The 57,671-nt window shown below is 37.7% G+C and carries 55 protein-coding genes, 3 tRNA genes and 1 pseudogene (2 of these 59 cut by a window edge); 25 read left to right on the forward strand and 34 right to left on the reverse strand.

Annotation, left to right across the window (positions count from 1 at the left end):
* A protein-coding gene (gene recQ / locus ACM40_RS19215; protein ID WP_048504387.1) for a DNA helicase RecQ crosses the window boundary here: on the reverse strand, nt 1-1,887 show its 5' portion. 318 nt of this gene lie to the left of the window's left edge; only the first 1,887 of its 2,205 coding nucleotides appear in the window; it begins with the start codon at nt 1,885-1,887; the stop codon falls past the left edge of the window.
* A gap of 158 nt (nt 1,888-2,045) precedes the next feature.
* Here recQ and ACM40_RS19220 point away from each other — a divergent pair, with 158 nt between their 5' ends.
* From ACM40_RS19220 to ACM40_RS19235, 4 genes are all read left to right on the forward strand, one after another.
* The gene (locus tag ACM40_RS19220) at nt 2,046-3,005 is read left to right on the forward strand and encodes an SIS domain-containing protein (protein ID WP_048504388.1); all 960 of its coding nucleotides are present in this window, start codon (nt 2,046-2,048) and stop codon (nt 3,003-3,005) included.
* 213 nt (nt 3,006-3,218) lie between these two features.
* A complete protein-coding gene (gene tatC / locus ACM40_RS19225; RefSeq protein WP_048504389.1) occupies nt 3,219-4,046 on the forward strand; it encodes a twin-arginine translocase subunit TatC in 828 nt (275 codons plus the stop codon).
* Between the two features lie 175 nt (nt 4,047-4,221).
* On the forward strand, nt 4,222-5,853 hold the full coding sequence (locus ACM40_RS19230) for a M1 family metallopeptidase (protein ID WP_048504390.1): 1,632 nt from the start codon (nt 4,222-4,224) through the stop codon (nt 5,851-5,853).
* Nucleotides 5,854-6,125: 272 nt separating this feature from the next.
* Nucleotides 6,126-7,982: a PDZ domain-containing protein gene (locus tag ACM40_RS19235; RefSeq protein WP_048504527.1), complete on the forward strand. Its 1,857-nt coding sequence runs from the start codon at nt 6,126-6,128 to the stop codon at nt 7,980-7,982.
* A gap of 70 nt (nt 7,983-8,052) precedes the next feature.
* On the opposite strand, the gene blaIND is transcribed toward ACM40_RS19235, so the two are convergent.
* The 4 genes from blaIND to pepE all read right to left on the reverse strand — a co-directional run bounded on the left by blaIND (nt 8,053) and on the right by pepE (nt 12,413).
* The gene (blaIND, locus tag ACM40_RS19240; RefSeq protein ID WP_048504391.1) at nt 8,053-8,781 is read right to left on the reverse strand and encodes an IND family subclass B1 metallo-beta-lactamase; all 729 of its coding nucleotides are present in this window, start codon (nt 8,779-8,781) and stop codon (nt 8,053-8,055) included.
* A 225-nt stretch (nt 8,782-9,006) separates the two neighbouring features.
* Nucleotides 9,007-10,158, reverse strand: a complete 1,152-nt coding sequence (locus tag ACM40_RS19245) for a sensor histidine kinase (protein ID WP_048504392.1) — start codon at nt 10,156-10,158, stop codon at nt 9,007-9,009.
* Nucleotides 10,159-10,165: 7 nt separating this feature from the next.
* Nucleotides 10,166-11,536: a D-alanyl-D-alanine carboxypeptidase/D-alanyl-D-alanine-endopeptidase gene (gene dacB, locus ACM40_RS19250; RefSeq protein WP_048504393.1), complete on the reverse strand. Its 1,371-nt coding sequence runs from the start codon at nt 11,534-11,536 to the stop codon at nt 10,166-10,168.
* Nucleotides 11,537-11,720: 184 nt separating this feature from the next.
* Nucleotides 11,721-12,413, reverse strand: coding sequence for a dipeptidase PepE (gene pepE / locus ACM40_RS19255; RefSeq protein WP_048504394.1), 693 nt, complete (start codon nt 12,411-12,413; stop codon nt 11,721-11,723).
* Between the two features lie 190 nt (nt 12,414-12,603).
* On the opposite strand from pepE, the gene ACM40_RS19260 reads away from it, so the two are divergent.
* Complete coding sequence (locus ACM40_RS19260; protein ID WP_048504395.1) at nt 12,604-13,179, forward strand: tetratricopeptide repeat protein; 576 nt, start codon at nt 12,604-12,606, stop codon at nt 13,177-13,179.
* Between the two features lie 202 nt (nt 13,180-13,381).
* Here ACM40_RS19260 and ACM40_RS19265 read toward each other — a convergent pair whose 3' ends face one another.
* Nucleotides 13,382-13,870, reverse strand: coding sequence for a YdeI/OmpD-associated family protein (locus tag ACM40_RS19265; protein WP_048504396.1), 489 nt, complete (start codon nt 13,868-13,870; stop codon nt 13,382-13,384).
* Between the two features lie 200 nt (nt 13,871-14,070).
* On the opposite strand from ACM40_RS19265, the gene fsa reads away from it, so the two are divergent.
* A complete protein-coding gene (gene fsa / locus ACM40_RS19270; RefSeq protein ID WP_048504397.1) occupies nt 14,071-14,724 on the forward strand; it encodes a fructose-6-phosphate aldolase in 654 nt (217 codons plus the stop codon).
* Nucleotides 14,725-14,801: 77 nt separating this feature from the next.
* Here fsa and ACM40_RS19275 read toward each other — a convergent pair whose 3' ends face one another.
* From ACM40_RS19275 to ACM40_RS19290, 4 genes are all read right to left on the reverse strand, one after another.
* A complete protein-coding gene (locus ACM40_RS19275; protein WP_048504398.1) occupies nt 14,802-15,365 on the reverse strand; it encodes a sugar O-acetyltransferase in 564 nt (187 codons plus the stop codon).
* Nucleotides 15,366-15,471: 106 nt separating this feature from the next.
* Nucleotides 15,472-16,377 carry a GLPGLI family protein gene (locus ACM40_RS19280; protein ID WP_048504399.1) on the reverse strand — a complete coding sequence of 302 codons (906 nt, stop codon included), beginning with the start codon at nt 16,375-16,377 and terminating at the stop codon, nt 15,472-15,474.
* Nucleotides 16,378-16,438: 61 nt separating this feature from the next.
* The gene (locus ACM40_RS19285) at nt 16,439-18,331 is read right to left on the reverse strand and encodes a M56 family metallopeptidase (RefSeq protein WP_048504400.1); all 1,893 of its coding nucleotides are present in this window, start codon (nt 18,329-18,331) and stop codon (nt 16,439-16,441) included.
* Between the two features lie 6 nt (nt 18,332-18,337).
* Nucleotides 18,338-18,703, reverse strand: a complete 366-nt coding sequence (locus tag ACM40_RS19290; protein ID WP_040994660.1) for a BlaI/MecI/CopY family transcriptional regulator — start codon at nt 18,701-18,703, stop codon at nt 18,338-18,340.
* Between the two features lie 326 nt (nt 18,704-19,029).
* Here ACM40_RS19290 and ACM40_RS19295 point away from each other — a divergent pair, with 326 nt between their 5' ends.
* From ACM40_RS19295 to ACM40_RS19315, 5 genes are all read left to right on the forward strand, one after another.
* Nucleotides 19,030-19,614, forward strand: a complete 585-nt coding sequence (locus ACM40_RS19295; protein WP_048504401.1) for a hypothetical protein — start codon at nt 19,030-19,032, stop codon at nt 19,612-19,614.
* Nucleotides 19,615-20,119: 505 nt separating this feature from the next.
* Nucleotides 20,120-20,833, forward strand: a complete 714-nt coding sequence (locus ACM40_RS19300) for a 2OG-Fe(II) oxygenase (protein WP_048504402.1) — start codon at nt 20,120-20,122, stop codon at nt 20,831-20,833.
* A gap of 3 nt (nt 20,834-20,836) precedes the next feature.
* Nucleotides 20,837-21,079, forward strand: a complete 243-nt coding sequence (locus tag ACM40_RS19305) for an Ada metal-binding domain-containing protein (RefSeq protein ID WP_048504403.1) — start codon at nt 20,837-20,839, stop codon at nt 21,077-21,079.
* Nucleotides 21,080-21,247: 168 nt separating this feature from the next.
* On the forward strand, nt 21,248-22,018 hold the full coding sequence (locus ACM40_RS19310) for a GLPGLI family protein (RefSeq protein WP_048504404.1): 771 nt from the start codon (nt 21,248-21,250) through the stop codon (nt 22,016-22,018).
* A 22-nt stretch (nt 22,019-22,040) separates the two neighbouring features.
* Nucleotides 22,041-22,340: a hypothetical protein gene (locus tag ACM40_RS19315; RefSeq protein ID WP_048504405.1), complete on the forward strand. Its 300-nt coding sequence runs from the start codon at nt 22,041-22,043 to the stop codon at nt 22,338-22,340.
* Between the two features lie 180 nt (nt 22,341-22,520).
* On the opposite strand, the gene ACM40_RS19320 is transcribed toward ACM40_RS19315, so the two are convergent.
* From ACM40_RS19320 to ACM40_RS19330, 3 genes are all read right to left on the reverse strand, one after another.
* Nucleotides 22,521-22,593 (reverse strand) — tRNA-Met (locus ACM40_RS19320).
* A gap of 70 nt (nt 22,594-22,663) precedes the next feature.
* Nucleotides 22,664-22,736: transfer RNA gene (locus tag ACM40_RS19325), tRNA-Met, on the reverse strand.
* Nucleotides 22,737-22,774: 38 nt separating this feature from the next.
* Nucleotides 22,775-22,847: transfer RNA gene (locus ACM40_RS19330), tRNA-Met, on the reverse strand.
* A 102-nt stretch (nt 22,848-22,949) separates the two neighbouring features.
* Between ACM40_RS19330 and ACM40_RS19335 the strand changes: the two genes are divergently transcribed.
* The 5 genes from ACM40_RS19335 to ACM40_RS19355 are packed head-to-tail and all read left to right on the forward strand — an operon-like array spanning nt 22,950 to nt 26,284.
* Nucleotides 22,950-23,561 carry an L-threonylcarbamoyladenylate synthase gene (locus ACM40_RS19335; RefSeq protein WP_048504406.1) on the forward strand — a complete coding sequence of 204 codons (612 nt, stop codon included), beginning with the start codon at nt 22,950-22,952 and terminating at the stop codon, nt 23,559-23,561.
* A 20-nt stretch (nt 23,562-23,581) separates the two neighbouring features.
* Nucleotides 23,582-24,298, forward strand: a complete 717-nt coding sequence (locus tag ACM40_RS19340; protein WP_131705392.1) for a CPBP family intramembrane glutamic endopeptidase — start codon at nt 23,582-23,584, stop codon at nt 24,296-24,298.
* A gap of 5 nt (nt 24,299-24,303) precedes the next feature.
* Nucleotides 24,304-25,062 (forward strand): peroxide stress protein YaaA, encoded by a 759-nt coding sequence (gene yaaA, locus ACM40_RS19345; protein ID WP_048504408.1) that lies wholly within the window; start codon nt 24,304-24,306, stop codon nt 25,060-25,062.
* Nucleotides 25,063-25,914: a peptide chain release factor N(5)-glutamine methyltransferase gene (gene prmC, locus ACM40_RS19350; protein WP_048504409.1), complete on the forward strand. Its 852-nt coding sequence runs from the start codon at nt 25,063-25,065 to the stop codon at nt 25,912-25,914.
* Between the two features lie 10 nt (nt 25,915-25,924).
* Entirely contained in the window at nt 25,925-26,284 is a 360-nt protein-coding gene (locus ACM40_RS19355) for a DUF4180 domain-containing protein (RefSeq protein ID WP_048504528.1), read from the forward strand.
* Nucleotides 26,285-26,497: 213 nt separating this feature from the next.
* Here the strand turns inward: ACM40_RS19355 and ACM40_RS19360 are convergent, their stop codons facing one another.
* The 7 genes from ACM40_RS19360 to ACM40_RS19390 all read right to left on the reverse strand — a co-directional run bounded on the left by ACM40_RS19360 (nt 26,498) and on the right by ACM40_RS19390 (nt 35,179).
* Nucleotides 26,498-27,469, reverse strand: coding sequence for an NAD-dependent epimerase/dehydratase family protein (locus ACM40_RS19360; RefSeq protein ID WP_048504410.1), 972 nt, complete (start codon nt 27,467-27,469; stop codon nt 26,498-26,500).
* Nucleotides 27,466-28,251 (reverse strand): SDR family NAD(P)-dependent oxidoreductase, encoded by a 786-nt coding sequence (locus tag ACM40_RS19365; protein ID WP_048504411.1) that lies wholly within the window; start codon nt 28,249-28,251, stop codon nt 27,466-27,468. The genes ACM40_RS19360 and ACM40_RS19365 overlap by 4 nt, the downstream gene beginning before the upstream one ends.
* Nucleotides 28,252-28,394: 143 nt before the next feature.
* Entirely contained in the window at nt 28,395-29,504 is a 1,110-nt protein-coding gene (locus ACM40_RS19370) for a helix-turn-helix domain-containing protein (RefSeq protein ID WP_048504412.1), read from the reverse strand.
* A 30-nt stretch (nt 29,505-29,534) separates the two neighbouring features.
* The gene (locus tag ACM40_RS19375) at nt 29,535-30,188 is read right to left on the reverse strand and encodes a rhomboid family intramembrane serine protease (protein WP_048504413.1); all 654 of its coding nucleotides are present in this window, start codon (nt 30,186-30,188) and stop codon (nt 29,535-29,537) included.
* A gap of 11 nt (nt 30,189-30,199) precedes the next feature.
* Complete coding sequence (locus ACM40_RS19380; RefSeq protein ID WP_048504414.1) at nt 30,200-32,788, reverse strand: DNA gyrase/topoisomerase IV subunit A; 2,589 nt, start codon at nt 32,786-32,788, stop codon at nt 30,200-30,202.
* Between the two features lie 5 nt (nt 32,789-32,793).
* A complete protein-coding gene (locus ACM40_RS19385; RefSeq protein ID WP_228376223.1) occupies nt 32,794-33,210 on the reverse strand; it encodes a hypothetical protein in 417 nt (138 codons plus the stop codon).
* 85 nt (nt 33,211-33,295) lie between these two features.
* Nucleotides 33,296-35,179, reverse strand: a complete 1,884-nt coding sequence (locus tag ACM40_RS19390; RefSeq protein WP_048504416.1) for a DNA topoisomerase IV subunit B — start codon at nt 35,177-35,179, stop codon at nt 33,296-33,298.
* A gap of 356 nt (nt 35,180-35,535) precedes the next feature.
* On the opposite strand from ACM40_RS19390, the gene ACM40_RS19395 reads away from it, so the two are divergent.
* Nucleotides 35,536-36,684 carry a methionine aminotransferase gene (locus ACM40_RS19395; protein WP_048504417.1) on the forward strand — a complete coding sequence of 383 codons (1,149 nt, stop codon included), beginning with the start codon at nt 35,536-35,538 and terminating at the stop codon, nt 36,682-36,684.
* Between the two features lie 3 nt (nt 36,685-36,687).
* Here the strand turns inward: ACM40_RS19395 and cls are convergent, their stop codons facing one another.
* The 3 genes from cls to ACM40_RS19410 form a co-directional block, all read right to left on the reverse strand.
* Nucleotides 36,688-38,154, reverse strand: a complete 1,467-nt coding sequence (cls, locus tag ACM40_RS19400) for a cardiolipin synthase (protein WP_048504418.1) — start codon at nt 38,152-38,154, stop codon at nt 36,688-36,690.
* A 133-nt stretch (nt 38,155-38,287) separates the two neighbouring features.
* Nucleotides 38,288-39,052, reverse strand: coding sequence for an SDR family NAD(P)-dependent oxidoreductase (locus tag ACM40_RS19405; protein ID WP_048504529.1), 765 nt, complete (start codon nt 39,050-39,052; stop codon nt 38,288-38,290).
* Nucleotides 39,053-39,149: 97 nt separating this feature from the next.
* Entirely contained in the window at nt 39,150-40,088 is a 939-nt protein-coding gene (locus ACM40_RS19410; protein WP_048504419.1) for a helix-turn-helix domain-containing protein, read from the reverse strand.
* A 145-nt stretch (nt 40,089-40,233) separates the two neighbouring features.
* Between ACM40_RS19410 and ACM40_RS20415 the strand changes: the two genes are divergently transcribed.
* Entirely contained in the window at nt 40,234-40,395 is a 162-nt protein-coding gene (locus ACM40_RS20415) for a bacteriocin (protein WP_117614893.1), read from the forward strand.
* Between the two features lie 121 nt (nt 40,396-40,516).
* Here ACM40_RS20415 and ychF read toward each other — a convergent pair whose 3' ends face one another.
* The 9 genes and pseudogenes from ychF to ACM40_RS19445 all read right to left on the reverse strand — a co-directional run bounded on the left by ychF (nt 40,517) and on the right by ACM40_RS19445 (nt 48,233).
* On the reverse strand, nt 40,517-41,608 hold the full coding sequence (gene ychF / locus ACM40_RS19415) for a redox-regulated ATPase YchF (protein ID WP_048504420.1): 1,092 nt from the start codon (nt 41,606-41,608) through the stop codon (nt 40,517-40,519).
* A gap of 203 nt (nt 41,609-41,811) precedes the next feature.
* Nucleotides 41,812-42,363, reverse strand: coding sequence for a ferritin (locus tag ACM40_RS19420; protein ID WP_048504421.1), 552 nt, complete (start codon nt 42,361-42,363; stop codon nt 41,812-41,814).
* Nucleotides 42,364-42,561: 198 nt separating this feature from the next.
* A complete protein-coding gene (locus ACM40_RS19425; RefSeq protein ID WP_048504422.1) occupies nt 42,562-44,163 on the reverse strand; it encodes a glycoside hydrolase family 10 protein in 1,602 nt (533 codons plus the stop codon).
* A 159-nt stretch (nt 44,164-44,322) separates the two neighbouring features.
* The gene (locus ACM40_RS20690; RefSeq protein ID WP_165579327.1) at nt 44,323-44,490 is read right to left on the reverse strand and encodes a hypothetical protein; all 168 of its coding nucleotides are present in this window, start codon (nt 44,488-44,490) and stop codon (nt 44,323-44,325) included.
* A 1-nt stretch (nt 44,491) separates the two neighbouring features.
* Nucleotides 44,492-44,542, reverse strand: a pseudogene (locus tag ACM40_RS20925) (bacteriocin-like protein); the annotation flags it as partial.
* Nucleotides 44,543-44,717: 175 nt separating this feature from the next.
* Nucleotides 44,718-46,523 (reverse strand): translational GTPase TypA, encoded by a 1,806-nt coding sequence (gene typA, locus ACM40_RS19430; protein ID WP_040994613.1) that lies wholly within the window; start codon nt 46,521-46,523, stop codon nt 44,718-44,720.
* A gap of 182 nt (nt 46,524-46,705) precedes the next feature.
* On the reverse strand, nt 46,706-46,969 hold the full coding sequence (locus tag ACM40_RS19435; RefSeq protein WP_048504423.1) for a DUF1294 domain-containing protein: 264 nt from the start codon (nt 46,967-46,969) through the stop codon (nt 46,706-46,708).
* Nucleotides 46,970-47,125: 156 nt separating this feature from the next.
* The gene (locus ACM40_RS19440) at nt 47,126-47,437 is read right to left on the reverse strand and encodes a GIY-YIG nuclease family protein (RefSeq protein ID WP_048504530.1); all 312 of its coding nucleotides are present in this window, start codon (nt 47,435-47,437) and stop codon (nt 47,126-47,128) included.
* A 118-nt stretch (nt 47,438-47,555) separates the two neighbouring features.
* Complete coding sequence (locus tag ACM40_RS19445; protein WP_048504424.1) at nt 47,556-48,233, reverse strand: YceI family protein; 678 nt, start codon at nt 48,231-48,233, stop codon at nt 47,556-47,558.
* Between the two features lie 201 nt (nt 48,234-48,434).
* Here ACM40_RS19445 and ACM40_RS19450 point away from each other — a divergent pair, with 201 nt between their 5' ends.
* From ACM40_RS19450 to ACM40_RS19460, 3 genes are read left to right on the forward strand one after another with little or no spacing between them, the layout of a single operon-like run.
* Nucleotides 48,435-50,558, forward strand: coding sequence for a Tex family protein (locus ACM40_RS19450; protein ID WP_048504425.1), 2,124 nt, complete (start codon nt 48,435-48,437; stop codon nt 50,556-50,558).
* 46 nt (nt 50,559-50,604) lie between these two features.
* Entirely contained in the window at nt 50,605-51,249 is a 645-nt protein-coding gene (locus tag ACM40_RS19455) for an HAD family hydrolase (RefSeq protein ID WP_048504426.1), read from the forward strand.
* A gap of 12 nt (nt 51,250-51,261) precedes the next feature.
* Entirely contained in the window at nt 51,262-51,852 is a 591-nt protein-coding gene (locus tag ACM40_RS19460; protein WP_131705393.1) for an RDD family protein, read from the forward strand.
* Between the two features lie 78 nt (nt 51,853-51,930).
* Here ACM40_RS19460 and ACM40_RS19465 read toward each other — a convergent pair whose 3' ends face one another.
* Nucleotides 51,931-53,502, reverse strand: a complete 1,572-nt coding sequence (locus tag ACM40_RS19465) for a M20/M25/M40 family metallo-hydrolase (RefSeq protein WP_048504428.1) — start codon at nt 53,500-53,502, stop codon at nt 51,931-51,933.
* A gap of 162 nt (nt 53,503-53,664) precedes the next feature.
* Complete coding sequence (locus tag ACM40_RS19470; RefSeq protein ID WP_040994607.1) at nt 53,665-53,841, reverse strand: histone H1; 177 nt, start codon at nt 53,839-53,841, stop codon at nt 53,665-53,667.
* Nucleotides 53,842-54,214: 373 nt separating this feature from the next.
* Here ACM40_RS19470 and ACM40_RS19475 point away from each other — a divergent pair, with 373 nt between their 5' ends.
* The 4 genes from ACM40_RS19475 to ACM40_RS19495 form a co-directional block, all read left to right on the forward strand.
* Complete coding sequence (locus ACM40_RS19475) at nt 54,215-54,730, forward strand: hypothetical protein (protein WP_048504429.1); 516 nt, start codon at nt 54,215-54,217, stop codon at nt 54,728-54,730.
* A gap of 158 nt (nt 54,731-54,888) precedes the next feature.
* Entirely contained in the window at nt 54,889-55,803 is a 915-nt protein-coding gene (locus ACM40_RS19480) for a helix-turn-helix domain-containing protein (RefSeq protein ID WP_048504430.1), read from the forward strand.
* Between the two features lie 90 nt (nt 55,804-55,893).
* A complete protein-coding gene (locus ACM40_RS19485; protein ID WP_048504431.1) occupies nt 55,894-57,102 on the forward strand; it encodes an MFS transporter in 1,209 nt (402 codons plus the stop codon).
* A gap of 488 nt (nt 57,103-57,590) precedes the next feature.
* Nucleotides 57,591-57,671, forward strand: the beginning of a protein-coding gene (locus tag ACM40_RS19495; RefSeq protein ID WP_048504433.1) for a TonB-dependent receptor domain-containing protein. It continues 2,298 nt past the right edge of the window; the window shows 81 of its 2,379 coding nt (coding positions 1-81); the start codon lies at nt 57,591-57,593; its stop codon lies beyond the right edge, outside the window.

The following is a 57,671-nucleotide window of genomic DNA, read 5'->3' on the forward strand; positions in this document are numbered from 1 at the left end:
GTTGGCCACTTGTTTGAGCACCATATCCTGCATACGCTCAATGTTGTTGTCTTCTACATAGGTTTTGATAAAATCCGCGAATTCTTTCCCGTATTTTTTAGCTTTTCCTTCTCCTACCCCGTAAATTTTGGCGATCTCTTCCAGTGAAACAGGATACTGAACTGTCATATCCTCCAAACTGGGATCCATAAATACCGTATAAGGCGGAATTCCGTGTTTTTTGGCTACTTTTTTCCTCAGATCTTTTAACTGTCCGAAAAGATTCTGGTCTAAACCTGTACTGGCCTGCATCTGTCCCTGTTCACTCTCCGCTTTGGCCTGGGTAAGATCAAACTCCCTGTCTTCAGCAATTAAAAACGGCTCTGAAGATTTGCCTCCGAGGAAATTTTTAGCTTTTTCAGACATTTTTAAAACGCCATAGGTCTCAATATCCTTCTGCAGAAACCCCTGGACTGTAGCCTGTCTTAAAATGGTTTTCCAGTAATTATCTTTTTCGTCTTTTCCGAAACCGAAATGAGAAGTCTGCTCTAGTTTATATGATTTCGTAACTGCATTTTCTTTACCGGCGATTACCGAGATAAGATCTTTTGATTTGAATTTTTCTCCTGTATCTTTAATGAGTTCCAAAACTTTTTTAAGGTCTGCGGTTGCATCTTTTAGCTTGGGAGGATTGGAAGAATTGTCGCACATATTGGCTCCATCTCCTTTCACCGGGTCAAAATTTTCACCGAAATAATAAAGAATGTACTGTCTTCTGCTCATTGAAGTTTCGGCATAGCCTACTACTTCATTTAAAAGCTGCAGGCCAATTTCCCTTTCAGAAACAGGTTTCTGGGCAAGGAATTTTTCGAGTTTTTCGATATCTTTAGGATCGTAAAATGCCAGGCAGTGGCCTTCTCCTCCATCTCTTCCTGCTCTTCCTGTTTCCTGGTAATAGCTTTCCAAAGATTTTGGAAAATCATAATGGATCACAAAACGTACATCCGGTTTGTCAATTCCCATTCCAAATGCAATGGTAGCTACAATCACATCAACCTCCTCCATAAGGAATTTATCCTGATTGGCCACCCTTATTTTCTGGTCCAGACCTGCATGATACGGAAGGGCATTAATGCCGTTTACCTGTAAAAGCTGGGCAAATTCTTCCACTTTTCTTCTGCTTAAACAGTAAACAATTCCCGATTTTCCTTTATGCTGGTTGATAAATCTTACGATTTCCTTATCTACATTGACTTTTGGACGTACTTCATAATACAGATTCGGGCGGTTAAAACTTTCTTTGAAAACCAACGCATCACTCATTCCTAAAGTTTTCTGGATATCATCCTGAACCTTAGGGGTTGCAGTAGCTGTCAGAGCAATTACCGGAACTTCGGCAATTTTATCAATAATGGATTTAAGGTTTCTGTATTCCGGCCTGAAATCATGTCCCCATTCTGAAATACAGTGGGCCTCGTCAATGGCTACGAAAGAAATCTTAACTTCTTTAAGGAAATCCAGATAATCATCTTTGATCAATGATTCCGGTGCTACATACAGAAGCTTGGTTTTCCCGCCTTTGATATCGTCAAAAACCTGCTTTGTCTGTGTCTTATTTAATGATGAATTTAAAACGTGCGCTACCCCGTCATCAGACGAAAGGCCGTTCACCGCATCTACCTGATTCTTCATTAACGCGATTAAGGGCGAAACTACTATTGCCGTACCTTCTGAAATAAGTGCCGGAAGCTGATAACATAATGATTTACCACCTCCTGTAGGCATTAAGACAAATATATCCTTCCCACCGAGTAGGTTTTCTATAATTTGTTCCTGCTGGCCTTTAAATGTAGAAAACCCGAAATACTTTTTCAACTCGCCTGATAAATTGGCTTTTTTTGCGTTCATCTAATTTTCTATTGCTAAATTTGCATCCAACCCAAAGTTATAAAAATTCTGCTTAAAATAAAAGCGAACGAATTTATAAAAAATAAAACTTATATTAAATATTCTTTTTTAAATATAACGTTTTTTAATGGATTTTTTGTATGCTCTAAAATTATAAAATGGAAAGAACCGACCTTATTTCAATTGCCCAAAGCACTTTGGAAATAGAAATTTCAGAACTTGAAAAATTAAAGAACAGGATCAATGAAGATTTTGCCCGGGCAGTGGAGATTATCCATTCGGCAAAAGGAAAATTAATAGTTGTGGGAATCGGTAAATCTGCACACGTTGGCAATAAAATTGTTGCCACATTAAATTCTACAGGTACTCCGTCACAGTTTCTGCATGCTTCTGAAGCCATTCACGGAGATCTTGGCGTAATCCAGAAGCAGGATGTGGTTCTCTGCATCTCGAATTCCGGGAACTCACCGGAAATCGCTAACCTCGTTCCCTATTTAAAAGATTATTCTTCCGCCCTGATCGGGATGACAGGGAATAAAAACAGTAAGCTTGCTGAATTCTCTGAAATTATCATGGATACTCATGTAGATGTGGAAGCATGCCCGAACAAGCTGGCTCCGACAAGTTCCACCACCATCCAGATGGCCCTTGGAGATGCTATGGCTGTGGCCTTAATGGAACTTAATAATTTCAGAGAGAATGATTTTGCCAAATTTCATCCGGGAGGAAGCCTTGGAAAGAATCTTGTTTCAAAAGTAGACCAGTTTTTATCTCCTCAGAAACCCCAGGTTGAAGAAAATGCACTGGTAAGAGACGTTATTATTTCAATCAGTGCATCCAGTCATGGAATCACGGTGGTGACCAATGGTGAAAAAATTATTGGAGTAATCACTGATGGAGATTTGAGAAGAATGCTGATGAAAGGAGATGATATCAGCAAAATCCTGGCAAAAGACATTATGTCTGCCAACCCTAAAACGATCGAAAGGGATACTTTGGCAAAAGAGGCTATGAAAATTTTGAAGGAAAATAATATTGGCCAGCTGATCGTCACTGAAAACGGAAGCTATTTCGGAATTATTGATCTGCATACCCTACTTGATGAAGGGATCAATTAATTTGATGTGAATAAACTACTTTTATTATAAAATAAATTAGCAGACAGTATTTTTAAAGTACTGTCTGTTTTTTTCTGAAAATCAAATAGGAATATTTACTTTATACTTAAATAAAATCACGTTCAATAATTCTAAATACTGATTATTATTTCATAATTTCGCAGACTTAAACGGCTTCCCTCTGACGGGTTTGCTATTTTAGAGAGACTTAGTATGGACGAAAAAAAAGAAATGTCCTTTCTTGGGCATATTGGAGAATTAAGAGGTCACCTCGTACGCTCGATTATTGCTATTATAGTTGTTGCAATCGCTGTGGGATTCAATATCAACTGGATCATGGACCATATCTTTTTTGGGCCTACCAGAAATGATTTTCCGACTTTCAGGGTGGTTAACCATTTTTCGAGAATGCTTTTAGGAGAAGACAGTATTCACCTTCCGAAAGATTTTCCGGTTCGTGTACAGCGGCTTTATCAGCAGTTCAACGTCATGATGGCTGTTTCTGTTTTCGGAGGTCTGGTGGGTGCTTTTCCTTATATTGTGTGGGAGTTGTGGAGGTTTATAGGTCCGGCTCTTCATCCCAAGGAAAGAAAGAATTCTATCTTTATCATCAATGCGGTGTGGATCCTGTTTATGACAGGAGTTTTATGCGGTTATTTCCTGATCCTTCCGTTTGCCGTGAATTTCGGGGTTATTTTTAAGATCTCTGATATTATTATTCCACTTTATGACCTAAGCGATTATACCACTCTGTTCTTACAGGTTATTTTAGGGATGGGAGTCATATTTCTTTTTCCCATTCTTATCTATTTCCTTACCAGCATAGGGATTTTAACGCCTATGTTTATGAAAACTTACCGTCGTCATGCTATTGTTCTGATCATGGTTGTGGCTGCGATCATTACCCCTGCCGATGTTTTAAGTATGCTTATGGCTGCCTTTCCACTGTTGATCCTTTATGAATTCAGTATCATCATGTGTAATATTACTTACAAAAAGGTTCAGAAAAATGCTGGAAACCTTCCGGTAATACAGAAGTAATATAAATTCAAACATTTTCGAAATTCAAACTTATTGTTTAGATATCACAGCCCGGCTAAAGCCGGGCTTTTTTATGTCCTCTTTTCATTTTATTGATAAAGTCTACTTTTTTTTAATTGTATCCCTCATTGTGGCATTAATTTTTTATTTTTGATAGAATTTAATTTAGTTTTAAATGAAAAAGCTGACCTATACACTTTTATTTGCTTCGGGACTTGTTTTCGGGCAGTTCTTTGAAAAAGATAAAGTTTTTACCAAGGAAGATACGCTGAAAGGATCTGATACCCGATTCCGGAATTTTTGGGACGTTAAAAAATATGACCTTTCCGTAGAGCCGGACTTTGCCCAGAAAAGCATTAAAGGATATAATAAGATCAGCTTTGAGATTACCAAAGATGTAACTGATCCTATATTCCAGATCGATTTGCAGAAACCTATGAAGGCTGATAAAGTGGAGACTGATTTTCCGGTTGCCAATTATAAGCAGGATGGTGATTTCATTTTAGTCACTGCCAAAAAGAAATTTAAAAAAGGAGAAAAATACACCATTGATGTCACCTATTCCGGTAATCCCCTGATTGCCAAAAGAGCACCGTGGGACGGAGGCTGGGTATTCGCCAAAGACGAAAAAGGGAATCCGTGGATGAGTGTGGCCGATGAAGGAATCGGTGCATCCATATGGCTTCCGACCAAGGATATATGGAGCGATGAACCGGACAATGGGATCATTATGAAAATCATCACCCCAAATGACCTTGTAGGAGTAGGAAACGGAAGACTGATCGATAAGAAAACAGAAGGTGGAAAAACAGCGTATACATGGGAAGTGAAAAACCCTATCAATGCTTACTCCATCATCCCGAATATTGGTAAATATGTGAATTTTAAAGATACATTTACCGGAGAGAAAGGAAAACTGGATCTGGATTACTGGGTACTGGACTACAATCTGGAAAAAGCAAAAAAACAGTTCCAGCAGGTAAAACCTATGCTTTCAGCATTTGAATACTGGTTCGGGCCGTATCCTTTTTATGAAGACTCATACAAGCTGGTTGATTCTCCTTATCTGGGGATGGAACACCAAAGCAATGTAGCGTATGGAAATAACTACCAGAACGGTTATCTGGGTAAAGATCTTTCGGGAACAGGTGTAGGTCTTAACTGGGATTACATCATTATTCATGAAAGCGGCCATGAATGGTTTGCCAATAATGTAACTGCAAAAGACCAGGCGGACATGTGGATCCATGAGAGTTTCACGATGTATTCCGAGGTTCTTTTTGTTGAAAAATATATGGATAAAAAATCGGCGGACATCTATGCCAGAGGCGTGCGGCAAATGATCGATAATGATGTTCCCATCATTGGAAAATACGGGGTAAGAAATGAAGGAAGCGGCGATATGTACCCAAAAGGAGCCAATATGCTTCACACGATACGCCAGGTAATCAATAATGATGAAAAATTCAGGCAGATCCTGAGAGGTCTAGGCAAAGATTTTTACCATCAGACCGTAACCACGCAGCAGGTTGAGGATTATATGTCATCGAAATCAGGAATTGATCTTTCAAGCATCTTCAATCAATATTTAAGAACAATAAAAATTCCTAATCTGGAGTATTCGCAAAACGGGGATTCTTTGAAATTCCGGTATACAGATGTGGTGAAAGGATTTAAACTTCCTCTCATCATCAATGGAGACCAGACCATCAATCCTACCGAAAACTGGCAGACCGTGAAACTTAAAAAGAATGTCCCGGTAGAATTTAACAAGAACTATTACATCAATTATAATCAGGTGCAATAATACAGAAATGGCGAAAATGCAAAAGAGCAAGTTCGCGGAAAGGCAAAATCGTTATGCGGGTTTGCCTTTTTTATTTTTACTAAATTATTAAGGAGAATTAAGGAGTGGGAATAGTTGAGGTTCCTGATTTATTGAGGGTATTGGATGATTTTTAATGCGCTTAAGAACTTAATTCCTCTTAATGGGGTCAAAAATTTTAAGAAAAGTTTAATATTGTATTTCGTAACAAAATGGTCAAAAAAACTACTATTAACTATAAAAATTTAAACTTAATGAGAAAAACAGCAGTGAGTCTGGGTCTTTTCGCCGCTTTCCTGGCCAATGCCCAATCTATAAAAACCACGATTGATCTTGTGAATGTAAAAGATGACAAGGTAGCCGTTACAATGGAATTTCCGAAAATGAAATCCGGAGATGTCAAATTTCATTTTCCTAAAACCGTTCCGGGTACCTATTCTGTAGATGATTACGGTCGATTTGTGGAAGGGATCAAATTTTATGATAACAAAGGAAGGGAATTAACCTATACAAAAGTTAATGACAATACCTATTCATTGAAAAATGCCCAGGCATTAAGCAAAATAACCTACCTGGTTAATGACAGCTTTGATGATGAAATGGTAAATGAGAAACATAAAGCTGTATTTTCCCCGTCCGGGACTGATATTGAGGAAGGAAAAATCTACATGATCAATACCCACGGCTTCATCGGGTATATTGACAATATGCAGGATGTGCCTTACCAGCTAATCGTTCAGAAGCCTGCAGGATTTTATGGAACAACGGCTCTGGTAGACCAGGATAAATCCGATGATACCGATACGTTTACACTGGCCAATTATGCGAAAGTAACCGATTCTCCGCTGATGTACACCAAACCGGATTATATTACCTTCAATGCAGGAGGAATGGATCTTGTATTGGGCGTTTATTCCCCTACCGGAAAGTACAAGGCAGCAGACTTTAAAGATAATCTTGAAAAAATGGTACTGGCTCAGAAGAAGTTCCTGGGCGACATGAATACCAATAAAAAATACGCGATCATGCTGTACCTTTCAGGGGGTGACGGACCGCAGATCAAAGGTTTCGGAGCATTGGAACACCATGAATCTACAAGTGTGGTGCTTCCTGAAATGATGCCTAAAGATGCGATCGACAAAACCATTACAGATGTTGTTTCCCATGAATTCTTCCATACCGTGAATCCTTTGAAAACACATTCTGAAGAGATCCATTATTTTGATTATGCAGATCCTAAAATGTCCCAACACCTGTGGATGTACGAAGGAGGAACAGAATATTTTGCCAATCTTTTCCAGATTCAGGAAGGCCTGATCAATAAAGACGAGTTCCTTCACAGAATCAATGAGAAGATCACCAATTCCAAGAATTACGATGATACCATGCCGTTCACGGTGATGAGTAAAAATGTTCTGAAGGATGAATATAAAGATCAGTACAGAAACGTATATGAAAAAGGAGCATTGCTGGCGATGTGCCTGGATATTGAACTGAGAAAACTGTCTAACGGGGAAATGGGCTACCGTGACATGATCAGAAAGCTGTCCCAGAGATTTGGTGAGAACAAACCTTTCAAGGATGATAAGCTGATCGATGAACTGGTAACGGTAACCGGCTATCCGCAGGTAAAGGATTTCTATAATAAATATATTGCAGGAAACCAACCGACTCCTTACATTGAATACCTGAACATGGTAGGTGTAGAAGCAAAAAAGCAGGATACCCCTCCTCTTTTCTGGTTTATCAAAGATCCGAACCAGACAGGTTATAATGAAAAGAATAAAACATTTGTATTTGATGAAAGCTCCGCATTGTCTCCTTTCGCAAAAAGTGTAGGATTTAAAATCACTGACGAAATTCTCGCTCTGGATGGCAAAACCGTCAATATTCAGAATGTGCAGGATTTTATCGGTTATGCAAAATCGATCAAGGAAGGACAAAATGTTACAGTGACCATCCTTAGAAAAAATGGTGATAAGGCTGATAAAATGAACCTTACAGGGAAAGCTATTCTGGATAAAATGACCGTAGAAACCTTAAATTATAAGGCAAATCCAACTCCGGAAGAACAGAAATTGCAAAACCAGTGGTTAACCGGGAAAAAATAATGATTTAAAAATGAACAGTTAATAGAAAAGCGGGAAATAAATTTCCCGCTTTTTTGTATTCCGTATTTTACTATTGTTTTTGTTGATCCAAAAGCTCCAGTGTATGTTTTACATGGTCATTGCCTTTCCACTCATCATGACCCGGGATTACCTTTGCAGTGGAAGGGTATTTAGCCTGCAGTTTTTTCATGGTTGCCGGCCATTGCTCTACATTAGCCTCTCCAGTATATCCAAGATCAACTGCTGCACTGCTTTTTACTAAGCAGCCACCGTCCAGGACGTTATATTTTGGAAACCAAACCACCACGTTATCTGCCGTGTGCCCTTCACCTAAGAAATCTACAGTGAACTCTTCACCGCCTATTTTATAGGTCTTTCCCACTTTTGTTAATTTAGTGGAAGTTGCTTTTCCTTCTTTCTTCAGAAATTCATTGGTTTTGGCCGTAGCATAGGTCGGGATTCCTTTTTTATTGTAAAAACTAAGGTCTCCGGCCCTGTCAGCATGTGAATGCGTTGCAAATACAGCGATTACCGGTAAGTTATGACGTTTCTTTATGGTATCCATAAGGCTTTGATACTGGGTTTTCTGCCATGGAACATCAAACAGGACCACCCCTTTTTTAGTAATCAGGTAAAGCGCATTGGTTGAATATTCTTTGCCTTCAAAAACTCCGAAGGTCTTATACAGATAAAGTTGCTTGCCAAAAGGCTGCTCGATTACAAAGTCACGAACCTGTGCATTAAAAAAATTAATTAAGAACAGAGACAACACAGTCAAAACCCTAACATTTTTCCTCATAATTTTTTATAGTATTTAAATTGATTTACCGAAATATAAATTCTGGAACGGAACAATTGATATGAATTGTACCCGGAAGAAGTGTAAATTTATTTATTATTTCGTTTAAACCGATCCACATCAGAAGGATTTAACTTATTTTAATACTATGTCAGCTAAGCAATTTTTGTATTTTATCAGAGAAATATTTATGACAATGAAATCATCAAAATAACCAATTTATGTTTATGCTTTTTTAATGGTGATTCTGAATGTACTTCCCTTTCCTACTTCAGTCTGGGAAACTTTAATATCTCCGTTATGGTATTCATGAATAACCCTTCTCGCCAGTGAAAGTCCAAGTCCCCAGCCTCTTTTCTTAGTTGAATATCCGGGTTTAAAGGCATTTCTGGCCTGCTGCTTGGTCATTCCGCTTCCGGAATCTTTTACCTCGATGAGGATATTTTTATTCCTTTCAAAAACAGACATGTCCAATGTACCTTCCCCTTTCATGGCATCTACGGCATTTTTCACAAGATTTTCAATCACCCAGCTCATCAGGATCTTATTGTGAGGAACCAGAATGGTATATGTCGGAAGGTGCAGACTGAAGTTGATCTTTTTTGAAATTCTTGTTTTGAGATAATTATAATTCTCTACAATCGTTTCATTGAAATTCATGTCATTCAGTTCAGGGACAGACCCGATTTTAGAAAAACGCTCGGAGATGGTCCTCAGTCTTTCAATATCTTTTTCCATTTCGTGTACCCCTTCGGACTCCGGATTATCCAGCTTCATGATCTCCATCCAGCCTATCATCGAGGATAAAGGTGTTCCGATCTGGTGAGCAGTTTCTTTAGCGAGTCCGGCCCAGAGATAGCCTTCATCCGTTTTTTTAATGGTCCTTAAAAACCAGAATGAAAACAGGAAATAGCAAAGAATAAAAAAGCCCAGTATAAAAGGGGAATACCTTAAATCGTTCAGTAACCGTGAGTTGTCATAATAAACAAACTGGTTATTTCCTTCGGGAATTTTAATTTCGATCGGAGGATAGCTTTTTGCCATTTTTTTAGCCAGAAGGGTGATCTGTACGGGATCATTTTCTATTTCCTGAGGAATATTTTTATGAACCATAGGCCTATCATCCTTGTCCAGTACAATCATTGGAATCGTATTGTTGGAACTGTATATTTTAAGGATCAGTTCCTGAACTTCAAGGCTTGGGGTCACTTCCTGCTGAAATTTCAGGGCACTTACCAGGATATCTACCCGCTTGATTTCTTCTTTTCGGAGGAAATTGATAAGAATCGTTGAAGCAACCACAATAGTGACGACTACCACAGTCATCAGCAAAAATATGATCCAGTTATTCAGCCTGGTAAGTATGGATTTCCTCAAAGTTCTTTTATTTTAAAACATTCAGAATTTTCTGCAGTTCAGCTCCTCCGCTACCCTGATAATTATTAATAATGATTGAAAATACATATTTTTTGCCATCTTTTGCGGTATGATATCCTGCAAAAGATTTGGTATCCCTCATTGTTCCGCTTTTCATCTTCATTCCGTTATCCTGAGTCGGAAAGCCATCATAATACGCATCAAACCACGGCTGTTTTTTCGCATACAGTAAAGCCTGGACTTCAGCTTTGGCGGCTACATAATTCTGTGGCGAAAGTCCGCTTCCATCAGCAAAATTAATCATATTCGGGTTGATTCCTTTGGATTTCCAGAATTCTTTCAGATAAGCAACCCCGCTTTTGAAGCTGGAATTTCCTTTCTTTTCTTTTCCCAGAGTTTTAATTAAGGTTTCCCCATACATATTGACACTTTTCCTTAAAAACCAATATATAATTTTATCCAAAGTTGGGGACTGGTAAGTAAGAATAATATTCTTTGCAGCTCCGGGAACCTGCTTTCCTTCCATTTCAAGCTGTGACACTGTCATTACATTCCCTGAAACTTCAACGCCCGATTCTTTAAGCCATTGCTTCACCTCTGTGCCCAGCTGTAATGGCGGGTTAGGAACAGACCCGGAAACGGTAACTGTTTTTCCTGCCGGCAATGTACCGTTGATTAACGCTACATCGGAATACGGTGCAGTGAAAATAAGGCTCTGATCCGAACTTCCTCCTGCTTTCAGGTCATTCAGCCATTTTACATTTTCTAAAGGATACGAAAATCCTTTAAACTCTGTGCCGGCAATATTGATATCGAATTGGTTTTCCCTCCAGTTGATCCCCCAGACTCCTGCTCCATAATAATTACCTAGATCATCCCAGGGCCATCCGCCGGGAATTGTCTGATGGTCAAAATAAGAATCATCAATGACCAGATTGCCGGAAATTTTTGTAATCCCTGACTTTTTCAGAGCTTCAATCAATTTATTTTTAAAGTTTTCAGGCTTATAGGCATCGTACCGCCAGCTTCCCAATGTGGGGTCACCATTTGAACTGATGACAAAATCCCCGTTCAGAATTCCTGCAGATAAGGTTCCTGAATATCCTGCCGTTGTTTTATACGTATAATTTTTACCTAAAGTTTCAAGAGCTGCACCGGCAGTGAAAATTTTCTGTGTGGAAGCTGTTGACAGCCCTTTATTACCCTCATATTCATATATAAACGTTCCGTTATCATCAGTAACGTAAAATGATAAGCCGGATGAAACCGCTCCTGAAGAATCCATAAGGTCTTTAGTCGCTTTATCCAGCTTCTGAGCAATATTCTGGGCAGATATTACCTGAACCGACAGTATAAGAACTGCAAGTGTTTTTTTCATGACAAGGTTGTTATAATCTAAATTTAAATTCCAATGCTTCGACTTCGCTCAGCATGACATTCCAATACTATTTAATTAATCAGTTGTTATTCTGGATATTGAGTGAAAGTTTTCCAATGGCTTTACAAAAAATGATACCAATTTCTGATCAAATATAATAAAAATAAGAGCTTACTTTTGGCGTTTAAAGGAGAGTCCCCGCCTCTATTTCGTAAGGTTCTTTACCTTTTTCAAAGATTCTTGTGAGCTCGGTTCCTTCTACTGTGATCCTGTCTCCTGTTCTTCTGATCCAGTTTCCTTCACGAAGGCCGATGACTTTCAGATCATTTTGGGTCAGGAATTCTTTGATTCTCATTTCTCTTGTTTCCCCGTTATGCTTCAGTTCAGGATTCGGGTCAAGGTAATGCGGATTAAGGTTGAAAGGAACAAGTCCCATACAGTCAAAACTTGGCGGATAAACAATAGGCATATCGTTCGTGGTTTTCATGTTCTGTCCTCCGATATTGCTTCCGGCACTGCAGCCGAGATAGGCTTTTCCGGACTCGACGTTTTCCTTCAGAACATCCATCAGGCCTTCTTCATGCAAAGTTTTTACCAGTAAGAATGTGTTTCCTCCTCCTGTAAAATATCCTTGGGCGCTGTTCAGAGCTTCTGTTTTATTTTCAAACTCATGAAGACCTTTTACTTTAATATGAATAGTTTCAAAGAAAGAGCGTGCCTTCGCCGTGTATTCATCATGCGACATTCCGCCAGGTCTGGCAAAAGGAACGAAAATAATTTCGTCAATTCCCTGATAAAGCTTTATTATTTCTTTTCTCAGGTATTCCAGATATTCTCCTCCGAAAACAGTAGACGTTGATGCTAATATGATATTCATACCGTAAATTTTGTTGATTATTAAAAATTGATTTACAAAGATAGAATCAATCGCTAACGAATCAAAAATTAAGCTAAAAAAAATAGTATAGCCGTTAATATCTTCTAAAAAAACTTAAAGCTTCTAAAATTTTAGCTTTTATGGAATTATTATTGGATTTCAAACTATAGAATTTTAAAATGTTAAGATTATGAAAATGGCTAAAATTAATATCAAAAACCTATTTTTAGGATTACTATTTGCAGGAACGGCAAGTTTGGTGAATGCGCAAACAACCAAAGTTGATACTGCTACCAACACTACTACAACTAATACTACTACAACCGCTACTGTTCAGGCAGGAAGCAATTCAACCATTGAAGGTCTGAAAAAACAGATTGAAGCCAATCCAAAAGATACGGATGCACTGGCAAAACTTGCCGGAGCCTATCAGGACGCATCAGATTGGACCAATGCAGTTGATACATGGAAAAAAATATCTGTTTTATTGCCGGACTGGGCTCCGTCTTACTACAGCCAGGCTTATGCCTATCAGTCCGCTAAAGATGATGCCAATGCAAAACTTGCCTATGAGAAGTATATTGCGACTGTAAAGCCTGAAGAAGTAGAACAAAATAAGAAAAATCTGGCATATGCCTATTTTTATCTTGCCTTTGCAGAACAAAAAAGTGACCCTGCTAAAGCTAAAGAACATATTGCTAAATCTATAGAATATGATCCTACCAATCAGGATGCTTTAAAGCTTAGCAAAACTTTGAATTCATAGTTAAAAACAAAATCCGGAAAAAATTTCCGGATTTTTTATGTGCTTAAATATTTTTAAATGCTGTTTTTAACCATTAAGATTTACTAAGTGATTAAGATTATTAAGGAGAAATAACATTATTCTAATCATCAGAATAATTCAACTTAATTATTCTTAATTTTTTAATTTTCCTTAATGGTTTGAAAACAGTTCTTTAAGTTAACTATTCGATTCTTTTACCAAAGAAATCGGTTTCACCATGCAGATGCCGGATGATCTTTCCGATATTCCTTTCGATACTGGCATCCGTTTTCAGGTTATTGATATATCGGATCAGTTCATGTCTTCTGGACTGAGTAAGGTTTTCAAAATTACGGACCGCTACAGGACTTTCCTTAATAGCTGCATCCAGCTTTGGATGTATGGAGATACTTCTGTCCGAATCATCATATTCTATTGAAATCTCCAGAGTTTCACCAATTCGTTTAGGGGAATTTTTCAACATTAAAAGATTGACATAGAGTCTCCACTCCCCCAAATATTTCATCAGGTTCTGCTTAAATTCTTTTCCGTTGACGGTTCCTTTTACGGGAACAGGGCTTTTGTCCTTTCCCGCTTCCCTGAAAATGTCAGTTAAGATATCTTCAGGAACGAAAACAAAAGGATTGATCCCGATAATTTCCAGTGCGGCTGTAAAACTCTTGCTTTTCATGTTTAACAAATGTAGTGTTTTATGGGAAATGTTGAGTTTGAGTGTCTGAAAGTTTGAGAAAGTATACTATAAATTATCCTTTACAATTTTTTCCTCCATCTTCTAACTTCTAACTTCTAACTTCTAACTTCTAACAAAATTAAAATTTTCCACTCACAAAGGGAATCATTATCTTTGCAGGAATAAATCTATCGAACGAAATGAAATTTTTTATTGACACAGCCAATTTAGAGCAAATCAAAGAAGCAAGAGACCTTGGAATTCTGGATGGAGTAACCACCAATCCTTCCTTAATGGCAAAAGAAGGAATTCAGGGGAATGAGGCGATCAAAAACCATTATAAAACGATCTGTGAACTTGTAGACGGAGATATTTCTGCTGAAGTACTTTCCACAACTTATGAGGAAATGATCAAAGAAGGGGATGAACTGGCAGCAATCCACCCGAATATCGTAGTAAAGATCCCAATGATCAAAGACGGTATTAAAGCATTAAAATATTTTTCCGATAAAGGGATCAAAACGAACTGTACCCTTATTTTCTCTCCAGGACAGGCTCTTTTAGCAGCTAAAGCAGGCGCTACTTATGTTTCCCCTTTCCTTGGAAGACTGGATGATATTTCTACAGACGGATTGGGTCTTATCCAGGAGATCAGATTAATTTTCGATAACTATATGTATGAAACTGAGATTCTGGCAGCATCTATCCGTCATTCTATGCACATCATCGATTGTGCCAAGATCGGGGCAGATGTTATTACGTCTCCGCTTCCTCCGATCTTGAGCTTACTGAAGCACCCGCTAACAGACAGCGGTTTGGCTCAGTTTATTGCAGATTCCCAGAAATTAGCTTAATAATCGACTACAACTGAACATATAAATCCCGGAACTTCTGTTCCGGGATTTTCTTTATTAAAAAAATCTGATCTGAATTATTTTTCATCTATATTTTTAATCACCCTGCACGGATTTCCTACAGCCACAACATGGTCCGGAATATTTTTGGTGACCACACTTCCGGCACCAATTACCGCATTATTTCCAATGGTGACACCGGGCAGAACCACTACATTCCCTCCCAGCCATACATTATCACCAACCGTAATCGGATGGGCATATTCGAGGCCTTCATTTCGCTGCTCTGCATTCAACGGATGTCCTGCGGTATAAAAACTGCAGTTGGGACCGATAAAAACATTATCTCCGAACTTCACTTTTGCGCAGTCTAAAATAGTCAGGTTATGATTGGCATAGAAATTCTCACCGGTTTCAATATTATATCCGTAATCGCACCAGAAAGAAGGCTCTATGCAGATATTCTCTTTTGTACTTCCAAGAATTCTTTTGATCAATAGAGCTCTGTTTTGAGTATCAGAATTTTTTAAGGCATTATATTCCAGACACAGATCTTTGCATGCGATCCGTTCGCTGATCAGCTGTTCGTCATAATTTGCGTTGTATAAAAGTCCGGCCTCGCATTTTTCCTTTTCTGTCATGGTTGGGGTTTAAAGTTTAAGGTTTAAGGTTTAAAATTACGATAATCCGCAAAAATAAAGGATGGTCATTAATAACCATCCTGCTGTATCTTAAAAATCATAGAATTTACTTCGTCAAATCCGGTTCGATCGGGTTGTTATTTTTTTGAAGTGATTCTTTGGTTCTTTTTTCCATTTCTTTAAATACCTGATTGGGGTCTGACAGTTCTTTCCCGTCCTGGGTTTTCATCTTAAATACCATTTTTGTATTGGAATCTCCACCATTTTTCATCATCATTTCTCTCATATTTTTGGTAGGATCGTTCACATAAGCTTTCCAAACTTTTTTGTACTGGTCTTTGGTAATTTCCAGTTCTTTGGTTCCCATTCCCAGTATTCTTACATTATCCGGAAGCTGGGCTTCATTTTCCTCTGCTGGATTCGGTATTGTTTTATTTCCTACCAAGGTCATAACATGCGATCCGGTAGCATCCTCTATCTTTACGATCAGTCCCGGAAGGCCATAAAATTTATAAGGTCCGTCCTGAAAAGGGATATCTGATGAAAACCAGGCTGTCCATTCTCTTCCGCCATAGCTTGTCACAGCTTTCTGGGTATTGTATTCGCCTATTTTCTGTTTATCCGGAAGGATTTTCCATTCCGGTTTTTTATCTTCCGCAATTTTGTATTTATCTGTGCTGATATTGGTAAAAAGGTAAGTTTTGAATTCAGGATAGCTTTTGGTCACTTTGTACGAAACCTGTCCCGGTCTTTCTCTTCGGTTGATGCTGATGTTTCCGCTCCCTGAATTTATTTGCTTCTGCAAATCTGCCCTTGAAGTGGAATCTGCAATGAATTTATCATGACTGTAATAGGAGGAACCGGCTTTATTAATGTCCAGGAGCATCATTTCCTTTTTCACATCTTCCTTATTGTTCGAATCGGGAATAAACTTATATTCATAAAAGAATCTGTTGGTCTGGGCTCCGGCAAGCATTCCCAGAAGTAAAAAAAATAAAATTTTTGTTTTCATAATTTGAATTTATTAATAAAAAAAGCTTTGCCAATATACAATTAACAAAGCTTTGTGGTACTTATTTCTTTGTCTGAACTCTTATTTCTCCTCTTTTTACACCGTATGTATTTTCTTTATTAACCGTGAAACTGGCAATTTTATCAGGCTTTATTGCTTCAAATTCAGTTTTGCTGACTTCTTTTCCGTCAACGAAAACTTTTATATCATCCCAGTCATTATTTATTTTAAACTTCTTCACACCGTTCACGGCAATATTTCCTGCAGCATCCTTCTTAATATAATCTGCCTGAAGCTCCATGGTTCTGCTTATTGGAAATGGTTTATCAGAACCTGAGCTTTTAAAGAAGTATACATTTCCCCTGGCGCCTTCCGAAATTCTTTTTAATGCTTCCTGTCTTGCTTCTTCGCCTATTTTTCTTGCTTTTTCTCCATCAATTCTTGCCTTTTCACCCTCAATTCTTGCTCTTTCTCCGGCTATTCTTCCTATTTCACCAGCTTTCATACCTTCGATACGGGCTTTCTCTCCTTCTATCCTGGCTTTTGCTGCCACTTTCATAGCTTTGCCTGCTTCTGCCATCACCTTACGTACTTCTTCTTTTTCTTTAGGGCTCAGGTCATTATAATTAACCGTATTGTTATTTTTAAAATAAACTACCCTCGGTTCTTTTGGTGGTGTAGGTGGAACCGGCAGTTTGCTTATTTTTGAAGCCTTTCTTGCCGCCCTTTTTGCCTCTTTTTCTATTTTACGAAGCTCTTTTTTATCAAGAGGATCCATATTTTCAAGTTCCTTCATCTGATTCTTCCATTCAGCAGAATTGAAATATTTATCCACTTCAACATCGGCAGACATCTCTCCTATTTCTGATGCCAGGTTGCTTATTTCTTCAATTTTCTTATCGAAGGCATCGCTTTCAGGTTCCAGACCTTCCAGTTCCTTCTCCTTTTCTTTTAACTTTTTTTCAATTTCAGCCAGTTTTGTATGGTCAGCCGGTGATACGGTTTTCAATCCTGTAGTTTTTTCAGGTCTTATCGTATCTTTCTTGATTTCTGAAACTACATTTTTTATAGAAAGGTTGGTTTCTTTGATTTCTTTGTTCTTGGCATTTACCATATAGGCAAAAGCTACTGAAAATAAAACCGGTAAGGCAAAAATTCTTCGCGCATATCCGAATTTGGTTTTTGGTTTTTGTAACATTTTAAGTCGTTTTTTTAGATTTGAATTTAGAAACGGACTGGCAGCAGGCAACTGTGTTCCGGAAAAGTGGCTTGCTAAAAGCATCTGCGCAAATGCTTTGGTATCCGATTGTTTTACGGCTTTTTTATCAGCCAGGTATTCATGGATCAGACTGATCTCTTTTTTGATGATATGAAAAAACGGATTGAACCAGAACACAGAGGTAATAATTTCAATAAAGATCTTATCGAAAGAGTGTTTCTGCTCAATATGAACCATTTCATGTTTTAAAATCTGCTCTCCTACATCGGAATTCAGCATAATGGTGTTTTTCCAGAAGAGGTTTTTAAAGTATGAAAACGGAGCTTCGGTCAGGTCTGTACGGTAAAAATTGATGCCGTCAAAACTTTCTTTCTGAAACTGTTTTTTAAGTTTCCGGATCTTAAGAATCCCGAAAATCAACTTCCCTAAAAAATAGAGAGAAACCAGTCCCAGAGCTGAAAAAATAATTCTAAAATAAATGTGGCCATTGTCTAGGTTTTTTTCTGTGTTAAAATTCTGTATTTTGTCAAGAAGCATATACATATCACTGTTCACTTCTATGGTAAAATCGTCTACCCTGATCAGGGGCAGCAGCAATGACACTATCATGGCAAACAGAAGGTAAAATCTGTTGTAATGATGGAATGTCTTGTCTTTTAAAGACAACTGATAGTATAAGAACATTACACCGGAGCACACAATTACTTTTCCCAAGTATAAAAATACAGTTTCCATGATCAGTTAGTTTTTCTTTTTGAGTTCGTTTAATAGCATTTCCAGGTCTTCTACCGTCATTTCATTCTTTTCTACAAGGAAAGAAACCGCACTTTTGTAAGAACCTTTAAAATAATTTTTAACAAGGCTTTTCATGGTTTTCCCGGAATACTGTTCTTTGGTAACCAACGGGAAATATTCATGCTGCCTGCCGTATACATGATAATCTACAAATTCTTTGTCTTTCAGGACTTTTAAAATCGTAGAAACCGTATTGGTATGCGGCTTCGGTTCCGGAAAGAGGTCCAGAATATCTTTCAGGAAACCTTTTTCGAGTTTCCATAAATACTGCATCACCTGTTCTTCTGCTTTTGTTAAATTCTGAATTTTCATATCCTGCTTATTTTTATCATAAATGTGATATCTAATTCATATCACTAATAAATTAGTTATACAAATGTAGAAATAAAATGGATTGAAACAACTATTTTTTTAGTGATAAAGAACGAAACAATATAAGTTATTGAAAATCAGGCAAATAAATTTTATTAAAATATGTTAAATTTTTAATATACCTCATTTATTGCCTGTTTAATATGCAGGAAAACTTCATAAATGGCTATAAATTCTTAAAACTTGTTAAATTTTATTAAATAAAATTAAAATGAATTTGTTTAAAGTGAGAAAATATATTTATTTTAGTGCTTTAAAAATTTCTCATGAAAAGATATAACTTATTGATTGTACTATTGCTGCTTATTTTTAACGTTACTACAGCTCAAAAAAAGAAGAATTCCCCGGCTGCAGATCTCAGTGTCTTAAAGGAAACCAAAACGAAGATTGAAAACACAGTTCCATTGGTCATCAAGCATCTTCAGACTATTGCTGATAAGGAGGGGGACAATAATATCCTTAACAACGGAAAAACAGCTTTAGGAAAAGAATATGGTATCCTGGAATCTGAATGGTTCCTGTACAGAAATAATATGAAGAACTGTATTCTGAACAATTCTTCCAAAAAAGCTAAAAAATGTATGGAATATCATACACAATACTTAAGAAATACATTCATCAACTATAACAATTATATCTCAAACCTTACCAGAAAGAACGGATACCTTGGTGTGGAAGGTGATACGAAATTTGATTTCAAGCCGGCAGATATCGCTACAAAACTAAGCGAAGCTTATTTCAACGCCAGTGATGCTGCAGGAAGAATGAAGGGAGACCAGAAAAAAGAATTTTTAGGACAGACCATGTCTGATGATAACAAACTTGCTCCTTACAGTCAGTTAGCTCAATAAAATCAGCCTAAACGATAATGATCCTGCTTCTTTAAGCAGGATTTTTTATTTTACAGCTTCAAATAAAAAAAGAGAACCGCAGATGCCGTTCTCTCTATAGTTAGAATATATACAAACATTAATCATTATTATATCCTAATGAAAAATTTAAGTCCTGAGAAAAAGATCTCCGCCGGAAGGCTGTTATGTATTAATCATAAAAACATTCGGGAAAAAGTAGAAAATGAGGCGGAGATCTTAAAAACATAAATAGGCTCTGAAACCGGTCTCCCGGTTAATTAAGAGCTGTACAAAAATATGATTTTGGAGCTGTCCCGCTAAAAAAAGGATGTAGAATTAAATAACATGCTTTGTAGAAGTAATACTACTTTTGAGACAATAGAGGACACAGCATTGAATACTTTTAAATAATAAATTTCATTTATACAGATTATAAAATACAGCACGTTTCGGATTTTATAACCGCAGCTAACTTTGGATCTTTGCATCACTCTATACAATAGTTATGAATGATATTATCCGAAGAATTGAAAACATAGATTGGGCAACCGTCACTGATAACCTACATCAAACTGGCTATGCCATTGTTCCTGAACTGTTATCAGATGATGAATGTGAAGCATTGAAATCAGAATACCATGCATCAGATTTATACCGGAAAACAGTAGTAATGGCCCGCCATCGTTTTGGATTGGGCGAATATAAATATTTCAATTATCCCCTTCCCGCTCTGATCCAGACTATAAGAACACGGATGTACCCGCATCTCGTTCCTGTTGCCAATGCTTGGTTTAAGGCACTGAACATCAACATAGATTTTCCACCGGAACATTCGGCATTGCTTCAGCAGTGTCACAGCAAAGGGCAGCATAAAGCAACCGTATTAATTTTAAAATACGGAAAAGGAGGCTTCAATACCTTACACCAGGACCTCTACGGAGATATTTACTTTCCCATCCAGATTGTTTTAATGCTGAACGAGCCAGGAAAAGACTTTACAGGTGGGGAACTTGTACTTACACAGCAGATTCCAAGAGCACAGTCCAAAGCAATAGTTTTAAATCCGGAGAAAGGAGACGCCCTGATTTTCACAACGCATTTCAAACCTGAAAAGGGAGTTAAAGGCTATTACAGGGTAAATATGAAACATGGCGTCAGTGAGGTAAAAGAAGGCAACCGCTATACATTGGGAATTATTTTTCATGATGCTGTCAGTTGATCTATGAAACGGCATACTGAAATTTCAGCCACCGTCTTAAGGAGTAAAATCAGAAGTAGGGAAATTAATTTCGGCGGAAATTCAAAATTAAAAATCTATGGTTTGCTCAGCTGCTCCTCCGGTAAAAGAATGAAAACAGAAAACAGGATCTTTTTTAAATCCGAAAAGGAAGCTCTGGAAAATAATTACCGTCCCTGTGGGCATTGCATGAGAGAAAAATATAAACAATGGAAAAATAAATTATAACCTGCAAATGTTAAAGATGTATTGCAATTCTAAATACAAAGGCATTAAGATAGGAATACTAAATCTTTAATAAACTGTATTTTAACATAATAAAAAATTCTAAAATTTACGAGTTCCCATAATTGGGAATAAAAAACATTTTGTAATATTGAGATACATAAATTAAGTATGAAAAAGAAATTAGTCTGTGCTTTTATAATTCTTTTTAGTGTCATTTTATCTGCCCAAGAAAAAGCTGTGATGGAAATTAATTATGAAACTAAAATGATTCCTGATAGTTTAAACAGGGATAAAGTTAATATCTTTTCCACTACTTTACTTTTTAATAATACTCAATCAATCTATTGTAGTAAGGAAGCTAAATTGTATTATAAAGGAACCCCAACAGAAACAATTACTACATCTGCAGGTCCGATTGCTAAATACCCTAAAACCACTGAGAGTATCTACAAGAATGGAGATATTATTACCGCTTCATTACCAGTTGGGAAATATGCCTTTACCTTTGAAGAGCCGAAATTGAAATGGGAAATACTAGACGAGAGAAAGGATATAAAAGGCTATAAATGCCAATTAGCTAAAACTCAAACTGATACCGGTCAAACTTTTTTTGCTTGGTTTACAAACGATATATCCATTCCTGAAGGACCTTTCAGATTCAAAGGTTTATCAGGTATAGTATTGGAAGTATATAATAAAAGCAAAACCATTGAAATATATGCTACAGATATTAAGAAATCTGAGGAGTTAATTGAGCCTTTAAAATATTACAACGAAGTGAAAGCTAAAACTAAAGCACAGTTTTTAGAAGCAAGAAAAAACTTTCATGAAAACCCATCTATGTACAATGGAAATATAAAAATTTTAGATGCCAATGGAAATGACAGAACCAAATTCATGATTGATCGTATAAAAAGTATCAATACATTTTTAGATTAACATTTTTAACCAACATAAAATTATGAAAAAATTATTATTTATCGGGTCAATGGCTCTTTCATCGTTAACTTTTGCTAACACTAAAGAAAAAGTTAAAGAAAACGGACATGAAATTAAAAAAGAACAGGCTTCAGATGTTAAAGAACTTACCTTGGAGCAAAAAGAAGCTTTAGCTTTGTATTTTAGATGGTGGTCTGTTGCTTTTACAAATGCATGTGGAAGTACCAGTACAATTTATTTTCAATCTGATAATCCTGACATGAGTCCAGCGTTTAATGATGAACTAGCTTATGCTGTTAATTCTAACTATGGTAATTGTTAAAAGAATTTAAGTATAAATATCCTCCTGCTTGGAAGCTATTTACATTTCATCTATTATTTTATCTGCATGTATAAAATACTAATTCGAGCGCTTGAAATCACAATAGGATTATTTTGTTTATCTTGAAAAGAAAAATTAAAAAACCCTGTATAACTTTCTGTTATACAGGGTTTAATTTAGTAGCGGGAACCGGACTCGAACCGATGACCTTCGGGTTATGAGCCCGACGAGCTACCTACTGCTCCATCCCGCGGTGTATCAGCTACCTACTGCTCCATCCCGCGGTGTATTTTTAGAGTGCTTACCGAAAGCACTTAACTTAGTAGCGGGAACCGGACTCGAACCGATGACCTTCGGGTTATGAGCCCGACGAGCTACCTACTGCTCCATCCCGCGGTGTATTTTTAGAGTGCTTACCGAAAGCACTTAATTAGTAGCGGGAACCGGACTCGAACCGATGACCTTCGGGTTATGAGCCCGACGAGCTACCTACTGCTCCATCCCGCGATATTGTGAGTGCAAAGATACGGCATTTTTTTGAAAATCCTAATTTTTCTTTTAAATAAAGGACTTTTATGAAAACTATTTTATTATTTGTATCTTTGTTTTATGGCAAAAATACTGAAAATTTACCCTGACAATCCTCAGGAAAATCTTGTGAATGAGGTCATTAAAACCTTACAAAACGGCGGACTTATTATCTATCCTTCAGATACGGTTTATGCCCTTGGATGTAACATTTTTGACATAAAAGCCATGGAAAAGCTGGCTCAGCTCAAAAAAGTAAAGCTCGAAAAGTCTCAGTTTTCTATTATCTGTAACGATTTAAGCCATCTTTCTGATTTTACAAGACCCATTGATACCTCCGTATTCAGGTTTCTGAAAAGCCATCTTCCGGGTCCTTTTACTTTTATCCTGGATGCCAATAAAAGCCTTCCGCTGGCCTATAAAAATCATAAGACCATCGGTATCCGTGTTCCTGACCATCCGATTCCGCAGCTTATTGTAGAAAAACTTGGCCATCCTATTGCATCAACCTCTATCAAAGATGATGACGAAATCATTGAATATTCAACCGACCCTGAACTGATTGCTGAAAAATATGACCACCTGGTGGATATTGTCATCGATTCCGGATATGGGGATAATGTGGCTTCCACTATTGTGGACCTCACTTCCGGAGAACCGGAAATTATCCGTCAGGGAAAAGGAATTATTTAATTGAAGATTAACAGCTGAGAGTGATCGTTGGAGATATGGGTTTGAACGGAAAATATGCGACAGGAATTCTTTTAACTTTTGTGCTTCTGGCTGCGGCAATGCTTTATTCTTTTCCCGTCATTTATTTTGTTACAGGAGTAAAAGCATTTACAGCAATTAATTTTTTTTACACAAGGATTGCCCTGTGGATAGTTCTTCTTTTAATTTTCCTGTACAATTTTTTCATAGAAAAGAATACTTTTCTGCTATGGAAAGAGAAAAAATATCCGGGATTATTCTACATTAAAGCCATAATAACTTTATATCTGATCTGTTCTTTCGGCAGTGCTTTCCTGAATTTTATGATCCAGATTTTTACCCATGAGAATTTAAGTAGAAAGATCGTTCAGATAGCCTCGCTTTTCAGGAATAATTTTCCATTGATTATCTCCATCTGCCTTACAGCAGGAGTTGTGGAAGAGCTTCTCATGCGGGGATATATACAGCCGAGAATTGAAAAAATATACGGTAACCAATACCTTGGCATTTTTGTTTCTGCCATGTTATTTGGGATTCTGCACATCACTTACGGGACGATAGGACAAGTTCTAATACCTTTCTTTATCGGAACTGTTTTTGCTGTTTTTTATAAAAAATATTCAAACATTAAAATCCTTATCATCTGCCATTGTATGTATGATTTTGTATCGATGATGATCATGAATTTTATTGACATTAAACATTTATCCGCCTTCTAAACATTATGAAAATTATAACTTCTCCAGCGAAACTGATGAACGTTGAGAATTCAACAGACCTTTTAAGAACCACCACTCCGAAATTCATCGAAGAAGCTGCTCTGATACAGTCTTATTTAAAACAAAAATCCCCGAAATATCTTTCCGAGCTCATGGAAATATCATCCAAGCTTGCTGACGAAAACTGGGAAAGAAACCAGAAATGGAAAGCCAAACCCACAGCCAAAGAATCAGCTCCTGCCCTATTTGCCTTTACAGGAGAGGTTTACAGAGGATTGGATGCCAAAACCTTAGATAAAGATGCCATTGATTATTTACAGAAAAATTACAGGATGCTTTCCGGGCTGTACGGCCTTCTGAAACCGTCCGACAAGGTCATGCTTTACAGGCTTGAAATGGGACGCCATTTTGAATTCGATCAATACAAAAACCTGTACGAATTCTGGAGGAAAAAAATTACGGACCAGCTTAATTCCGAGATGAAAAAGGGAGAAATTCTCCTTCACCTGGCCAGCAACGAATACGGAAAGGTGATAGACAGAAAAAAACTGAACCATAAGGTGATTGATTTTGATTTTTATGAGCAAAAAGACGGAAAACTGAAAACCATCGTTGTCTACACCAAGCATGCAAGAGGTCTTGTGGTAAGATTCTGTGCAGAAACCAATGCCAAAACTTTAGATGATGTAAAGGCATTCAACTATGAAGGCTACCTGATTGATGAGGAAAAATCTACAGACACAAAACTGGTTTTTACAAGATAAATGACAGTATCAGCATTCAAAAAATATTTTAAATCAGAACTTTCCACATTGTATAATGAATCGGAAAGTACTTTTTTATGTTCCGTTTTTATACAGAAAATTGTTGGTCTTAATTCATTCCACCAGAGAAAATTATCCGATCAGCCGCTTCTCATGGATGATGAACAAAAACTTCTTGAAGCTGTTTCAGAATTAAAAACCGGCAAGCCTTATCAACAAATCCTTGGAGAAACAGAATTTTATGGCATGTTGTTCTTCGTGGATGAACATGTACTGATTCCCCGTCCTGAAACGGAGGAATTGCTTGAAATTGCGATCCGAACCATCCGGCATTCTGGATTTCATCATCAAAATTTAAAAATTCTGGATATCGGAACCGGAAGCGGTGTAATTCCCCTGGTCTTAAAAAAGCATTTCCCCGAAGCAGAAATTTCATCCATTGATTTTTCTGAAAAAGCTTTGGAAACAGCAAAAAGAAATGCCGAATATCATCAGCTGGAAATCAATTTCATTCATGCAGATTATCTGAATTCAGAATTAACTGAGACATACGATGTTATTATTTCCAATCCTCCTTACATAGGAATTGAAGAGGAAACTGAAATTGCAGACTCTGTCAAGGGATTTGAGCCTAAAATGGCCCTCTTCTCCCCTGTTCAGGATGCACTGATCTTTTACCGCAAAATTGCTGTAGATTCAAAGCAACACCTGAAAGATAATGGTCTTCTTTTTTTAGAGATCAATCAAAAACTAGGTCCGGAAACATTGGAATTATACACTGACTCTTTTTCTGAGGCTCAACTTATTAAGGATTTATCCGAAAATGACCGTTTTATTTTTGGACGGAAATAACAACCAAATTATGGAAATCATCTCACATGTTGTCAACGATATAAAAATTGCAGAAATTATTTCTGATAAAACAGTTATCCAGTCTGTTCAGGATGGGCTGGATCTCCTCGGAGATATCTATTATCAGGGTTTCGATAAATTAATCGTCTATGAGAAAAATATCACTCCTGAATTCTTTGATCTGAAAACAAAAATAGCCGGGGATATTCTGCAGAAGTTCTCTAATTACCGGGTAAGCCTTGCCATTGTGGGAGATTTTGGAAAATACGAAAGCAAAAGCATCAGGGATTTTATTTTTGAAAGCAATAAGGCTAAGCATATCAACTTCACTGGAACATTGGAAGATGCTTTGAATAAACTGGGAAACTGATACTATCAGAAATATACATTTTTTATCAGCCACGAATTACGTAGATTTACACAAATATATTCACAAATAAAAATCTGGGTAATCTGCATAATCTGTGGGAGAAATAAACCCAGCTTTTTTAACGCAAAGTTTTACTATCTTACCATTTATTTAAAGAAAGCAAAGGTCGGATCAACAAAGTTGATCTGATGAAGCTTTTGGATAAACTATGCGTTATATATTATTCTTTTTTTCAAAAAATCTGATGGCATCCTCTATTGCTTTATCAACAGACTGATATGTAATTCTTAAATCCTCTACAGATTTCCTGTTTGAGTAAAAATTATCAATCCTCAGTGCTTTCATATTAGCAGAGCTTAAACTGATCTTTATTTTAAGCTTCCGCAAGCCATCACCGAACACTCCCAACATGGCCAGAACTAAATCAGGAATCGGGATCATAACAGGATTTTGCCTGGATATGGTATTTACTTTTTTGAAAAATTCTTTATAGGTAAGGTTTTCATTGGCTAACAGGTATTTCTCGCCTCTTTTCCCCTTCTCAACAGCTTTTATAATTCCTTCAGCAGCATCTTCCGCATGAACGAAATTTTTCCCGCCCTTAGGATAAAAAACTACCTTCTTTTTCCAGACCCAGAAAATAATTTTCCCCGAACTCGGTTTACGGTCGTAGGCTCCAATCATGAAAGTAGGATTTAAGATCACAACATTGGTTTCCCTGTTCTGCTGAAGGAGATAGTTTTCTGCTTCCAGCTTACTTTTCGCATAGTAAGAACTGGTAAAGGGATAAAGCTGTGGAGCCTGCTCATTTCCCCGGTCTGCAGAATTTCCGAATCCCAAAGTATTGGCAGTGCTCACAAACAGGAATTTTTTCACTCCTGCGGCCGTGGCTTTTGCAAAAAGATGAGCCGTAGCATCATAATTCGTTTTTTTATAATCCTCATAACTCAGCAGGTTCTGGCCGGTTTCTGCAGCGATATGGATAACAGCATCCACATTCTGCACATGTTCTGAAATATCCGAGAACAGATCACCTTCTATGCATCTGAGATTTTTGCTTTCCTCGCCCATCCAGCTGCTTTTCTTACGCACCAGAGCAATAACAGAATAATCATATTGTAATAATTTAATAATGGTATTAGTTCCCAGAAGACCTGTGGCTCCAGTCACGAAAACTTTTTTCATGCTTCAATTTCTTTTTTTATGGCACTGGTCATCAGAGGCAGCTTGATCCATATCGGCAGGATTTTCATCACCAGCCAGCTTATAGGATTCACCATAATAACGGAATCTCTTCTGAAAAGTTGTCTGATACAATAAGCGGCTACTTTGTTCGGATCCAGGAGGGTCAGCTTTCCTAAAGCACCCTGCTTTTCAATTCTTTTGCAGACGTCCTTGTTGGTTTTCATGGCACCGGGATTCACAACGCTTACAAAAACGTTTGTATCCTTAAGCTCTTCATAGAGACCTCTTGAAAATGAATGAATAAAGGTTTTGGAAGCCGGATATACTGTTTTGAAACCTATGGGTGAAAAAGCAGCCATACTTGACACATTCAGAATATAAGCTTCGGGCTGCCTTAAAAGATTGGGTAAGAGCTGATGGGTGATCAGGGATGTCGCTGTGACATTAACCTGCAGAATGGTGTTGATATAAGAGGACGAAGCATCTACAAACTTCTTGGTACCTCCAAGGCCTGCATTATTGATCAGGATATGGATTTCAAAGGATTTATTCAGCCATTCTGTTAGTTTCAATACATTTTCATTCACCGAAAGATCTGTTTCATAATAAGGTGCCCTGATCTGGTAAATTTTTTCAAGCTGTCGGGACAGTTCTTCAAGCTGCTGTCCGGGGAGACTTACTAAAATAACATTGATATTCTTGCTTGCCAGATTTTCAGCAAATGCCTTTCCAAGCCCCTGGCTTGCTCCGGTAACTACAGCATATGATTCTTTGGTATCCATAACACAATTTTATGGGACAAAGCTATTCTGAAAAAGGGTGTTGAATGTTCAGGATTATCCGAGTGAACTTATTTCCTCATCAAAAAAGCATGATGCACAAAAAGCTGAAAAACAATCATTTAAACAAACAAACACGTTAAAACTTATAAATCCGAACTATTTTTATATTCAGAAGGAGTCTGGCCGGTCAGTTTTTTAAAGGTGGTATTGAAAGAAGTTTTGGAATTGAATCCGGATTCGTAGGCAATTCCTAAAATTGACAATTTACTTTGAGAATCTTTAAGAAGTCTTTTGGCATATCCGATCCTGTATTCATTGACGTACTGGAAAAAGTTCTTTTTAAAACCGGTATTGATCACATACGAAAGATGATGGGTGGAAACAGACAACAGTTCGGAAAGCCTGATGAGGTTGAGTTCGCTGTCCAGATATGGTTTCTGCCTGTCCATGATTTCTTCCAGCTGGGTTTTAATTCTTATTAATTCTTCATCGGAGATCAGTTTTTTCTTTATTTCTTCTGTTTCCTGATCCTCATCAATGGAAATCAGCTCTTCACGCTGTTTTTCTTCCAAAGGATAAATTTCTTTCTGCTTCAAAGAATAATAGCCTACGGAATAAATAACCAGCAGAAAAGCTCCGTTAATGAAAAAATTCAACGCTTTTGAATCGTAGGATAAATTATAAACTACGTAGATAATATTGATAATAAAAATGATTATCGTAATGTACTCCAGCCAGTTGAGATTGATCCCTTCCGTATTGGCTGAAAACTGCTGAATCCTTTTCTTGTGTTTCTGAATGGTAAAATATGATAGACCGGTATAGAATATAGCCTGGAAAAGTATCAGCCCGATAAAAACATAATTAAAGATCGTCTGATCTTCAAATCCTCCAAAACGCTGCAATAAGATATTGATCCAAAAGATAAGCGGAAGAATAAAATATTTCAGATCTGAAACTCTAAATTTAAATGAAGGATTGGTGTAAAATAACACACTAAAATAGAACATAACCGGAGTCAGAAACTGAATGATCTGAACTGAAACTATAGACTGAACATCAACCGGAGCCCCTTTTACAAGTGTAAGAATCTCATCCAGCCAGAAACTTGACCACAAAAACAGAAATATTCCGAACCAGAAATTGGCTTTTCTGTTAACCTTTAACGGATTGGACAGTTTCAATAAAGAAAGCAGAACCAATGAACCATAGATTAATACAACGATGAAACGGTTTAATTCTGATGTGTTCATTGGTTCTGATATTTTAGTAAAGATAAATTTTTATCCTATTCTTTTCCTGACAAAAATTTCATAGCCCAGATAAATCAGCGGAAGTGACATGATTCCCAGGTACAGAGCATTATGCATTGCCGTATCCGGAGCTACAGCTATTGCATACACCAACCCGAAAAAAGCGCCTCCAAGGTGTGCAGCATGCCCGATATTATCATGCTGTCTCGGATTCATCATCATATAGACCGAATATCCGAAATACAGAAGTCCGAAAAGGTATCCCTTAACCGGAATAGGAATAAAGAAAATATAAATTCCAATATCCGGGATCATCGCTATGGAAGCAAACAATATTCCTGAAACACCTCCACTCGCTCCTACTGCAGAATACCATGGCTGTTTCTGATAAATATAAAGGGATAGAAAATTTCCCAGCAATATAGAACCTAAATAGATGATGGCAAAACCTATGTTTCCAAAAGTCTGGATGACGATAGGGCCAAAGAAATACAGGGTCATCATATTAAAAACCAGGTGCATGATGTCGGCATGCAGGAATCCTGATGAAAGCAGGCGGATGTATTCTTTTCTGTGCAGGATCGCTCCTACACTGAACTTATATTTTTCAGTAATACCGGGATTGTTAAAAGCAACAAAACTGATAATAGCTGTAATGATAATAAATAAGATGAGAATATTCATAAGTTTAATTCTTAATTTTCGGGTTCTCCTGTTTCAAACAAGTCTCCAATTACGGTCCGGTCGTCATCTACAATACCGTCTCCTGTTTCGGGTTCTTCATATACTTCCGGCTCCTCTTCCACAGGTTCAGGAATGGTAATATTGATTGTTTTCACTTTAAATTTCGTGAACTGGTTTCCAATTGCCTTGATTCCTTTTACTGCAATGAATTCATCTATCTGTACGGTTTCAGGCTCGCGTTCTTTACCTTTATCTTTAGCAAAGATGATCTCGGCCGTAGCTCCGTCAGCTACAATCACATTTTCAATAAATGATTTCGGGTGTTCCGAAGGCATAAAAGTCTGTATATTCACGGTATTTTCCAGCAGGAATCTTTTGATAAAATACATGTCTTTTTCCCCGTCATAATAAATACAGGTTATCGGCTGTTGCGGCTTCCATTTTTCCAGGACGAGGTATTCATCATCGAAGCGGTTGCCCAGATCGAAAGAGACCAGCTTCACTTCGCCGTTTGTATTGATCGTCAGGATCCTGTCATCCCCTTTAAAGCTTCCCAGAAGGGTTCCTCTGCCATCAGCATTGAGTCTTCTTACCGTATCATCAAACCAGATTTTTCTAGGGGCAAGCGTAGAAACGCCCTCCTCTTTCATATCTACTTTTTTCACAGAATATTTGGTAACCAGATTTCCTTTGGAATCTCTTCCTTTGATAGCCAGGTCAGAAAAGTCAATTTCCATTTTATTTTTCCTGATCCTCGGATTCGGTTTTAAAAGAACGGTTACCGTTTCTGCTTCTCCATTAGGATTGGCCGAGAAATACAGGGTTTCCGAACCTTTTTTATCAGAAGCCAGCGGATAATCCGTGTTTCGGGTTACTGCCGTTACGGAAAAACGTTTCATGTAGTAAGGTCCGTCCCTTCCTTCACGGTAAATCATGTTGTAGACGGTTCTTTTGTCATTTTTCTTCCATATGGCCACGTGCAGGATATCTTTCCCTACGAATGTCTTGGCCTCTACCTTCACCACCTTCATCGTTCCGTCTTTCCGGAATATAATGATATCGTCGATATCGGAACAGTCGAACAGATACTGGTCTTTCTTCAGTGAAGTTCCAATGAATCCTTCCTCAAAATTGGCGTAGAATTTTTCATTGGCCACCGCTACTTTCGTAGCATCAATCGTGTCAAAGATTCTCAGCTCAGTTTTTCTCTGCCTGTCTTTTCCGTATTTCTTCTGGATATTCAGATAATAATCAATAGCATAGGCGATCAGGTTGGCAAGATGATGCTTTACCTGCTCTATTTTGCCTTCAAGGGCAGCAATATTTTCTTTAAATTTATCTAAATCGAATCTTGATATCCTTTTGATCCTGATCTCGGTCAGTTTTAAAATATCTTCCTCCGTCACTGCTCTTAAAAGATGCTTGGTATGAGGTTTTAATCCGGCATCAATGGTTTTAATTACCTCTTCCCAGGTTTTTACTTCTTCAATGTCATGATAGATCCTGTTTTCTATAAATATTCTTTCCAGTGAAGAGAAATGCCAGCTTTCCTGAAGCTCATGAAGTTCAATTTCCAGCTCTTTTTTAAGCAATGAAACTGTATGATCCGTATTCATTTTCAGAATATCGGAAACATTCATGAACATCGGTTTATCACCAACAATCACACATGCATTGGGTGAAATGGTTACCTGGCAGTCTGTAAATGCATACAGCGCATCGATGGTTTTGTCCGGCGACACATCGTTATGAAGATGGACAAGGATTTCTACGGTATCCGAAGTGTTATCCTCAATCTTTTTGATCTTGATCTTTCCTTTTTCATTAGCCTTCAGGATAGAATCGATCAGGTCGCTTGTCGTTTTTGAGAAAGGTAGCTCAGAAATCACCAGCGTATGTTTATCAGTCTGGGTTATTCTGGCCCTGGCTCTTACTTTCCCTCCTCGATGCCCATCATTGTATTCGGAGACATCAAGGTAACCTGCCGTCATAAAATCCGGGAAGAGTTCAAATTTCTTTCCTTTTAAATATGCAACAGACGCATTGATCAGTTCATTGAAATTATGGGGAAGAATTTTTGTAGAAAGCCCTACACCAATTCCTTCCACTCCCTGTGCAAGCAGCAACGGGAATTTTACTGGAAGATCAATAGGCTCGTTATTTCTGCCGTCATAGGATTTTGCCCATTCCGTCGTTTTGGGGTTAAAGACCACTTCCAATGCGAAAGGAGTCAGTCTGGCTTCAATATATCTTGCCGCCGCCGCAGAATCTCCGGTATAAATATTCCCCCAGTTTCCCTGGGTATCTATCAGGAGCTCTTTCTGGCCAATCTGTACCATTGCATCCGTAATGGAAGCGTCCCCGTGGGGATGGTATTTCATGGTATTTCCTACGATATTGGCTACTTTGTTGTAACGGCCGTCTTCCAGCTCCCGCATAGAGTGCATGATCCTTCTCTGAACAGGCTTAAGCCCATCATAGACGGAAGGAATCGCTCTATCCAGAATTACATAGGAAGCATAGTCCAGAAACCAGTCTTTATAAAGTCCCGAGACTTTTTTCAAGCTCTCACCTTCGTGCGAGTTTTCTTCTGTCGTCATCTCTTTTAATCGTTATTCTCTTTATTAGTTTTTACTACTTTATTCAGAGAGAGTTTTAAATCGTTTATTTCTTTTTGGCTCAAATAGGATATTTCATATTTGAGTATGGTAGAACCTGTATTTTTACTTGAAATGGTAACGTATAGTCTTTTAATAAAAAAAATACGGACAATCTCATATTTTATCAGTTTATATTTGGGAAATTCGTCATGAAGCGGCCTGTCTAAAAAAGGAATGATATTCCTGTTCTTAAAGTTCAGAGCCTCTCCATCACTGTCATACTCAAATATCTGCCTGCCGTTAAGGTGAAAAATCACCAGCAGCAGGATGGGAACAATAAGGAAAATATAACTTTCATTTCCTACAGCGTGGAATCTGTATTCGTTCAACAAAAATGCTGCAATTCCAAATATGGCCATCATTACAAGTAATGTATGAGCAAAATTGTAAATTGAAGCTTTGTTGCGGTTGCTAAGTCTCATTTGTGATAGGTGTTTTAGTTTAGTATTAGCCTGCTACCTCATCCAGCATTTCTTTTTTATCAATATCGGGATCTTCTATAACAAGGTTTTCAAGAATAAACACCTGCCTGTCCGGTGTATTCTTCCCCATATAGAATTCCAGCAACTGATCTATTGTCTGATCTTTTCCTATTACCACGGGCTCCAGACGGATATCTTTGCCAATGAAGTGCTTGAACTCGTCCGGAGAAATCTCTCCCAGACCCTTAAATCGGGTGATCTCCGGGTTTTTACCAAGCTCGTTCAGTGCTTTTATTCTTTCCGCTTCGGTGTAGCAGTATCTTGTTTCCTTTTTATTTCTCACCCGGAACAATGGGGTCTGAAGAATATAAAGGTGTCCATTCTTGATCAGATCAGGGAAAAACTGAAGGAAGAATGTAATCATCAGCAGACGGATGTGCATACCATCCACATCGGCATCGGTGGAGATAATCACCTGGTTATATCGTAGATCTTCAAGGCTTTCTTCAATATTCAAAGCGGCCTGAAGGAGGTTAAATTCTTCATTTTCGTACACCACTTTTTTAGTCAGCCCATAGCAGTTCAGCGGTTTTCCTTTTAATGAGAATACGGCCTGGGTTTCCACATCCCTGGACTTGGTAATGGATCCGGATGCAGAATCTCCCTCGGTAATGAAGATTTGGGTCTCCCCTTTTCTTTCATTTTTCTGGTCGTTATAATGCTGTCTGCAATCCCGGAGCTTTTTATTGTGAAGGGATACTTTTTTAGCTCTTTCTCTTGCCAGTTTCTGAATTCCTGAAAGTTCTTTTCTTTCTCTTTCGGAGATCAGGATTTTTCGTTGGATTGCTTCGGCAATTTCAGGATTTTTGTGAAGGAAATTATCCAGCTTACTTTTCAGAAAATCAATGATGAATGTCCTTACGGTAGGACCATTCGGTCCCATATCATTGGAACCCAGCTTTGTTTTGGTCTGGGATTCGAATACAGGCTCCTCTACATTGATAGAAATGGCTGCAATAATAGATTTCCTGATGTCTGAGGCATCAAAATTTTTATTGAAGAATTCGCGGATCGTTTTTACATACGCTTCGCGGAAGGCATTAAGGTGCGTTCCTCCCTGCGTGGTGTTCTGTCCGTTTACGAAAGAAAAATAAGTTTCTGTCTGTGATTTGTCGGAATGGGTGATCGCCAATTCTATATCGGTGTCTTTCAGGTGAACGATGGAGTACAGAATTTCGTTCTCCATTTCTTCTTCCAAAAGATCTTTAAGACCATTTTCAGAATAATAGGTTTCCCCGTTGAAAAGAATTTTCAGCCCCGGGTTCAGATACGCATAATTGCGCAGCATTTTCTCTATGTATTCCTTTCTGTATTTGAAATGAAGGAAGATCTCCCCGTCCGGAATAAAGGAAATTTCAGTCCCATTGCGGTCTGAGGTATCTTTTTCATCGTAATTTTCCGTTATAATTCCTCTGGAAAACTCGGCCATCTTCATTTTTCCTTCACGGAAAGAGCGTACCCGGAAATATTCTGAAAGGGCATTAACGGCTTTGGTACCTACTCCGTTCAGTCCGACCGATTTTTTGAAGGCCTTGCTGTCATACTTACCACCCGTATTCATTTTAGAAACAGCATCTACAACTTTTCCCAGGGGAATCCCTCGGCCAAAGTCACGGATGGTAACTTTACCGTCATCCAGTTTTATTTCAATTCTTTTTCCTGCTTTCATCCTGAACTCATCGATAGAGTTATCGAGAATTTCTTTCAGCAGTATGTAAATACCGTCATCAGCAGAGGAGCCATCCCCGAGCTTCCCGATGTACATTCCGGGGCGCAAACGGATGTGTTCCTGCCAATCGAGGGTTCTGATATTATCTTCGGAGTAGATTGGATTTATTTCTTGTGACATATGTAATTTCAGCAAACATACAAAAGTACGAAATTGTACAAAATTATCCGAATTTTTTCGATCCGTTTTTTTCAATTTTTAACCTGAAATAATGTACTATTCTTAATCAAATTCTGTATTCACAGAATTAATCAATTTGAAGTGAAAAAATTATTTATTCTTTTCTCATTTTTTCATTTCATGATTTTTAAAAGCAACTTACCGGATGTTTTTATGCGTAAAAAGAATGAGTTTTTACACAAAATTGAAAATTTGGAATAAAACAGCGGGATTATTCTTTCCAAACAGTCTTTTTATATCTTTCTGTTTCATGATTGCGAAAAATAAATTAAATTCGGATCCATAAACCGATCTTCATGATACAACTTCCATTATCCAAGCTTTCGAATGTAGGAACTACTATTTTCAGCCAGATGACACAGCTCGCCAATGAAAATGAGGCCATCAATCTTTCCCAGGGATTTCCGGATTTTATGCCGGATCCTGAACTGCTGGATCTGGTCAACAATTTTATTCAGAAAGGATTCAACCAATATGCTCCGCTGGGGGGAATGATGCCGCTCAAGGAGGAAATTGCCAGAAAAATAGAGAATAGCCACCGTGCCGTTTATCATCCCGATTCCGAGATTACTGTGACCGCAGGAGGAACTCAGGCCATTTTTACAGCCATTGCCGCTTTTGTAAAGAAAGACGATGAAGTTATTATTTTTGAGCCTGCTTACGACTGTTATGAGCCAACAGTAGAACTTTTTGGAGGAATTGTAAAACGTTTTGAGATGAAAGCTCCGGATTATGAGATCGACTGGAATACAGTAAAAGGCCTGGTGAGCGATAAAACCAAAATGATCATCCTGAATAACCCAAATAATCCTTCCGGAAAGATTTTAAAAGAGAATGACCTGCAGGAACTGATCAAGCTTGTAAAAGATACTTCAATTCTTATTCTGAGTGATGAAGTATATGAGAACATTGTATTTGACGGAAAACAACATCTGAGCATCTGCAGGTATCCTGAACTTAAGGAAAGAAGTCTCCTGATTGCTTCCTTTGGAAAGCTTTTCCATGTTACGGGCTGGAAAACAGGTTATTGTGCTGCTCCAAAAAATCTCACTGATGAATTCAGAAAAGTACACCAGTTCAATGTTTTCTGTGTGAATACCCCTATCCAGCTTGCTTTGGCTGAATATATGAAAAATGATGAGCATTACAGCCAGCTGAACGGTTTCTTCCAGGAAAAAAGAGATTTCCTGAGAAAAGGCCTTGCGGGAACCTCTTTCGGGCTTCTGGACTGTGAGGGAACCTACTTCCAGGCTCTTACCTATGATAAAATATCCGATAAAAATGATTTCGATTTTGCTTCTGAGCTTACGATCCGTCATAAAGTGGCCAGCGTTCCTTTTTCATCTTTTTATAAAAACAAAAGGAATGATCACGTGATCCGGCTATGCTTTGCAAAAAAACAGGAAACACTGGAAAAAGCAATAGAAAACCTTTCCAGGCTTTAAATGTCAAATCAGCGGAGAAAGAAGCCTGGCCATATGCTCAAAGAAGACTTTGTATTTTGGCCTTTTTCTCCATGAATTGTAATGAATTTCTTCACAATCGTTCATATCTCCATGAAACAGATCCTGAAGCTCTTCATTGATTTCTTTATTAAAAATCAGCGCATTGACCTCAAAATTCAGTTCCTGACTTCTTACATCCATATTGGCCGTGCCCACACATGAAAAATGATCATCTATAATCATTGTTTTCGCATGAATAAAACCTTTTTTGTAAAAGAAAATCCTCACCTTATTCTCGAGCAGCTCTTCGTAGTAAGAATAGGCCGCTGCATTCACCACTCTTGAATCACCGGACTTAGGCACCATAAGCCTCACATCTACCCCGGAAATGGCAGCCTGTTTAATTGCGTTCAGCACAGTTTCTACCGGAATGAAATAAGGGGTGACAATATATATTCGTTTTTTAGCCGAAAGCACTGCTGATGCGGTACTGAGCATAATGGAAGGTTTGGTATCCGGTCCGCTGGCTGCCGTCTGAATAAGTGAGTTTCCTTTTTCCTTACTTTTATGATCAAAGTAAAGCTGGGAAATTTCAGGAACTTTCTCCGTTGCAAAAATCCAGTTGCTGAAAAATAAAAACTGGAAGTAAAAAGCCGCCTCACCTTTCATATAAAGATGAACATCTCTCCAATACTGATGGGGATTAGGATTAATATACTTATCAGAAACATTGATTCCGCCTGTAAAAACTTCTGCACCATCCACAATAATGATCTTTCTGTGGTCCCTGTAATTGACCCTGTTCGCGAGAAGCCTGAAGGTGATTTTATTGACCGGAGATACCTGAATACCTCCTTCTTTCAGCCTTTTCAAAAGCTGGCGCCCGATTTTCCCACTACCCATATCATCATAAAGAAAACGGATGATTACCCCCTCTTTTGCCTTTTTGATCAGCAGATCAGCAAGCCTGTTTCCTATTTCATCATTATCATAAATATAATATTCAAGGTGGATATGGTGAACCGCTCCTTCAATGACTTTAAATACTTTTTCAAATTTACCTTCCCCATTGATCAGGATTTCCGCATGATTTCCCTGTGACAGTGGAGAGTGACCGGCATTGTAAAGAAAATTAACAGTGGTTAAAAACGGATCTACTTCATTTTTATACTTTTCCAAAGTTTTGTAATGGGTTTCCCGGATATAAGTGCTCACAGCCTGATAAACCTGCTCGTTCCGCTCTATTTTGAAGGTATAAAATTTATTTTTGCGGTAGTTAACCCCAAATACAAAGTAGATGATAATCCCTAAAATCGGAATAAAGATAATCAGCAAGAGATAAGCAAGGGTCTTACTCGTATTTTTGGTATCCATGATGATCTTACCGGCCAGAAAAATAATTCCGACAAGATAAAGAATCTCTAGCCCTACAAGAATATAGGGAAACTGGTCGAAAAACTCTTTTATCATAGGAATAACTTTGTGAATACTAAAGATAGTTAAATTTGTTAAAAGATCCGTGACTTTTCGTTTACCTTATTATATTCAAAAAAACCAGCCCTTTTTAGAACTGGTTTTTTTAAACTATACGATGTAATTATTTCTACAAGAACATTCCTCCTGAAGCTTCTATTCTCTGTCCGTTGATCCATCCGGCATCGTCGGTACAAAGAAAAGCTACAACTCCACCGATGTCATCCGGTAGTCCGGCTCTTCCCAATGCAGTAACACCGGAAATCATTGAATTTACATTCTGATCATCCCTTGTTCTTCCACCACCAAAATCAGTTTCAATAGCACCCGGCGCAATAACGTTTGCTCTTATTTTATGGGAACCAAGCTCTTTTGCCATATATTTGGTCAACATTTCCACACCGGCTTTCATAGAACCATAAACGGACGATCCCGGCAGGGCAAATCTTGCAAGTCCTGATGAAATATTGATGATTCCTCCACCGTCATTGATAAAAGGAAGCATTTTCTGAGTCAGAAAGAAAACGCCTTTAAAATGAACATTGACAATGTCGTCCAACTGTTCTTCAGTGGTTTCTGTAATGGGAGAATATAAGGCTGTTCCCGCATTGTTGATCAGGAAATCTATGTTTGGGCTTCCCGTTTCGGTTTTCAGGTGGTCTGTAACACTTTTCACAAATGCATCAAAGCTTTTTACATCCCTGGTGTCCAGCTGGTAAGCGGCTGCATTCTGTCCCAATGCCTTTATTTCGCTGACTACAGCATCAGCTTCTTCACGGCTGTTTTTATAGGTAATAATGACGTCCAGTCCTTTTTGGGCAATCTTAAGGGCTGCATTTTTTCCAAGCCCGCGGCTTCCTCCGGTGATTAATGCAATTTTTGTTTTTGTATTCATCTTTTTATATTGTTTGGTAATATTTAATGGTACAAAGTTGGAGAATTCCACCGAAGAAATGTTTGCCCGAATCAATCTGAAATTTGTAAAATTCAAATCATGAGCGGAATTCCATAGGAGTAAAAGAAGTTTTTCTTTTAAAGAAATTGGAAAAATGGGCAATTTCTTCAAAACCCAGTGCATAGGATATTTCGGAAACATTCCATTTTGTTTGTTTTAAAAGAATTTTAGCTTCCTGGATCACGCGGTCAGCAATAAATTCCGTAGTCGTTTTTCCGGTACTTTCCCTAAGCTTTTTATTCAGGTAATTTACATGAACGGCCAGCCGGTCTGCATAATCTTTTGCCGTTTTCAGTTCCAGTCTCTGATCTGAAGACTCGATTGGAAACTGTCTTTCCAGAAGCTCGATGAATAACGAAACCACTCTTAATGAAGCATCATTTGAAGCGGAGAGTTTTGCTGCAGGTTGCAGCTTCTGTCCGTAATGAATCAGCTCCAGAACGTAGTTCCGGATTAAGTCATATTTAAAAATATAATCGGATGCTATTTCCTTTTTTATTTTTGTAAACAAAATTTCTATTTCATCTGCCAGCTCATCATTAATTTCAAACACAGGGATATTTCCCGGCTGAAAAATCGGCAGGTCTTCCAGTGAAAACCGTGATTGCGCCTTAATGAAAAAATCTTCTGTAAATACACAGAAACTTCCCGACTGATCGGGATCTTCGGGTACCCAATGATAAGGAACTTTTGGAGTTGCAAATAACAAAGCATTTTTTTTGATTGCGATGACTTTATCAGCATATTCTGCCCTGTTCTTTCCCCTGATCAGGCTTATTTTATAGTATTTCCTCCTGTTATAAGGCATTTCTGCAGTAGTCTTCACTCTTTCAATAGTCTGCCGGATATCAAACACATTAAAATGCCCGATATCTTTATGAAGTCCTTTCGGAAAAATACTTTCAAGATCTTTTCCCAGTTTGGCCGTCATCTCTTTATAAAAATCTTCAAGGGAGGTATGAGTGATTTTTTCCATAACTGACTATTTGTAAAATTCAAATATACAAAGTTAACCAGATTGAAGCAGAAAAAATATTTTTACATTTTTCTACCTCATGTGATATACCTATACATATTTTTCTTACCTTAGTTTTAAACTAACTCATTAAAAATCAAAACTTATGAAAAATCAAAATTTAGCAAAAGGAAAAAAACTGAACAAAAAGCAATTAAGAAGCATTACTGGTGGATTAATGGACTGTATTGATCCCATGACCGGTGCCTGCAGCAAAATATCAATAGGCTGTGCACAGCTGCAATGCAGACCAGGGATAGAACCTTAATAAAAAATTAAAAGAGCCATTCTGTATAAGGATGGCTTTTTTAGGAGTGATAAAAAAGGAAAAATGCTCCAGAGATTATCCCTAAAGCATTTTTCTATTACAAACTAACTTTAATATTTTCTTATACGTTGAATCTAAAATGCATGATGTCGCCATCCTGAACGATATATTCTTTACCTTCTACAGAAAGCTTTCCGGCTTCTTTAACTTTTACTTCGGAGCCATAGTTAATATAATCGTTATATTTGATTACTTCTGCGCGGATGAATCCTTTTTCGAAATCTGTGTGGATTACTCCCGCAGCCTGTGGAGCGGTCCATCCCTGCCCGATTGTCCATGCTCTCACTTCTTTCACTCCAGCCGTAAAATAGGTCTGAAGTTTCAATAAGTCGTAAGCTTTTCTGATCAGACGGTTAACGCCAGGCTCAGTAAGTCCCAGCTCTTCAAGGAAGATTTCTCTTTCTTCAAAAGTTTCCAGCTCATTGATATCTGCTTCAATCTGGGCTGCCAGAACAACAATCTCTGCGCCTTCACTTTTAGCCATAGCTTCTATTTTTCCTATCCATTCGTTACCGTTTTTGATAGAATTTTCGTCTACATTACAAACATACAGCACAGGCTTTTTGGTTAAAAGCTGGATATCATCAATAATAGGCTGAGTCAGGTCGTTTACAGGAAATTCTCTTGCATTTTTACCGTCTTCAATAAATTTTTCCAGGCTTTGAAGTGTTTCGTAAACAAGAATATCGTCTTTTTTACCTGACTTAATGAATTTTTTGGCTTTTTCTACAGCTTTTCCGACAGTTTCAAGATCTTTAAGCTGTAATTCGATGTCGATAATCTCTTTATCTCTCAGCGGATCTACAGAACCTTCAACGTGGATGATATTTCCATTATCAAAGCATCTTAAAACATGGATAATGGCTTCACATTCGCGGATATTGGCAAGAAACTGGTTTCCCAATCCTTCTCCTTTGCTGGCTCCTTTTACAAGACCTGCAATATCAACGATTTCAACTACAGCGGGCAATACTCTCTCCGGATTCACTATTTTTTCAAGCTCAAATAATCTCTGATCCGGTACTGATACCGTTCCTAAGTTCGGCTCTATGGTACAGAAAGGATAGTTTGCGGACTGTGCTTTAGCATTGCTTAAGCAGTTAAAAAGAGTTGATTTACCTACATTCGGAAGGCCTACAATTCCACATTTCATATTGTAAAATTCAAAGTTTAATATTCAATGATGCTGTTCAGCTTACAGGTTAAAGTCTGATGTTTAAAGTTTATTCTTTATCAGCTTCGGACCACTGAACTTTCAGCCTGCAAAGATAGTGATTTTAAAGGGAGTTTCATAATAAAAAAAATCTGCCAGTATTTGGCAGATTTTGAATAATTTTTTGTTCACCCATTTGGTTTTTATGGGTTATCTCCGGTAGCATCCTGTGCCAAAGGCACGTCGTTGGGAGCTTCCTGTAATGTTTTATCTAAAGTGAATAAAGATTCATCCGTAGCACGGTCACCCCCTGCAATTTTCAGTTTATCGATGAGGTTGCTGGCTAATGTTTCTTCTTCAATCTGTTCCTGTACAAACCACTGCATAAAGTTCCAGGTGGCCCAGTCTTTTTCTTCCAGTGCCAGGTCTACAATTCTGTAAATGGCTGTAGTATTGTCAACTTCGTGTTTAAAGACACCGTCAAAACATGCTGTTAAAGATTCAGGATCTGCAGGAGGAGCCGGGATAGCTTCTACTTTTGGTTTCCCTCCTCTGTTGAGCACGTATTCCATAAATTTAATAGAATGATTTCTTTCTTCCTGGGCATGTCTGTAAAGGAAATTGGCAATTCCCTGATATCCTTTATCGTCTGCCCAGATCCCGTAAGATAAAAAAACATGCGACGCGTGAATTTCTTTGTTCATTTGATCGCTTAATGCTTTTTCAATAGTCGGGGAAAGTCTGTTGGTATTCATAATGATATATTTTTTGGTGATTATGGAAATAATAATGCAAAAATGATTCCGTCCGGAGTTTATTTTTAACTATTTACTTTAAATTTCATTTATATAGAACTGATCTCCATTCATTTAAGCTAATAATTTATAGTTATTCTAAAATAAAAACCAGTTCTTTTTCTGAACCGGTTTTCCTTATTCTATTGAATTAATTTTTTATTTAACTTTCCTTGCCATGTAGTCGCTTTCATTTCCAAGTCTGTCCACTGCTTTTATAGCAACTGCATTCAGTTTTCTGCCGCCTTTAGATTTCGGAATGTCTCTTGAAAGGTTGTCCAATGTAAGGATTTCTGTTTCCCAGACTCCGTTATATTGAGTGAAAAGAATCCATTGGAAGACGTTTCCGATGTTTTTTGTGCTCCAGCTTGCCTGAATAAAGCTTCCGTTATCTTTTGTAAATAAAGTCGGGGTTTGTAATGGAATGGCTTTTATCCATGGCGTTTTCGGAACTAATGCTTTTTCGCTGTAAGGTCCGTTTTTCAGGGTCGGCAACATGTTGACATTTTTCGTTAGTCCCGCAATGCTCCAATGGATTTCCCCGGCTTCATTCTTTAAAACCTTTCTGGAAATCTCAATCTGATTTTTAATTTCTGTCGGGCGGTCTGATACTTTAATTTCAACGGTATTAAGTCCCGGCCAGAGATGGCGGTTCATTGTGTTTTCAGATTTCCACCAGTTCAGCAACGCTTCAAAGCCCTGACCCTGAGCATCGATAGGCCAATAAAGCTGTGGAGAAAAATAATCGATCCAGCCTTTATTCAGCCATAATTTTGCATCTGCGTATAATTCGTCGTATTGAGAAGATCCCACAATTCCTGCAGGATATCCGGGTTTCCATATTCCGAACGGGCTGATTCCAAATTTAACATAATCTTTCTCAGCGTGGATTTCTTTATAAATCCTTTCTACAAATTTATTGACGTTATCTCTTCTCCAGTCTGCCCTGGATAGTGTTCCGCCATTTCTCAAGTATTCGTTCCAGGTTGCATTATCGGGAAAATCCGCTCCTCTGTTGTAGGTAGCATAAGGATAAAAATAATCATCAAAATGGATGGCATCAATGTCATATCTTTTCACAATATCTTTTACAACATTGGAAACATGGCCCTGTGTTTTAGGGTTAGCCGGGTCGAACCAATACATTCCGTTCTTTAATCTGACAACAATATCAGAAAGCTTATTAACCATAGACAGGCTGTTTACCGCTCCTCCATTGGTATGATGGGCACGGTAAGGGTTTAGCCATACATGAAGCTCCAAACCTCTTTTATGGGCTTCTTCTATCCAGAACTGAAGAGGATCATAGTTTGGGTAAGGGGCGGTTCCTGTTTGCCCGGTCAGAAAGTATGACCATGGTTCTATATTACTTGTATAGAGAGCATCTGCAGAAGGTCTGATCTGGAAAATTGCCGCATTGAAATTATTATCTTTCAACATATCGAGCATACTGATGGCTTCTGCTTTCTGCTGATCAACCGTTAAATTATTTCTTGAAGGCCAGTTGATATTGGCTACACTGGCGATCCAGGCTCCACGAAATTCTCTTTTAACCTCCGGAAGAACTGTTCTGAAGTTTTCATCATCCGGCGATACTGGCGTTACAGGTTTTACTGTGGTAACCGGATCTTTTGGTTTTGTGATATTGCTGGTATGCTTGGCTGGTGTTGTTTTTATCGTATTGTTCTGTACGGAGCATGAATTACTTATTGAAATGGCAACTCCTAAAAGACAGATTATTTTTATATTGATTATTTTCATAATTACAAAAATAGCTCAATTTTTTAAAACCCGTCAAAAGAACCTTATATATAGTATGACAATAATTTCTCTTAGTTTAATACTATTTTAAAATAAAATTCCCACTACAATGAGTGGGAAATGATATTAAATTTAAAGCCAAAAGCAAGTATTTAAGTATTAACTAACATAATGCTGCTGCCATACTTGAAGCTTTTTGACAATCTCCATTTGGATCTGTATAACAAGATTGGCTACCCTGTCTATTAGAGCAAGATACACATCGTTTGCAACCACTGCCTCCTCCATCACTTCCTTCACAACAAGCTTCATCAAGATCCCCTCCATTACCTGTAATGCTTTTTAAGTAAACTCTCGAAATTTTTTTCAAATTTTTCATATTTATAATAGTTTTTTAAAATTAGATTACAAATATATAAATTATTCCATACCACACAAATAATTTAATAACTAATTAAAAATTATCACAAATAACTGAAAAATCTATCTTCCTAAATTCAACAAAAAAGCCCCGAAAAATTTGGGGCCTTTCTAAATATATATATAAGAATTTCTTATGCTTTTGCTGATCTTTCCACTCTTTTTCTTTCTTCTTCGGAAAGGAGTTTCTTTCTCATTCTGATGAAGTTTGGAGTTACTTCAATGGCTTCATCACCCTGGATGTATTCCATACATTCTTCCAGTGAGAATAAGATTTTAGGTGCAACACCGGTATCTTTATCTTTTCCTGAAGCTCTCATGTTGTTCAGCTGTTTTGCCTCCACGATGTTTACTACCAGATCTCCAGGTTTGTTTTGTTCACCGATGATCATCCCTGCATAGATTTCCTCTCCCGGATCAACGAAGAATTTACCTCTGTCCTGTAGTTTAGCAATAGAATATTCTGTAGCAGGACCTTGCGTTTTGCTGATCAATACCCCGTTGTTTCTTCCAGGGATTGCTCCTTTGAAAGGCTTATACTCTGTGAAACGGTGTGCCATGATAGCTTCACCTGCAGTAGCTGTCAACATCTGAGAACGTAGTCCGATCAAACCTCTTGAAGGAATTTCGAATTCCATATGCTGCATTTCACCTTTAGTTTCCATAATGTGAAGATCACCCTTTCTCTGAGTTGCCAGATCGATCACTCTTGAAGCATATTCTTCAGGAACGTCAACAACCAAAGATTCGTAAGGCTCACATTTCTCACCATCAATTTCTCTCAGGATAACCTGTGGCTGACCGATGGTCATTTCGTAACCTTCTCTTCTCATTGTTTCGATCAAAACCGATAAGTGAAGAATACCTCTACCGAAAACAAGGAAAGTATTGGCATCATCAGTCTGCTGAACTCTTAATGCAAGGTTTTTCTCAAGTTCTTTTGTCAATCTTTCTTTCAGGTGGTTGGAAGTTACATATTTACCGTCTTTTCCGAAGAAAGGTGAATTGTTGATAGAAAACGTCATGTTCAATGTAGGCTCATCAATTGCAGTTCTTTCCAATGGTTCAGGATTTTCAAGATCTACGAATGAATCCCCGATCTGGAAGGAATCGAAACCAACAACAGCACAGATATCTCCTGCCTGTACTTCAGTTACTTTTTTCTTTCCTAAACCTTCGAAAACATAAAGTTCCTTTACTTTTCCTTTTACCACTTTTCCGTCTGCCTGCGCAAGACCAATCCATTGAGATTCTTTAAGTTCACCTCTTGTTACTTTCCCGATTGCAATTCTTCCTAAGAATGAAGAATAATCAAGGGAAGTGATCTGCATCTGAAGGTTACCTTCTGTTACTTTCGGTGCAGGAACATATTGTAAGATCCCATCTAATAATGGTAAAATATCTTCAGTTTGCTCTAATGAAGTGTTGAACCAACCTTGTTTTGAAGATCCGTAGAACGTTGGAAAATCCAACTGCTCTTCCGTAGCTTCAAGGTTGAAAAATAAGTCAAATACCTGATCGTGAACCTCATCCGGACGGCAGTTTGGCTTATCTACTTTATTGATCACCACCAAAGGTCTAAGTCCTAATTCCAATGCTTTCTGAAGTACGAATCTTGTCTGAGGCATTGGTCCTTCAAAGGCATCAACCAATAGAATTACCCCATCCGCCATTTTCAAAACTCTTTCTACCTCACCCCCGAAATCGGCGTGACCAGGAGTATCAATTACATTAATCTTAGTGTCTTTATAGGTAACAGAAATATTTTTGGATAAGATCGTAATCCCTCTTTCTCTTTCAAGGTCATTGTTATCCATTATTAATTCTCCACTTTCCTGATTTTCTCTGAAAATGTTTGTAGCATGAATAATCTTGTCAACCAAAGTCGTCTTCCCGTGGTCAACGTGTGCGATAATCGCAATATTTCTAATGTTTTGCATGAATGATTTTTACGGGTGCAAAAATAGTGTTTTTTAATGAATAATGAGCAAGAATATGGATTAATTAACAAATTCATAATGAGGAAGTTCACCACTCCGCCCTGTTAAAGCTTTAAAATTGAAGTTTTTATAAATTAAATCAATTAAAGTTTAGAATATGCTATTAAACTTTAAAATTAATCTTAATAATATTTTTTGAAAAAATAAACACATATAGCCTGAACCAAAACTATAATGGCAAATTTTAGTAAAAAAGACATTTTGGCAATTTTATGCCTGAAAATAAGCATTCCTAAAACTGCTCCCACAGTTCCTCCTATAAAAGTTATTCCTAAAAGTGTGCTTTCCGGGATTCTTCTTTTATGTTTGACTGAAAGCCTTTTGTCCCATCCAAAAACGATGAACACAAGCAGGTTTAATGTAATTAGGATATATAAAATGATCATAGTACAAAAGTAGTAATTAAATAAACGGTGGCTTCGAGTGCCTCAGCCACCTTATATTCGTCCTTATGATACAAAATTGTTTTATTTTATTATGAATGTAAACAAAGCTATTTTCCGGCTGTATTTTAAAAGGTGGCTGAGGCACTCGAAGCCACCTTATCCTTCAGAAAGTAAGTCTCTGTAAGCTATTGCCAGCTGAGGCAGCAATTTAGGGTGCCCGTTAATCAAAGCTTCTTTTTTCTTACGACTCCAGCCCTGTACCTGCTTCTCCCGGTAAAAAGCAAGATCAATACGTTCATACTCTTCAAAATAGATAAGTTTAACAGGAAGTCTTTTTTTCGTATGATTCGAACCCTCGCCTGCCTGATGCTGAAGAATTCTACGTTCAAGATCATTTATACTCCCGGTATAATAACTTCCGTCAGCACATAATAAAATATACATCCAGCCCTGGATTTTTTGTTTCATATTGGCGTTTTCATAAATATAAAAATTTTTATTATTCGGGTGGCTTGATTTTCTCGGATTCATAAAAAAAGCTGCTTTTATAAAAAAGCAGCCTTCGTATTGTTTGTATCTAACAAAATTATTTTTTAGCCTTTACATCAACACCGATCTCAATGTCTTTGCTGATCATCCATTCAGCAGGATCTGCCTCAGAAGTACCAAATTTAAGTCCCCAGTCTGCTCTGTTTACTGTAAATTTAGCCTGAACAGAAGCTGAATTATCTGTTACATCTACTTTAGCAGGGAACGTTACATTCATTGTTTTTCCTGATAATGTAAGGTTTCCGCTTACTGTTTTATTAGCTCCTGCAATTGCATCTTTAGGGGCATCTTTCAGATCTGTAACACTTGTAATTTTGAAATCTGAAGTAGGGTTTTTCGCTACATCAAAGAAGTCAGGGTTTTTCAGGTGAGCTTCAAGATCTCCTGGCTTTTTATCTTTTTCTGTTACTGAAGCAGGATCTACTTTGATAGTATTCATATCGATTATAAAGTTTCCGGCAGTTAGCTGGCCTCCTTCAACGCTAAGATCTCCTGATTTTACGTTAAGTGTTCCCCAACGAGGAGCCATTCCCCCTTTGTGGAAAGCTTTCCAGTTAACTACTGAGGTAGCCACATCCACTGCCAATACTTCCCCTTTGCTTTCTGCCACTTTCTGTTCCGTAGCCGTAGCAGCAGTATCTGCTGATTTGTCTTTATTACAAGAAGCTGTAAGCAATCCTACTCCTACCAATGCAATTACACTAAGTTTTTTCATATTATTTATTGTTTTAAAAAAATTTAATTAAAATTTAAATTTCAGGTTTCAAAAATAGAAAAACGATACCACATATTACCTTAACATACATCAAGAAATAAAAAATTTTATTCTTACATAAGATATCACCACCTGAAATGACCGTCTGAAATTATTTCACTCCATAGTAAAATTACCTATTTTAGCTGTTTAAAATTTAAAATGAACACAACAAGCTATATAAAACAAATTCTTGATCTCCCTGAAAAAAGCATCAGCAATACCCTCCAGTTATTAGCAGAAGACTGCACCATTCCTTTTATTTCCCGTTACAGAAAAGATAAGACCGGAAACCTTGACGAAGTCCAGATCGAACAGATCTCAAAAATAAGCAAACAGTTTGAAGAAATTGTAAAGCGAAAGGAAAGCATTTTAAAATCAATTGAAGAACAGAATGATTTAACCCCGGAATTAAAGCAGAGAATTGAAGAAAGCTTTGACATCGTAGAGCTTGAAGACTTATACCTTCCTTTCAAAAAACGCAGAAAAACAAAGGCGGATACTGCAAAGGAAAAAGGTCTGGAACCTTTGGCAAAAATCATTATGAGCCAGAAAAATAGTGACTTGACGTTTCTGGCATCCAAATACCTTACTAATGATGTTCCCTCTGAAGAAGAAGCGCTTCAGGGAGCAAGAGATATTATGGCGGAATGGATTAACGAAAATATGTATGTGCGTAAAAATCTCCGCCGCCTGTTCCAGCGCAAGGCAGTAATCACTTCCAAAGCCGTTAAAGCCAAAAAAGAGGAAGAAGAGGCACAGAAATTTTCCCAGTATTTCGAATGGGAAGAAAATCTTAACAGAACTCCTTCTCACAGGCTTCTTGCCATGCTCAGAGCAGAATCCGAAGGTTTTGTCAAAGTGAATATTGGCATTGACAAAGAAGAAGCCGTCGATTTTATTGAAAAAGCCATCATTAAATCTAACAATGAAAGTTCAGAGCAGATCGCCCTGGCTATAAAAGACAGTTATAAAAGACTTCTGGAACCTGCTATTTCCAACGAAGCTTTACAGGAAGCTAAAGGAAAAGCAGATAAAAAAGCCATTGAAATATTTTCTGAAAACCTGAGCCAGCTGCTTCTGGCCCCACCTTTGGGAGAAAAAAGGATTCTGGCAATTGATCCGGGATACAAAAGCGGCTGCAAAGTAGTTTGCCTTGATGAAAAAGGAGATCTTCTGCATAATGAAACCCTCTACCCTCACGCCCCTCAGAATGAAAGCGGAATGGCCATGAAAAAGATCCGTTCTATGGTGAACGCCTACAACATTGAAGCCATCTCGATCGGAAACGGAACGGCAAGCCGTGAAACAGAGTTTTTCATTAAAAAAATCGCTTTTGATAAGCCTTTGCAGGTTTTTGTGGTTTCGGAGGCAGGTGCATCGGTGTATTCTGCAAGTAAAATTGCAAGAGATGAATTTCCGTCTTATGATGTGACGGTACGGGGTGCCGTTTCTATCGGGAGAAGGCTGGCTGATCCTCTGGCTGAACTGGTAAAAATTGATGCAAAATCAATTGGTGTAGGACAATACCAGCATGATGTAGACCAGACCCAATTGAAAAACGAACTTGATTCTACCGTGATGAAGTGCGTAAACTCTGTGGGAATCAACTTAAATACCGCAAGTAAATCACTTTTGAGTTACGTTTCCGGAATTGGAGAGAAAATGGCAGAGAATATCATCAGCTACCGGACGGAAAATGGTGCTTTTGAAGACAGAAAGCAATTGAAGAAAGTTCCGAGACTTGGTGAAAAAGCCTACCAGCAGGCAGCCGCCTTTGTAAGAATTGCCAATGCCAAAAACCCGCTCGACAATTCTGCTGTACATCCCGAAGCTTATGGAATTGTAGAAAAAATGGCCAAAGATTTGGGTATTAAAACTGATGAACTTATTGCCAGTAAAGAAAAAACAGCTTTGGTAAAGCCTGAAAATTATGTGACCGAGGAAATAGGGATCCTCGGAATTAAAGATATACTGAAAGAGCTTGAAAAACCGGGATTAGATCCTAGGAAAGCAGCTAAAGTATTTGAATTTGATCCCAATGTAAAAAGCATAAAAGATTTAAAGCCCGGAATGATCCTTCCCGGGATTGTCAATAATATTACCGCTTTCGGATGTTTTGTAGATATGGGAATCAAAGAAAGCGGCCTTGTTCATATTTCCCAGCTGAAAGACGGTTTTGTATCTGATGTAAACGAGGTGGTAAAGCTCCACCAGCACGTCCGTGTAAAAGTCACGGAAGTAGATGAGGCCAGAAAAAGAGTACAGCTAAGCATGATTTTATAGTTATCTGTAAATCTTCAATAGTATAACCTAACAAAGTAATCATACCTTGAAATATAAAAATTTAATTTTCGACCTGGACGGAACACTTTGGGATTCCAGAGCCACAATCATTAAAATCTGGAATGATGTATTAAATAAGCACAGGTTAATCAAACAAGATTTAAAACCTGAAGATATGAATCAGTATATGGGCTTGCTGGCCGATCATATTTTAAAAGATATGGTTCCCGACATTTCTAATCAGATGGTTCATGAGGTTCTTTCGGAAATCGTACAGGAAGAAAATAGAGTTCTGCATCAATATGGTGGCATTCTTTATGACGGTGTAGAAAAAGCGCTGAAAAGCCTGGCAAAAAAACACAGTCTTTTCATTGTCAGCAACTGTCAGGACGGCTATATAGAATCATTTTTAGCCTATAATAAATTTAATGATCTATTTACAGATTTTGAATCTTATGGCCGGACCAACAAGCCAAAAGCTGAAAATATTAAGCTGATTATGGAAAGAAATGATTTAAAGCCCGAAAACACAATTTATATTGGTGATACACAGACTGATTACAATTCTTCAAAAACCAATAATTTGCCGTTTATTTTCTGTGAATATGGCTTTGGGAAATTGAATACTTCTGAATATAAGCCTGCCATTTCAAAGTTTTCGGACATAGAACTTTATCTTATTCAATCCTAAGAATTATAAACTTTGGAGAAGAAACAAATAAAAATCATTAAAATATCTGAGCTTAAGGATAAAAGAATTATTCGAAGGGCAACCCGTCAATTTGACCAAATGGGCAATAGGATTTACAAATCTTTTGAATATGATTTTCCTTACGAACCTACCTATAAAGGTAACGAAAGAGAAAGATTGTTTGCAAAACTTATCGATATGTTGCCTTTGTTTCTTACTTTTCTGTTTTTGTTTAAGAAGACACCTGTGATCAGTTTTCTGTACTCAATTCCCTGTGTTATTATTGGGGGAGCTTTATGTGAAGTATTTTGGGGAACTACCTTCGGTAAAAGAATATTTAAAATAAAGGTGCTTGATGATTTTGGAAATTATCCTGATCTACTATTATCATTAAAAAGAAATTTTCTGTGTCTTACAAATTTTTGGCCGGTATTTACAGACTATATCCCTCCAACAACCCATACATGGGAAAAGGAAACTACTCTGATGAATTTCAGCATGCATATGAATAATACAATTTGTAAAACTTATATTGTTAAGGAAAGTAAAATTGAAGAAATAAAAAAATTACTTTATAAGGAAAAGACAAAGGCTGCACAATAATCTGTACAGCCTTTATTTTTTAAGCTTGAAAACTCATATTAATGTAATCTTATGTCTGACATCTAACATCTGATATCTTTACTTAAAATCTTTGGAATCCCTTCTCGGCTGCTTTACTTCAGGCCATTTTACCGTTTCCCCTTTATCATCCTGAGGCAGCACCCTTTTTTCTCTGCTGGTAAATTCAGGATCTTCTGATGCCATATAAGCCAGTGCAGCTGTTAAAACCACATTGTTTTTCACTTCATCAAAAACGATTTTATCGTACGTATCTTTTGTTGTGTGCCATGTATAGCCGAAATATCCCCAGTTCAGAGAACTTAAAGAGAATCCCGGCACTCCCGCTGCTACGAACGAAGCATGGTCGGAGCCCCCACCGCCCGGCATTCCCGGAAAATCTGTTTTAATCTGGTCTCTCACCGTTTTCGGAACTCCGTTCAGCCATTTCCCAATATAGCTGTAAGAATCCACAAATCCCTGACCGCTGATATTAACCACCCGTCCCGTTCCGTTATCCTGATTGAATACTGCCTGCACTCCTTTTATAATCTGCGGATTGTCTGCGACAAACCCTCGCGAACCGTTTAATCCCTGCTCTTCACTTCCCCACAGTCCTATCACTATAGTCCTTTTATTGTTCGGGTAATATTTTTTCAATATTCTCATGGTTTCCAGCATGGTCAGTGTTCCTGTTCCGTTGTCTGTTGCTCCCTGGGCTCCATCCCAGGAGTCCAGATGCGCAGAAAGGATCACATATTCTTCAGGCTTTTCTTTTCCCTTGATAATCCCGATCGTATTAAAACTCTTTGCTTCAGGAAGAACTTTAGACTGGGCTTCGATTCTGATCTTAGGTTTCGCTCCTTTTTCTGCCATTCTGTAAAGCATGCCATAATCTTCCACATCAATGTCGATCATTGGAATTTTTGATGTTTTTGCTCCGAAAATCCTGTTGGCGCCCATGATTCCTGTCCAGTTGGAAATGGCAATTCCTGCTGCTCCCGCTTTTTCCAAAGCTTCGGGAAGGGTATTGTTATCATAGCCGATATTTTTTACATAGTCGCGGAAGTCTTTTGCTGCCTGCTCTTTTTCTGCTTTCAGTTTTTCGTACAGTTCCGGGGTTGCAAATTCCTTGATCTGCTCATCGGAACGCCCGATCTTCTGATATTGTGCTATCAGGATAATTTTCCCTTTCGTAGAGGGAATCCATGCATCAAATTCAGCTTTGGAAGAAACTTTCGGAAGGATAATCACCTCAGCTTCTACTGCTTTTTTCGTTGCCGGGCTCCATGCAAGCTGGGTTGCTATTAATGATTTTACACGGGGATAGGTCATATCTACATGGGTAATTCCGCGCTGCCACCCTTTCCAGGTTCCAAACTGCTGAAGGCTGGATTCTATCCCCCATGAACGGAGTTTAGCAGCAGACCATTCATTGGCGGCCAACATTTGCGGCGTTCCCACAAGTCTGGGGCCGATACCGTCCAGAAGTTCATAAGCCATATTTTCCAGCTGAGAACTGTTATTGATTTCATCCACAAAGCTTTTTACAATAGGATCCAGCTTTTCTTTTGGATCAACTTTCACCTGAGCCCATGAGAACTGGGCAGCCAACACAACGGCAGGCAAAGCAAAAAATCTATTTATCTTCATAACATATATTGAATGCTAAAGATAGGGAAAAAGACGAAAAAATGAAGAAATTATAGGCGAAAAGACAAAAGAGTATAAAGGCTTATTTGCCAATTTGCTTTCGCCTTTCAGGAGAAATTATGGAGAAAAAAAGCCGGCTCAGTGAGCCGGCCGGGGAACGAATTATTTTTTAGCTTCTTCTACAGAAACTTTTCTGAATTCTTTGAACAGTTTGCTAAGTTCCAAAGCTGATTTACGAGCTCTTGTACCTGCAGCTTTGTTTCCTTTTTCTGCTTGTTGGTTAGCCTCAGTTGCGAACGCTTCGAATTCAGCGTTAATTTTTTCAATTAGTTCTTTCATTATTTTTAAAATTTAGGCTGCAAATATAGGTTTTATGGTAATTCCAGCCTAACTGAGAAAGAAAAAGTTTGAGTTAAAATGTTATTTTTTTCTGCTATTTGACCATCCACCTGGTTTTCTTTACATTAAAATTAAAAATTCCGGGCTTTCTTTAAATTTTATAGGGCTTTGGAGGTGGAATCCAACTATTTTTCATTCATCAATCTGAGCTATTTATTTTTATTCCAAAGTTGCCGGTTCTTGAAATGCTGTACACCGTATTGTAATCTCAATTTTCTATAAAACTTTAAGCAAAAAACTGTAATGGCTAAATTAATGAAAACTGTATCCCTTTTGAATACAATAATCTTCTAAATTTGAATAAAAAAGATTCATGAATATAATTTCAAAATTTACTGTGGGTTCTGAAGAAGGCATTTCTGATCTTATAACCATTATCGATTCATCAGTTTATACCCTGCACAAAGAGCAGGTTCCGGAAGAAGATATCAAAAAATATATAGCTAATGATATTGATCCCAGAAAAATGATCAATGACCTGAATGATCTCTCCAACCAGCTTATTATTACCTATGCAGATGAAAAGCCTGCCGGATACGGCATTCTGAAAAGTGGCTCCACACATCCTGCCCTGCCTGAAGGAAAAAGAGCAACCGAAATTAGCTTTGCCATACTTCCCGAATTTGATTCTCCGGAAGTCAGAGAGTCACTTTGGAAAAAATGTCGTTCTGCAACCAGCTTTACGGATATCATATGGCTTAATATGATGACCCATGATCCCCTCTTGGAATTTTTTAAAGAATCAGGTTTTATTATTGTTGCTGATGCCACTGCCGGACCTTTCCAGCTTCCATCTTACATTTTGAGTCTGGAAATCAATAAAAATTAAACCTATAATTATCCACTATTATTATATAAAATAATAGAATAAAAGCGTTTTTGAAGGAATATTGAGAAAAACTATTATATTCATTATGATTACATTGCTTAAAAACAGGATTAAATCATACAGGTTTACTTATCTTTGATTTTTATAATTTTTAGATTATGAGCGACCAGCTAGAAACCATTGAGGATTACTACAAACGTGTACGAAACGAGCAGATCAAAATGTTTGATTCCGATGATTTTGAAACAGGAAAATCCCATTTCAATGTCTCAATGCGGAGATACTGCAGCTTTAAAAGCCCCTACAACCGCCGCGATTATTATAAAGTAAGCTTTATTATTGGGAAGGGAACTTTCCAGTATGGCCATCATAAGCTGTATATTGATCGCCCTGCTCTCTTTTTTCCTTCACCCAATATACCGTATTCCTGGGAATGTGAGGGGAATTTTCAGGAAGGATATTTCTGTCTGTTCAATCAGGAGTTTTTCAGTGGGAATACAGAATTCAACCTATTTAAAAAGACTTCTCTTTTCAAGGAATGGAGCAAGCCCATTGTATTTTTAACAGATGAACAGACCCAGCTGGCAACCCTTTATTTTGAACAAATGTATAAGCTGAATAACTCAACGTATCCGTTCCGCTGCAGCAGTATTAAAAGTCATCTTGCCTCTGTGATGCATCTTGCCCTGGAGAACCGTGTAGATGATATCCACCCTAATGAACTTCCGGCTAACATCCGCTTATACCGCTTATTTGATGAGCTTCTCAACAAGCAGTTTCCGTTGGATTCTCCAGCCTATCCTCTCGCTTTGAAGACAGCTTCTGATTTTGCCGACCATCTTAACGTGCACGTCAATCATTTGAATTCTTCAGTAAAATCGGTAACGCAGCTTACTACCACGCAGATCATCAAGGAAAGGGTATTTGAAGAATCCAAAAACCTCCTGAAATACACCAACTGGGATATTGCAGAAATAGGCTACACTCTTGGATTTGAACAGCCTTCCCACTTCAATAATTTCTTTAAAAAACATGCCGAAGTTTCACCTCTGAAATTTAAAAACGCATTTTAAATCTTTGATTTTTGTAATTTTTACTTTGTCTTTTAAAATTGATTTCCGGTATTCCTGATTTATTTTTGCATAGTAAAATAACGAATGATTATGTTATTGAAAGAAGCATCTGAAAAAAGAATCAGTTTAATAACCATTATGGCTTTTGTATCGATCCCTCTTTCCGGGTTCGTTACAGATATTTATTTGCCTTCCTTCCCGTCGATGGCAAAAGAAATGCATGTCTCTGAAAAAGATATCCAGATCACATTAACGTCTTATTTACTAAGCTACGGAATTTCACAGCTATTTGTAGGGGGAATTCTGGACAGTATCGGGCGCTACCGTCCAAAGCTTGTTGCCCTGTTCCTTCTGATCATCAGCAGTATTCTGATTACTATGACGGACAGTATTCTGCTGATCTGTCTGCTGCGTATTCTCCAGGGAGCTGCAGTTTCTGTATTGGTTGTCGCCACTAGGGCGATTTTCGTAGATCTTTATGATTCTGAAAAGGTAAAGCATTATCTGAGTTATTTCACGATTGTCTGGTCGTGTGGGCCCATCCTGGCCCCTTTTCTGGGAGGATACCTTGAAAAACTGTTTAACTGGCATGCCAATTTCTATTTTCTTGCTTTTTATGCAGGAATGCTGTTTTTGTTTGAATGGTTTTTCAGTGGAGAAAGTCTGCCGGAAAGGAAGAAACTCAATCTTTCAGAGAACATCAGTCTTTATAAGATGATGCTGAAAAACAGGATTTTTATGCTGGGGATCTTTATTTTAGGACTTAGCTACTCTATTGTAATGCTTTTCAACATTACAGGTCCTTTTATCATTGAAAATACCTTTCATTTTACCCCGGTTATTATCGGATACTGTACCCTTATATTAGGGTTTTCATGGATGATCGGCGGTTTTATAGGAAAAAGAAGGCTTAAGCTTGATTTTAAGGAAAGAATCTTACAGCCTATTATTTTACAGCTGATCCTGATTACGGGACTGATTGCCACCAGCTTTTATGCGGAGAGTCTGTTTATCATGGTTCCTTTTGCCTTTTTTATTCATATCTGTTCGGGAATCCTGTTCACTTCATTTTTTACCACAAGCATGCTGTATTTCCCTAAAAATGCAGGAACAGCCGGCGGCCTGATGGGTGGGTTGGTATATGTGATCACCTCTATCACAAGCTTTATAATTTCGGTAAGCGGAAACGTTACAGAACAGCAAGGCCTCGCGTGGCGCTATCTGGCAATTGCCGTTATACTTTTAGGAATTATCCTGGTGATGCACCAGGCTGTTAAAAAAGAACAAGCAGAGAGTTAATCTCTGCTTTTTTATTTATCCAGATCTATTCTTCGGTAAGCAGTTTACTTTTTAGGATGATGTTTTTAATTAAAGTTTCTTTACAGCATCAATAATCATTATTTTTTGGCATTTGATTTCCCAGAATGATCAGAAGCTGCAAAATGAATTAGCTTCGTCATTAAGTCAGTTATATTTTTTATTTCATGAAAGTAAGAAATATTCCGGTGATTTTTTAGGAGCGGTAAAAAAACTTGAACGATTTATTTTTCTATGGATAATTTCAGCTTATTTATTTATCCATTTTTTCAAAATAATTTTTCACATATTTTAAATATTTCCCATTAAAGAGTATTATACCTTAAAACAAAGGCTTTATTATCAGATATATAATTTTGCTTTTCAGATATTTACAAAAAATTTAATATTAAATTTTGTTTCTAAATATTTTTTTATTTCCTTTGCTAGGGATATAAAAATTCTAAAATAAAAAACTAATAACCAATAACATGAGCTTTAAATTTCTTTGGCTTGCATTTTTTTGCTACTTACCGGAATTTATATTTTCTCAAAACTATTCTATAAGAGGA

The organism is Chryseobacterium sp. BLS98 (assembly GCF_001045445.1).
In the GTDB taxonomy this organism is placed as follows: Bacteria; Bacteroidota; Bacteroidia; order Flavobacteriales; family Weeksellaceae; genus Chryseobacterium.

Excerpts from the sequence above, each read along its gene's own strand:
- ACM40_RS19220 (WP_048504388.1), top strand. The coding sequence starts at position 2,046 with ATGGAAAGAACCGACCTTATTTCAATTGCCCAAAGCACTTTGGAAATA.
- tatC (WP_048504389.1), top strand. The coding sequence starts at position 3,219 with ATGGACGAAAAAAAAGAAATGTCCTTTCTTGGGCATATTGGAGAATTA.
- ACM40_RS19230 (WP_048504390.1), top strand. The coding sequence starts at position 4,222 with ATGAAAAAGCTGACCTATACACTTTTATTTGCTTCGGGACTTGTTTTC.
- ACM40_RS19235 (WP_048504527.1), top strand. The coding sequence starts at position 6,126 with ATGAGAAAAACAGCAGTGAGTCTGGGTCTTTTCGCCGCTTTCCTGGCC.
- blaIND (WP_048504391.1), bottom strand. The coding sequence starts at position 8,781 with ATGAGGAAAAATGTTAGGGTTTTGACTGTGTTGTCTCTGTTCTTAATT.
- dacB (WP_048504393.1), bottom strand. The coding sequence starts at position 11,536 with ATGAAAAAAACACTTGCAGTTCTTATACTGTCGGTTCAGGTAATATCT.
- pepE (WP_048504394.1), bottom strand. The coding sequence starts at position 12,413 with ATGAATATCATATTAGCATCAACGTCTACTGTTTTCGGAGGAGAATAT.
- ACM40_RS19260 (WP_048504395.1), top strand. The coding sequence starts at position 12,604 with ATGAAAATGGCTAAAATTAATATCAAAAACCTATTTTTAGGATTACTA.
- ACM40_RS19265 (WP_048504396.1), bottom strand. The coding sequence starts at position 13,870 with ATGAAAAGCAAGAGTTTTACAGCCGCACTGGAAATTATCGGGATCAAT.
- fsa (WP_048504397.1), top strand. The coding sequence starts at position 14,071 with ATGAAATTTTTTATTGACACAGCCAATTTAGAGCAAATCAAAGAAGCA.
- ACM40_RS19275 (WP_048504398.1), bottom strand. The coding sequence starts at position 15,365 with ATGACAGAAAAGGAAAAATGCGAGGCCGGACTTTTATACAACGCAAAT.
- ACM40_RS19280 (WP_048504399.1), bottom strand. The coding sequence starts at position 16,377 with ATGAAAACAAAAATTTTATTTTTTTTACTTCTGGGAATGCTTGCCGGA.
- ACM40_RS19285 (WP_048504400.1), bottom strand. The coding sequence starts at position 18,331 with ATGGAAACTGTATTTTTATACTTGGGAAAAGTAATTGTGTGCTCCGGT.
- ACM40_RS19290 (WP_040994660.1), bottom strand. The coding sequence starts at position 18,703 with ATGAAAATTCAGAATTTAACAAAAGCAGAAGAACAGGTGATGCAGTAT.
- ACM40_RS19295 (WP_048504401.1), top strand. The coding sequence starts at position 19,030 with ATGAAAAGATATAACTTATTGATTGTACTATTGCTGCTTATTTTTAAC.
- ACM40_RS19300 (WP_048504402.1), top strand. The coding sequence starts at position 20,120 with ATGAATGATATTATCCGAAGAATTGAAAACATAGATTGGGCAACCGTC.
- ACM40_RS19305 (WP_048504403.1), top strand. The coding sequence starts at position 20,837 with ATGAAACGGCATACTGAAATTTCAGCCACCGTCTTAAGGAGTAAAATC.
- ACM40_RS19310 (WP_048504404.1), top strand. The coding sequence starts at position 21,248 with ATGAAAAAGAAATTAGTCTGTGCTTTTATAATTCTTTTTAGTGTCATT.
- ACM40_RS19315 (WP_048504405.1), top strand. The coding sequence starts at position 22,041 with ATGAAAAAATTATTATTTATCGGGTCAATGGCTCTTTCATCGTTAACT.
- ACM40_RS19335 (WP_048504406.1), top strand. The coding sequence starts at position 22,950 with ATGGCAAAAATACTGAAAATTTACCCTGACAATCCTCAGGAAAATCTT.
- yaaA (WP_048504408.1), top strand. The coding sequence starts at position 24,304 with ATGAAAATTATAACTTCTCCAGCGAAACTGATGAACGTTGAGAATTCA.
- prmC (WP_048504409.1), top strand. The coding sequence starts at position 25,063 with ATGACAGTATCAGCATTCAAAAAATATTTTAAATCAGAACTTTCCACA.
- ACM40_RS19355 (WP_048504528.1), top strand. The coding sequence starts at position 25,925 with ATGGAAATCATCTCACATGTTGTCAACGATATAAAAATTGCAGAAATT.
- ACM40_RS19360 (WP_048504410.1), bottom strand. The coding sequence starts at position 27,469 with ATGAAAAAAGTTTTCGTGACTGGAGCCACAGGTCTTCTGGGAACTAAT.
- ACM40_RS19365 (WP_048504411.1), bottom strand. The coding sequence starts at position 28,251 with ATGGATACCAAAGAATCATATGCTGTAGTTACCGGAGCAAGCCAGGGG.
- ACM40_RS19370 (WP_048504412.1), bottom strand. The coding sequence starts at position 29,504 with ATGAACACATCAGAATTAAACCGTTTCATCGTTGTATTAATCTATGGT.
- ACM40_RS19375 (WP_048504413.1), bottom strand. The coding sequence starts at position 30,188 with ATGAATATTCTCATCTTATTTATTATCATTACAGCTATTATCAGTTTT.
- ACM40_RS19380 (WP_048504414.1), bottom strand. The coding sequence starts at position 32,788 with ATGACGACAGAAGAAAACTCGCACGAAGGTGAGAGCTTGAAAAAAGTC.
- ACM40_RS19385 (WP_228376223.1), bottom strand. The coding sequence starts at position 33,210 with ATGATGGCCATATTTGGAATTGCAGCATTTTTGTTGAACGAATACAGA.
- ACM40_RS19390 (WP_048504416.1), bottom strand. The coding sequence starts at position 35,179 with ATGTCACAAGAAATAAATCCAATCTACTCCGAAGATAATATCAGAACC.
- ACM40_RS19395 (WP_048504417.1), top strand. The coding sequence starts at position 35,536 with ATGATACAACTTCCATTATCCAAGCTTTCGAATGTAGGAACTACTATT.
- cls (WP_048504418.1), bottom strand. The coding sequence starts at position 38,154 with ATGATAAAAGAGTTTTTCGACCAGTTTCCCTATATTCTTGTAGGGCTA.
- ACM40_RS19405 (WP_048504529.1), bottom strand. The coding sequence starts at position 39,052 with ATGAATACAAAAACAAAAATTGCATTAATCACCGGAGGAAGCCGCGGG.
- ACM40_RS19410 (WP_048504419.1), bottom strand. The coding sequence starts at position 40,088 with ATGGAAAAAATCACTCATACCTCCCTTGAAGATTTTTATAAAGAGATG.
- ACM40_RS20415 (WP_117614893.1), top strand. The coding sequence starts at position 40,234 with ATGAAAAATCAAAATTTAGCAAAAGGAAAAAAACTGAACAAAAAGCAA.
- ychF (WP_048504420.1), bottom strand. The coding sequence starts at position 41,608 with ATGAAATGTGGAATTGTAGGCCTTCCGAATGTAGGTAAATCAACTCTT.
- ACM40_RS19420 (WP_048504421.1), bottom strand. The coding sequence starts at position 42,363 with ATGAATACCAACAGACTTTCCCCGACTATTGAAAAAGCATTAAGCGAT.
- ACM40_RS19425 (WP_048504422.1), bottom strand. The coding sequence starts at position 44,163 with ATGAAAATAATCAATATAAAAATAATCTGTCTTTTAGGAGTTGCCATT.
- ACM40_RS20690 (WP_165579327.1), bottom strand. The coding sequence starts at position 44,490 with ATGGAGGGGATCTTGATGAAGCTTGTTGTGAAGGAAGTGATGGAGGAG.
- typA (WP_040994613.1), bottom strand. The coding sequence starts at position 46,523 with ATGCAAAACATTAGAAATATTGCGATTATCGCACACGTTGACCACGGG.
- ACM40_RS19435 (WP_048504423.1), bottom strand. The coding sequence starts at position 46,969 with ATGATCATTTTATATATCCTAATTACATTAAACCTGCTTGTGTTCATC.
- ACM40_RS19440 (WP_048504530.1), bottom strand. The coding sequence starts at position 47,437 with ATGAAACAAAAAATCCAGGGCTGGATGTATATTTTATTATGTGCTGAC.
- ACM40_RS19445 (WP_048504424.1), bottom strand. The coding sequence starts at position 48,233 with ATGAAAAAACTTAGTGTAATTGCATTGGTAGGAGTAGGATTGCTTACA.
- ACM40_RS19450 (WP_048504425.1), top strand. The coding sequence starts at position 48,435 with ATGAACACAACAAGCTATATAAAACAAATTCTTGATCTCCCTGAAAAA.
- ACM40_RS19465 (WP_048504428.1), bottom strand. The coding sequence starts at position 53,502 with ATGAAGATAAATAGATTTTTTGCTTTGCCTGCCGTTGTGTTGGCTGCC.
- ACM40_RS19470 (WP_040994607.1), bottom strand. The coding sequence starts at position 53,841 with ATGAAAGAACTAATTGAAAAAATTAACGCTGAATTCGAAGCGTTCGCA.
- ACM40_RS19475 (WP_048504429.1), top strand. The coding sequence starts at position 54,215 with ATGAATATAATTTCAAAATTTACTGTGGGTTCTGAAGAAGGCATTTCT.
- ACM40_RS19480 (WP_048504430.1), top strand. The coding sequence starts at position 54,889 with ATGAGCGACCAGCTAGAAACCATTGAGGATTACTACAAACGTGTACGA.
- ACM40_RS19485 (WP_048504431.1), top strand. The coding sequence starts at position 55,894 with ATGTTATTGAAAGAAGCATCTGAAAAAAGAATCAGTTTAATAACCATT.